The following is a 49,578-nucleotide window of genomic DNA, read 5'->3' as shown; positions in this document are numbered from 1 at the left end:
CACGGCCGGCACCGCGCCCCCATCCTGCGCCACGGCCGCAGCATCCCGCTGCGAGGCCGGCGCCACACAGGCACGCATGATCGAGCAAATCGGCGTGCCCGCAAGGGCACGCCGATTTCACATGAGCGCCCATCGCGTGCAAAACGGCGCGCGATGCAAATCGTCAGTCATGGAATTTCCGGCGCGCAAAGCCGCACCGTCAGGCCAGTTCGTCGGCCGCATCGCTGATCGCGGCGTAAACCTCCACGAGATCGGCCGCGGTGACGCAGTAGGGCGGCATGACGTAGATCGTGTTGCCGAGCGGGCGCAGCAGCAGATTTCGCCGTTGGAAGAAGGCCTGAAGCTTGGGGCCGATGCCGGCGAGATAGCCGGCATCGCTGGCCTTCAGATCGAGTGCGGTGATGGTCCCGGTGCGGCGGACGTTTTCGAAACGCGTATCAGTGCGGAACGGCGCAAGCATACGCTCCTGCATCGCGGCGAGCGACGTGACGCGCTCGCCCGCGCCGTGTTGCCAGAGCTCGAGGTTCGCTTTCGCCGCGGCGCAGGCGACCGGGTTTGCCGTGTAGGAACTGGAGTGGAAGAACATCCGCGCACGATCGCTGGAATAATGCGCATCGTAGATGTCGGCACGGCACAGCGACACCGCGAGCGGCAGCGATCCGCCGGTCAGGCCCTTCGAATAGCACGCGATATCAGGCGTGACGCCGGCCTGTTCGCACGCGAACAGGGTGCCGGTGCGGCCCCAGCCGGTCATCACCTCGTCGGCGATGAACAGCACGTTTGCGGCTTCACAGATGCGCTTCATTTCCGCCAGCACCCAGGGCGGATACATCAGCATGCCGCCGGCGCCGAGGATCAGTGGCTCGACGATGAACGCCGCTGCGGTTTGCTCCCTGCACGCGGCTTCGAGCGCGTCGAGCGTCGCCTGCTCGTGGCCGGCAGCGGGAAACGGGATTGACGCGACGTCGAACAGCAGCGGCTCGTATGCCTTGTTGAAGACGCCGCGCGCACCGACCGACATCGTCCCCACGGTGTCGCCATGGTAGGAGTGCTCCATGACGATGATCCGCGTGCGCGGCACGCCGATATTATGCCAATAGCCGAGCGCCATCTTCAGCGCCACTTCGACGCTGGTCGAGCCGGAGTCAGAGAAGAACACGTAGTCGAGTCCCTCAGGCGCGAGCTTCAAAAGCTGAGCGGCAACCGCTTCGGCCGGATCGTGGGTATGGCCGGCAAAGATGATCTGGTTGAGCTGTTCGGCCTGCTCCTGGATCGCGCGCACGATATGCGGATGGCAATGACCGTGGGTCACGACCCACCAGGACGCGATCGCGTCGATGATGCGACGGTCATCTGCGGTGTAGAGATAGGCGCCCTCGCCGCGCACGATCCTTGTCATCTCGCCGTGCAGCGCGTGCTGGGTGAACGGGTGCCAGATCGGCGATTTCCTGGGCGACGTCATGCGTTGAAATCTTCGCTCCGGAACGATGCCTTGAACGCCGTGCGCAGCGCGTCTGCCGTGAGCGGTGCAAGCAGAGGCAATCGCCCCAACCGGCGCACCTGCCCGATCTCGCAGATAGCGCGTTCGCTCACGGGATTGCTCTCGCCGATGAATGCGATCCCGAGAATGTCGATTTGGCGCCTGCGCAGCGCCTCGACCGACAGCAGCGAGTGATTGATGGTGCCGAGCGCAGTGCGGGCACAGAGCACGACCGGAAGCCGCCATCGCTCGAAGACGTCGATGTAGAGCATGTTGTCGTGCAGCGGAACCATCAGCCCGCCAGCGCCCTCGATCACCAGCGGCCGGTCGCCAATGTCGGGCACGGCGAACGCCGCGGGATCGATGCGAACGCCGTCGATTGCGGCAGCCTGATGCGGCGAAGCCGGCGTTCGCAGCCGGTAGCGCTCCGGCACGATGCGATCGGGCGAGAGACCCGCAAGCCGCGCCACCAATTCCGCATCGGTCTCCTCGTCAAGTCCGGCCTGAACCGGCTTCCAGTAACTCGCGCCGAGGAAGCCGGTGAGGCCTGCGGAGAAGATCGTCTTGCCAATCCCGGTATCGGTGCCGGTCACCACGATCCGGCGGCTCATCGCGACCAGCCCTTCGTCTCCTCGACCAGCGCATCGAGCAGCGTGCGGACGTCGGCCTCGCTGACATTGAGGGTCAGCGCAATTCGTAGCCGCGCCGTCCCCGCTGGCACGGTCGGCGGCCTGATGCCTCTGACGTCGAAGCCGCGCATCTGCAACGCCGACGCAAGCTGCATCGCGCGCGCATTGTCGCCGACGATATAGGGCACGATCTGCGAGCGCGACGGACTGTGCCAGCCGCGCTGAGCGAACTCCCGATGCGTGAACGCGACCAGCCTGGCGAGGCGCTGCTGATGCTCGGGCTCCTCCTGCAGGATCAGCAGGGCCTCACGCACCGCGACGGCCACAAGCGGCGACGGCGCGGTGGCGAAGATGAACGGGCGGCAGCGATTGACCATGAAGTCGCGCAGCACGGTCGAAGCCGTGACCAGCGCGCCGGCGGCGCCGAGCGCCTTGCCGCAGGTATGAACGATCACGAGATTCTCGCGTCCCTCATAGGGCGCGGTCAGCCCGCGCCCCTGTTCGCCATAGACGCCGGTGCCGTGCGCCTCGTCCACCATCAGGAACGCGTCGTGGCGCTCGGCGAGAGCGACGAGCTCGTCGAGCGGCGCGACGTCGCCGTCCATGCTGTAGACGCTTTCGACCACGATCCAGACCCGGCCCGTTCCGCCCTCGGCGCGCCAGCCGCGAATGGTGTCTTCAACAGATTGAGGATCATTATGTTCGCTGAACCGGAACTCGGCCCGGCCCGCGCGCGCTCCCTCATGGATGCTGGCGTGCACCAGCGAATCCAGAACCAGCAGGTCGCCGCGCTGCGGCAGTGTGGTCAGCACGGCGAAATTGGCGACGTAGCCGCCGCCGAAGAACAGCGCGGTCTCGGCGCGGAAGAACGCGGCGGCTTCGGCCTCCAGCCTTTCGTGCTCCGCGCAATTGCCGCGCAATAGCCGCGACCCGCCGGCGCCGATCGGCGTGCCGGCCTCGAGCGCGGCCGCAACCGCTTGCTTGATGCGCGGTGCGCTCGCGAGCGCCAGATAATCGTTCGAGACGAAATCGATGCCCGCGCGCGGCTTCAGGCTACGCAGCCGATCGTCCTTGCTCAGGGCATGCAAGGCCGCGACGTAATCAGCGGCCTCGGCCGCATGGATTGCGCTCATGTTCGCTCTCAGATTTATGGTTGGTCGCGCGGCGAATGACGCCGCGCGTGCCGCACGCTGCGATCAGGCGAGACGGGATGTGATGCCGAGCCGATCCAGCAGATCGGCGTCGCGATCGCGCTGCGGGTTCTTGGTGGTCAGCAGCACATCGCCGATGAAGATCGAATTGGCGCCGGCGAGGAAGCACAACGCCTGCAGTTCGTCGGTCATGTACTGCCGTCCGGCCGACAACCGCACCACGCTGTTCGGCATCAGGATGCGCGCGGTCGCGACCAGCCGCGCCAGCGCGATCGGATCGGGACGCTCCGCGGTCTCGTTGACCGGCACGCCCTTGACCTCGTTCCACAGGTTGATCGGCACGCTCTCCGGAGGGCTCGGGAGATTGGCGAGCAACACCAGCATGCCGAGCCGGTCCTCGACCATCTCGCCCATGCCGATAATGCCGCCGCAGCAGACCTTGATGCCGGCATCGCGCACATGCGCCAGCGTATCGATGCGGTCCTGCAAGGTGCGGGTGGTGATGATCTTGTCGTAGAACTCGGGCGAGGTGTCGACGTTGTGGTTGTAGAAGTCGAGCCCGGCGTCGGAGAGACGTTCGGCCTGCTTTGGCGTCAGCATGCCGAGCGTGACGCAGGTCTCCATGCCGAGCCCCTTCACCGCGCTGACCATGTCGCAGACCTGGTCGAGATCTCGGTCCTTGGGACTGCGCCAGGCCGCCGCCATGCAGAAGCGGGTTGCGCCGGCATCCTTGGCGCGCTGCGCGACCGCGACCACTTCGTCCCGCGGCATCAGGCGGGTGGCCTTCAGACCGGTGTCGTAATGCGCGCTCTGGGAGCAGTAGCCGCAGTCTTCCGGGCAGCCGCCGGTCTTGATGCTGAGCAGGCTCGCGGTTTCGACATGGTTCGGATTGAAGTTGGCGCGGTGGATGCCCTGCGCCTGGAACATCAGGTCCGCGAACGGCAGGTTATAGAGTGCCTCGGCCTCGGCCCGTTCCCAGGTCTTGCGGGGCGGTGCGCTGCTGCGGCTGTCGGTCCGTTCGATCTCAACGACATCAACCATCGGGCTTGCCTTCTCGTTTGTGATAGATCATAGATAATCTAATATATTATCTATGATCTTGGACTTAGAACGATGCTAGCTGAGGGCGCGCGGCAGTGCACCCGTTTTTATGATAGATAATCTATGATGGGCGAAAGCGAGAACACGACGACCGCCGGACGCATTACCGAGGTGCTCGCTGAAGGCATCATCAGCGGCGCCTTGCCGCCGGATGCCCCGCTCCGGCAGGACCATGTCGCGCGGGAATTCCATTCCAGCCACGTCCCGGTGCGCGAGGCCTTCCGGCAATTGGAGGCGCAGCATCTCGTCGTTGGCGTGCCCCGTCGCGGGGTGCGGGTCGCGCCGCTCGACACCAATGCAGTGAAGGAAATCGCCGAGATGCGCGCCGCGCTCGAGGTGGTCGCGTTGCGCAACGCTGCGCCGAGATACACATCGACGCATCTGGCACGGATCGAGGTCGCCATGATCGAAGGCGACAATGCCGAGACGGTGCAGGATTTCGAGCTGGCCAATCGCGCCTTCCATCACGCGCTGGTGGCGCCTTGCGCGATGCCGCGCCTGCTCGCCAGCCTCGACGGCCTGCAGCTCGCCAATTCGCGATTGGTGTTCGCGATGGCCCGCAACGCCGGCTGGCGGCCGCGGCCGAGCCAGGACCATCGCGTCATCCTGCAGGCGCTGCGCGCACGCAACATCGAGCAGGCCTGCAGCCTGCTCGCGCGGCATATTCAGACCATCGAACGGCTCGCGCTGCCGGCGGCGTGATCGCGTTGTTCCGACGTGCTCCGGTTCACCTTGCCCTGCGTGTGGGGAGAGGTCGGAACGCATCGTGAGATGCGTTCCGGGTGAGGGGGAGTCTCCGCAAGCACAGCCAATAGCGAATGCGCGGAGACAGCCCCTCACCCCAACCCTCTACCCGTAAGAACGGGGCGAGGGAGCGCGCCGTCTTCGCGCTACGCGATCGCGACGATCTCCAGCTCCTGCTCGCCTGAGCCCGCGACGTCGCCCACGGCTTTGCCCATCAACGACCGCGCCACCGGCGAGACGAAGGAGATCGAGCCGGCCTTCGGATCGGCTTCGTCCTCACCGACGATGCGATAGGTCTGCACCCGCCCGTCGGCGCGGCTGAAAGTCACGGTGCTGCCGAAGGCGACGGTTTCAGCCGAGGCGGGATCAGCGACGACCTGTGCGGTGCGAAGCCGCTCGGTCAGATAGCGCGCGTCGCGCAGCGGAACCGCCGACTGCCGCCGCCGTTCGTTGACGTCGTCCAGTTGCTGCGCGGCCTCGTAGGCCTCGCGCGCCTCCTGGAGCTGACGCTCCAGCGCCTTCCGTCCTGCTTCCGTCACCAGATTGGCATGCGGCGATATGGGGCGGTCCGGCAACAGTGTTTCCGACGCAGTCTCGGCACTTTCTTCCTTGGTGAAGGCAACGCTCAATCCAGAACTCCATCGATGAGCCGGGCAGTATAGCCCCGCCTCACTCACCTTGCTAATGCGCGATGGGATTAGGCCGGAGCTAGTGCGGCGCCGGCTGTTCCGCTTTGCTCCGCCTGCCGAAGCGGTTCTTGACGCCCTCGCGCCAGCCCTGGAAGGTGACAAAGAGCATCGGCACCAGGAAGATGCCGATCGAGCTGGCGGCGAGCATGCCGCCGAACACCGCGGTACCGACCGCACGGCGGCTGATTTCCGCAGCCCCGGTCGCGACCACCAGCGGCACCAGGCCGAGGATGAACGCGATCGAGGTCATCATGACGGCACGGAAGCGCATTTGCGCGCCCGTCGTCGCGGCTTCCACGATCGGCCTGCCGGCCTCGCGCTGCTCCTTGGCGAACTCGACGATCAGAATGCCGTTCTTGGCGGCAAGCGCGATCAGCACCACGAGGCCGATCTGGCCGTAGAGATCGAGGTTGAGGCCTGCCAGCTTGATCGCGAGATAGGAGCCGAACACGCCGACCGTGACCGACAGCAGCACGGGAATCGGGATCGTCCAGCTCTCATAAAGCGCCGCCAGGAACAGGTAGGCAAACAGCACCGCAAGCGCGAGGATGATGCCGGTCTGGCCGGAGGCCGCCTGCTCCTGATAGGCGGTGCCGGTCCATTCAAACGAGTAGCCGGCCGGCAGCGTCGACTTCGAGAGCTCGGCCATCGTCGCGATCGCGGTGCCCGACGACACGCCCGCCGCCGGGCTGCCGTTGATGGTGACCGAGCGATAATTGTTGTAGCGCGTGATCACCTGCGGTCCGGTCACGATGCGCAAGCTCGCGATCGAGCGGATCGGCACCATCTCGCCGCCGGTGTTGCGCACATAGATCTGCCAGATGTCGGGGATGTCGGCGCGGTTGGCCGCATCGCCCTGCACGTTGACCTGCCAGGTGCGGCCAAACAGGTTGAAATTGTTGACGTAGATGCCGCCGAGCGTGGCCTGCAACGCGGTGAAGACGTCAGCCATGTTGAGGCCGAGCGCCTGCGCCTTGGCGCGATCGATGTCGAGGTAGACTGACGGGTTGGTGGCGGTGAAGGTCGAGAACACGCGGGTCAGGTTCGGATTGCGGTTCGCAGCGCCGATCAACCCAGCCATCACGCTGCTGAGCGAAGCCGGATCCTGGCCTTCGAGCGCCTCGAGCTGATATTCGAAACCGCCTGATGTCGACAGCCCGATGATCGGCGGCAAATTGAACGGCAGCACCGAGGCCTGACGGATCTGCGATCCGCCGACGAAGGTCTGCGCGATCGCGGCCTGCACCGATTCGGTCGTGGCCTTACGGTCGGCGAACGCCTTCATGCGCGCCACCATGAAGGCCGAATTCGGCTCGCTGGCGCCGTCGAGCAGCGAGAAACCGATGATCGACAGCACGTGGTCGACCGCCGGGTTCTTCTTCAACAGCGCCTCGACCTGCTTGGTGACCTCGCTGGTGCGCGCCACCGACGCGCCGTCGGGCAATTGCACCGCGATGAAGAAGGCGCCCTGGTCTTCCTCGGGCAGGAAGCCGGTCGGCGTGATCTTCGACACGCCGAACACTGCGCCGGCGAACACCAGCACCGCGACCAGCGACAACATTGCGACGCGAACCAGCCGCTGCACCACGCCGGCGTAGCGGTCGCGGACCCAGTCGATGCCGCCGAGCACCCGCCCCATGATGCCGCGGCGCGGTCCGCCGTGACGCAGGAACACGGCGCACAATGCCGGCGACAGCGTCAAAGCATTCAGCGCCGAGATCACCATCGCAGCGCTGATCGTCACCGCGAACTGGCGGAACAGCGTGCCGGAAATGCCGGGGATGAACGCGATCGGCACGAACACCGACAGCAGCACCAGCGAGATCGCGATGATCGGCGCGGTGATCTGCGCCATCGCCTTCTTGGTGGCATCGGCCGGCGACAGCTCCGGCTCCTCCTCCATGACGCGCTCGACGTTCTCGACCACGACGATGGCATCGTCGACCACGATACCGATCGCAAGCACCATCGCCAGCAGCGATACCGTGTTGGCGGAATAACCCATCGCGAGCAGCACCGCGAAGGCGCCGATCAGGCTGACCGGGACCGCGACCGCCGGAATCACCGTGGCGCGCAGATTGCCGAGGAACAGGAACACCACGATCACGACGAGCACGAAGGCCTCGCCGAGCGTCTTCATCACTTCCTTGATCGTATCGGAGACGAAGGTCGTGGAGTCGTATTGCACGAGGTAGGTCAGCCCGGGCGGAAACCGCTCCGACAGCCGCGCAAGCGTGGCCTGCACGGCCTTGGCCGTGGTCACGGCATTGGCGCCGGGCGCCAGATAGATGCCCATCGGCACGCCGGGATTGCCGTCGATCCGGGACTCCGAATCCATGTTCTGCGCGCCGATCTCGACGCGGGCGACATCCCTGATCCGCAGCACCGATCCATCCGGATTGGCGCGCAGCACGATGTCGCCGAACTGCTTGGATGTCGTCAGGCGACCCTGGGTCTGCACGTTGAACTGGAATTGCTGGTCGTTGCTGATCGGCCGCGCACCGATGCGGCCGACCGGCGCCTGCACGCTCTGGGCACGGATCGCCGCGATCACGTCCGACGGCGCCAGATTGAGGCTGGTCAGGCGCTGGGTGTCGAACCAGATCCGCATCGAATAGTTCAGCTTGGCGAACAGCGAGGCCTGCCCGACACCAGGTGTCCGCGAGATCGCGTCCAGCACGTTGATGATGGCGTAGTTGGTGATGAACAGCGGATCCTGCTCGGCACTCTTGCTGTACAGCACGATGAATTGCAGCACGGCCGAGGATTTCTTCTGCACCGTCAGGCCCTGCGCCTGCACCTCGGTCGGCAATTGCGCGAGCGCGCTCTGCACCCGGTTGTTGACGTTGACGGTGTTGATGTCAGGGTCGGTGCCGAGCGCGAACGAGACCGTCAGCGTATAGCTGCCGTCATTGCCGCTGGTCGACTTCATGTAGAGCATCTTGTCGACGCCGACGACCTGGGCCTCCAGCGGCTGGGCGACGCTCGATTCGACGACCTCAGCCGACGCGCCGGGGAACACGGCCGAGACCGTGACCTGCGGCGGCACGATGTCCGGGAACTGGGCGACCGGAATTTGCATCAGCGCCAGCGCGCCCGCGATCGTGATTACGAAGGCGATGACGATCGCAAGCCGCGGACGGTCGACGAAGACGGCGGAAATCATGGGTTGTTGCCCGTCGATTTCGGCGTGGTGCTGGCACCGCTATCGGCCGAGACCTTCATGCTGGACTGGATCAGGGCGCTGGCCGGCCCCGGGGCGACCACCTCGCCCGGCCTGACCTTCTGCAACCCCTCGACCACGACCTTGTCGCCGAGCGCGATGCCGCTCGTCACCGCGGCAATCGTCGAGGTCGATTGCCCAAGCTGGATCCGTTTCTGCTCGGCCTTGTTGTCGGCGCCGACGATGTAGACATACTCGCCCTGCTGGTCCGACAGCACCGCCGAGCGCGGGATCGCCAGCACCTCGACCGGCTGCACGCCTTCGAGCAGGACCGTCACGAACTGATTGTCGGTCAACTCGCGGACCGAGCCGCCGACCGCGACCGAGGTGTAGGTCGACGGGTTGGGGATGGTGCCGCGCAAGGAGATGGTGTCGGTGTTCTGTGCGATCGTGTTATTGACGAAATTCAGCTCACCGGTCTGATCGTAGAGCCGGCCGTCCGGCAACCGCACGCGGATCACCACGGCCTTGAAGCCGCCGCGCGTCGCGTAACGGTCGCGCAGATCGAGCGCCTCGCGGACCGACACGGGAAACGTGACATACATCGGGTCCTGGCTGACGATGGTCGTCAGGGTACCCGAACTCGGCGTCACGACGTTACCCTCGGTGACCGCGGTGCGCCCGATCCGGCCGTCGATCGGCGAGTGGATCTCGGTGTAGTCGAGATTGATCTGGGACAGGTCGACCTGCGCCTGCGCCGCCTGCACCTGTGCCTCGAGGCTCTGCTGGTTGGCGACGGCCGCGTCGACGTTCGATTGCTGGCCGCCGGCCCGCCCATCAGCGCCTTGGCGCGGTCGGTGGTCAGCTTGGCGTTGACCAACGTCGCCTGCAACTGGGCGACCTGCGCCTTCTTCGAGGCAAGATCGGCCTCGAACGGGCCACGCTCGAGTTGATACAAGAGGTCGCCGGCCTTGACCTCGGCGCCTTCGACGAAGTTCCGCTTCTCCAGGAACGCGGTGACGCGCGCCACCACGTTGACGCGGTTGGGGGCCTCGATGCGTCCGAGAAATTCATGGGTTTCGGTGATCGGCCGCTTCACCGCCTCGAACACGCCGACGGCGGGAGGCCCGGGCGGCCCCGCCTGGGCATGGACCGCCGCAATCCCGATCACCGCCAATCCCGCCGATACCAGAAGCCCTGCCAATCCACCGAGCATTCGTTCCGTACCACTCATGCTCTCCAACCCTTCGGCTACCAACAAGCTCTACGAGACGGATATGACGTCGAGTTCCCTCAGATCGGGAACATCAGGATGGGCAAGGTGGTTGCAGGAGATCATAACGCGGCCGATACGACAATCCTTTAACCCGATCGCCCCGGCTTCAGCGATCCCGGCAATCGGCAGCTTCAGGAAGCATCGCAAGGCTGCAAGCTCACAACGCGATGGCGTTCTTCAAGCGGGACGTCTGCTGATAGACGGGCGACGCCAAATGATCACACAGCCATAGCCGCGCACGCTGGCCATTCACCTCGTGCACACCGTCGAAGACATCCATGTCGATCAAATGCGGGTGGCCCGACGACGCATAGACCGACTGCATTTCCGTGCGACTGACGCGCCCGCGCGAAAATCGCGAACAAGGCCGGCGAAACGCCGTAAATTCCCGTGATGCGCGTAACCGCGCACCGGAATAACCCGGACTCGTGGCTCGGACTGAATTGCACTACGCAATATTTTCGGGATCGATGGGTTTACTGTTGAACAACGACGTTCCTGGAATGGCCGATGGCAAACGACCTGCACGAGCATCTGATTGAGCTGGCCTATGAGGCCGCGGTCGTCCCCGAGCTTTGGCCGAATGTGCTGCATCAGGTCGGCGAGATCGCGAAAGCGCGCGGTATCGTGCTGCTGACGGCCGCCCCGCACGATGTCCGCTGGGTCGCATCCCCCGACATGCACGACGACACGGTGGCTTATGTCGAAGGCGGCTGGCACGAGCGCAACGGGCGGTTGCCGCGCCTGCTCGCGGCCAACCATGCCGGCTTCCTGCGCGACATCGACGTGTTCGCGACGCCCGAGGAGGTGCAGCAGGATTACCAGATCCGCGAGTTCTTCCGCCCGCGCGGGCTCGGATGGGGTGCCGGTACTGCGATCCCGGTGCCGAGCGGCGACGTGCTGATCTACAGCGTCGAGCGCGAATATCAGCATGGGCCGATCGAGCGGGAAGCCATCGAGCAACTCGATGCGCTGCGCCCGCATCTGGCGCGCGCGGCGCTGCTGTCCGCGCGGCTCGGGATGGAGCGCGCCAAAGCGGCAACCGAATCGCTGGCGATGCTCGGCCTGCCCGCAGCGGTGCTGCGGCGCGGCGGCCGTCTGATGGCGGCCAACACGCTGTTCGATCGCCTGGTGCCGGACGTGATGCAGGATCGCGCCGAGCGGCTGGCACTGACGACGCCCTCCGCCGACGCGCTGTTCGCGCAGGCGGTGGCGGCGCTCGAACAAGGCCTCATCAGCACGGAGGTCCGCTCGGTGCCGATCGCGGCACAGGACGATCGTCCGCCGCTGATCGTGCATCTGATCCCGATCCACGGTACCGCGCGCGATCTGTTCGACCGCGCGTCGGCGATCGTGATCGTGACGCCGGTGGTGCCGGCGGAGGTGCCGACCGCGGAAGTGCTGCAAGGCCTGTTCGACCTGACGCCGGCGGAAGCCCGCGTCGCGCGCGGTATTGGCGAAGGACGCACCGTCGAGGCAATCGCCGGTGCATTCGGCATCTCCCGCGAAACGGTACGCAACCAGCTCAAGGCCGTGCTGGCGAAGACCGGGCTCGGCCGACAGGTGGAGCTGGCCGGCCTGCTCGCCGGCGCCAAGGTGCCGCCGGGCTCGTCCGCGGACTGACACTCAAGCCATGTTCAGACGAGCCTGAAAGAAACCGGCAACACGGTTAACTGCGTCGGCCGTCATTGGATCATTGTCCGCAAAGTCGATGCCGCGCGCCTTGCCGGGATATCGGACGATCATGCCGAACTGCACGCCCGATAGGGCGCGTAAGCACCCGTCGGCCCCTCTGCCGGCCGGGTCGTCGATGCCGGCATCCTTGGACGCGTCGCCAAGGATCGCATGTTCAAACCGCGCCGGTTGCGCTAGTGATAGCTCCCCTTCCTGCGCCATCCGGCGCATGTCCAGTCCAATGAGTGCATCTGAATGGCCGAAGCCGACCTCGACGCCGTGATCCGGCAAACCGCAAGAGCGCAGACCAAAGCCGTGATGGCGGCTGCCAAGAAGCGCCAGGCCGTCTGGGTCGCGCGCTCGGCCAAAGCCAAGGACAAGGACACCAAGGCGCGCTTCCGCCACCTTGCCAAGAGCACGATCCTGAACGCGACCGCGACCGCCAAGCGGTTGCAGAATTCGGCAGAGAACGCCGCCGACGCCTATGCCCGCGCCATGAAGAAGGCAATGGAAGAGCCGCCGCCGGCCAAGGAATCTCAGAAAAAATCTGAGAAGAAACCCGACAGGCAATTCGAGACGAAGCCGGCGAAGAAGAAAAAGAACGCCTGAGGGGCAGCCCCGCATGCTCACCGTTCACCATCTCGGCAAGTCGCAATCGGAGCGGATCGTCTGGCTGTGCGAGGAGCTTGCGATCCCCTACGAGCTGAAGTGCACCGCGCGAGATCCCGTCACGATCCTGGCGCCGGCCGACTACAAGGCTCTGCACCCGATCGGCGCCGCGCCCGTCATCACCGACGGCGAGCTGGTGCTGGCCGAATCCGGCGCTGTCGTCGAATACATCGTAGCCAGATACGGCAACGGACGGCTGGCGCTGAAGCCCGACCATCCCGACTTCGCCCAGTTCCTGTACTGGTTTCACTTCGCCAACGGCACCCTGCAGGCGCAGATGGGCCGCAGCATGATCCTGCACCGGCTCAACCTCGCTCCCGACAATCCGATACTGGTCGCGACCAAGACGCGAGTCGATCGTTCGTTCGACCTGATCGACGCACGCGTGCGCGATGCCGAATATCTGGCGGGCGATGCATTCACGACGGCCGATATCATGATCGGCTTCTCGCTGACGACCATGCGCTATTTCCTGCCCTACGACCTCGGCCGCTGCCCCAATATCAGGAACTATCTCGGCCGCATCGCCGCGCGCTCGGCCTATCAGCGCGCGATGCAGAAGGGCGATCCCGGCATGGCGCTGCTGCTGACGTGAGATCGTGATGCGTTACGTCGCCCTGCTGCGCGCGGTCAATGTCGGCGGCACCGGCAAGCTGCCGATGACCGAACTGAAGGCGATGTGCGTCGACGAGGGATTTGCCGACGTGCAGACCTATATCGCGAGCGGCAATGTCGTGTTCTCCTCGAAGCTCGGCGCGGCCAAGGTCAAGGCCGTGCTGGAGAAGCGGCTGCAGGCCTATGCCGGCAAGCCGGTCGGCGTTGCGATCAGGAGCGCGGACGAGATCGCCGCGGTGCTGAAGGCAAATCCGTTTCCGAAAGCGCCGCCGAATTTCACCGTCGCGATCTTCCTCGACGAGCCGCCACCCAAGGACGCCCTGAAGGACGTCAAGGGCCAGCAGGACGAGCAAATCCGGCTCGGCAGGCGCGAAATCTATGTCGCCTACGGCAGCGGCATGGGCCGCTCCAAGCTGAAGATTCCCGCCGCCGCCAACGGCACCGCGCGCAACATCAACACGATCGCGAAGCTGGCGAAGCTTGCCGCGGGCGACGACGAGTGAGCCGAGCTCGCAGCCCGACCATCCGTCATCCTGAGGTGCGAGCGCTTGCGAGCCTCGAAGGATGCACGGCCCGGCTGGTGGCCGATTCATCCTTCGAGGCTCGCTCCGCTCGCACCTCAGGATGACGGGTCAAATGGTTCGACTCGCGGATGGGTACTGCGTTGCTAGCTCTCCCGCACAACAAATCCTTCTGCACCGAGCCTGGACAGCACGTCCTCCAGATGCGCGCGGTCGCGGGTTTCGATCACGAGCTCCAGCAGCGTCGCCTTCGCCGGCAGATCGGAGAAGGTGCGCTGATGCGAGACCTCGATGATGTTGGCGCCGGCATCGGCGAGCAGGATCGACACCGCCGCGAGCTGGCCGGGCCGGTCGACGATGTCGAGCGCCAGCTGCGTCAGCCGTCCCTCGCGCGCGAGTTCGCGGGTCAGCACCGAGGCGATCAGCCTGGTGTCGATGTTGCCGCCGGTCAGCACGAGCCCGACATTGCGGCCGGCGAAGCGCTCCGGCGCCGCAAGCACCGCCGCAAGGCCGGCGGCGCCGGCACCCTCGACCACCGTCTTCTCGATCGAGATCAGGGTCGCGACCGCGCGCTCGATCTGGTCCTCGCTGACCAGCAGGATATCGTCGACGAGGTCGCGAACGATCCTTGTGGTGATCTCCCCGGGCGCCTTGACCGCAATGCCCTCGGCGAGCGTATCGCCGCGCATCGGCAGCTGCTGGCCTTTGACGGCATTGTACATCGACGGATAGAGCTGCGCCTGCACGCCGATGATCTGCACCGACGGCTTCAGCGCCTTTGCGGCCGTGGCGATGCCCGAGATCAGCCCGCCGCCGCCGATCGGCACCACCAGGATATCGAGCTCGGGCACCGCCTCGAGCATTTCGATCCCGATCGTGCCCTGGCCGGCGATGATCAGCGGATCGTCATAGGGATGGACCAGGATCAGGCCCTTCTGCGCCGCATGTGAGCCGACGAACGCGAAGCATTCCTCCAGTGTCTGCCCGGTGATGATGACCTCGGCGCCGTGTCGCCTGGTATTCTCGATCTTCACCATCGGGGTGCCGATCGGCATCACGATGGTGGCGGGAATGCCGAGCCGCTTGGCATGATAGGCCACGCCCTGGGCGTGGTTGCCAGCCGACATCGCGATCACCCCGCGCTTGCGCTCGTCGGGGGACAGGGCTTGCAGCCTGTTCAGTGCGCCGCGTTCCTTGAAGGTCGAGGTGAACTGCAGGTTCTCGAATTTGAGGAACAGGCGGCAGCCGCAGATCTCGCCCAGCGTGCGGCTCTCGTTGCACGCCGTGACCATGACCGCGTCCCTGATGACATCGGCGGCACGGCGCACGTCGGCAAGGGTCACGGCGGGTATATTGGAAGGCTGCGGCATCGGTATCGCTCAGGTCCGTTTCGTCAGACGGACCCTAGCGGGTTTCGGCGCCGAAAACGACCGTGCTATCGCGCGGACGTCACCACTTGCGCCGGCTTGGCGGGCACCGCCGGCTGGATCTCATCGCATTTGAGGCATACCAGCGCGGTGCGGAAATGCTTGTCTAGCACGATGGTTCGCGTCCTGCCGCACTGGCAGCGCATCGGCTTGTCCATGGAAGATTGGCCCCGGTTCGAGATGCAAGGAAAGCGTGCGCTTAGCTAGCCCGGTCCGGTTAACCCAGTATGACTTGAAGCCGGAAATTTAGAAGAACCCCGCGCTGAGATCGAGGCCGTAGCTTGCCCTGAGCGCCGCGACGAACAATGCCGCGGACGCGAACAGCAGAACATGCCGGGCGATGCTGCTCCGAAGCGAATTGGCCGGAAACACACGTGCAATCGATTGAGCCAAAGCAGTCATTTGCGACCTCCAGAGCGACGTCCCGAAGGTAGGTCGCGCGCAACGCCACGAGGTTCAACGCGGCTCGCCGAACGGCCGGCGGCGCACTGATGCGCTCAGCTCGGGGTCACGTTGCGCCCGCGCCCGATTCCTGAAGCGATGACCGATCACGATCAGCGTTCCCTCTGTGCGAAGCACAGTCTCGACCGACGGCACGGGCGGCAGATTGTCTTGCGTGATGGCCTCCAGTGCGCGCAGGAACTCGCGGCCGGCCGATGTGATCTCCCAGCCGTCGACGTCACGCAGCACATAGCCATTGCTAAAGATGTCGAGTTCGGGAACCCGCGACGCCAGGCGCTTGACCCGCGCATGCCAATCGTCGCCGCTCGACGAGAGGATAGCGAGGTCGTGCTTGAGGGAATCGAGTGTGGCTCTGCCGCTGACGTGACTGGCCAATATTTTTAGAATCGCAACCTGTATGCTCAACTCGACGCCTCGACCGCCACGGTTCTTTTTATTCTGCGCAGCCGATCCGGAAATTATCGCGCTGATGACTCCAACGTCCAGTCATCAGCGCCAGTTATCCAGAACCCGGCGTGACGGTATGAACTTACGCCGCGCGCGACGGACCGACGCGGCGCTCTGGCCTTGACGACGACATCGATTCCTCCTCCATATCCTGCGGGGCACCCCAAAATTCCTGCACCGTCGGCCCATGCTTCAGCCGCTTGTCGCGCAGGAAGCCGAGAATCTCGTGCGGCCAGACCCGGCGTCCCATCTGCGTGTACCAGCGCATCGCATGACGAAGCCCGGCGTCACGATGAAACAGCACGCGCAATATCGCCTTCGGGCGGCATTGCAGCACCATCTCGGTGAACTTGAACCAGAGCAGCACCCGCCACGGCGCCATGTGCCGTGTCGCGAGCACCTGATGCTTGTAGTCCCAACGGCGGCGATCGGTCTGAATCACGCGCCGTCCTGCGGCGAGGCGGAAATACGGCGTCCAGCGATGTGGCGTGACGTAGAGCATCTGGATCTGGTCGGGATCGTAGGACAGCAGCTGCCGCAAACCGCGCCAATGATCGCGGTCGGTCTCCTCCTCGAAGCCGACCACCCAGGTCGCCATCGACAGGATGCCGTGCCGGCGCATCAAGCGGATGGCCTCGCGGTCGGTCGTGGTGGTCGCACCCTTGCGGATCAGCTCCAGCGTCTTCTCGTCGGTGTTCTCCATGCCGAGCAGGAAGCGCTGCCAGCCCGCCTTCTTGTAGAGATGCAGGATGTCGGCATCGCGCACGATGTCGTCGGCCCGGGTCGAGCCGACCAGGATCAGGTCGACATTCTCGGCGATCAGGGCCTCAAGGAAGGTCCGCCAGGCTTTCTTCGAGACGGTCGGATTCTCGTCGGCGAAATTGATCACCTTGACGCCGTGCTCGCGATGGAGCCGCGCCAGCTCCTTGGCGAAGCGCACGGGGTCGCGGTGCCGCCATCGCGTCCAGAAGCCGCGCTGGCCGCAATAGTTGCAGAGATGCGGACAGCCGCGCGAGAACTGCACCACGACGGCGCGCAGGCCTCCCCAATAGCTGTAGCGCGCGTGATCGATCAACTCCCAGCCGACGCGATAGGCATCGAGATCGCGGATCACCGGCGCAGGCCGGGTGACGCGCGGCCCGTTCTGGTCGCGAAACGCGATACCGTCGATGCCGGCGAGATCGCCGCCATATTCCAGCGCCCGCATCAGGCGGCGCGCAGTCTCCTCGCCCTCGCCGCGCACGATCGCGGTGACGTAGGCCTCCTCGCGCAACACTTCACGCCAGTGATAGGTCGGGAAGACGCCGCCATAGACGATCAATGCCCGGGGCAAGGCCTTCACGATCGCCTGTGCCACTTCAGCAATGACAGGGTGGCCCGAGGTCGAACCGGAATGGCCGAACAACACCGCGTCCGGCGAAAATCGCGACGCCTCCGCCAGGATGGCGGCGAGCGGCATCGGCCCGAACTCGGCATCGAGGAGACGAACCTGGTGGCCGTCGTCGATCAGGGGACCGCCGATCGACAGCAGCCCGAGCGGCGGCAAATGGTCGTCGGGAATCCGGCTGCCGATCGCTGGATGCGGCACGTTGATGAGAAGTATGCGCATGGATGATCGCTCCCGCTTTCATGGGCGTGATCGTTCGTCCCCGCATCTTGTGAGAGAGAGCCCAACCCCCCGGCCGGGCTTTTCGAGCAACTAGCGCAAGCTCTCTATTTGAGCATGATCGTTTCGGAAAACCGCTTCACACTTTTCCGGACTACACTCTAGAGGTTCGGCACCTCAGCCGGCGCGATCGCGGTCAGCCCGCCGAAGCGGCGCTCGCGGCGATGGAAGGAGGTAAGCGCGTCAGCAAGATCGTCGGCATCGAATTCAGGCCACATCCGCTCGGTGAAATGCAGTTCGGCATAGGCGCCCTCCCAGAGCAGGAAGTCAGACAGCCGCTTCTCGCCCGAGGTGCGGATGATCAAATCGACGTCGCGCAGGCCGGCCTCGCCGGTGACGAGATCGGCGAAGGACTCGCGGCTCAGTTCCCCGATGCCGGCAACGCGCGCCGCAGCGTTCAGGATCGCGTCGCGCGCCGAATAGTCGATCGCGATGCGCAGATGCAGCGTGGTGCCGTCGGCGGTCGCAGCCTCGGCGCGCGTGATCGCCGTGGCGATGCCGTCGGGCAGCCTATCGCGGCGCCCGATCACGCTGAGGCGAACGCCGTTGCGCACGAGGGCTGCGATCTCGTTGGCCAGATAGAATCGCAGCAGTCCCATCAGCGCGGCGACTTCGGCTTTCGGGCGACGCCAGTTGTCGCTGGAGAACGCATAAAGCGTCAGTGTGCCGACGCCCTGGTCCGGCGCGGCCTCGACGATACGGCGGATCGCCTCGACGCCTGCCTCATGTCCGCGCAGCCGCGACAGGCCTCGCCGCGTCGCCCAGCGGCCGTTGCCGTCCATGATGATGCCGACATGCAGCCGCATGGCGGCTTCCGGCTTGAGCGCGACGTTGCTTTGCATCACAAAGTCTCCGGGCAAAAAATGGGAAGATCAAACCGGCTGGATACCAAGGCGGCCGGACGCGCCTTCGTCCTTGCCGGCAGCCTTGGCCGCGTCGCGCACCAGCTGCTCGAGCACGGCGAGATAATCGAGGAAACGGCGGCGGCCGCTCTTGGTCAGACGGCAGGTGGTGTGCGGGCGATTGCCTTCATAGCCCTTGATGACGTCGACGAGGCCGGCCTCCTGCAGTACCTGCAGATGCCGGCTGAGATTGCCGTCGGTCAGGCCGCACAGCTGCTTGAGATCGGCAAAGGCGAGCCCCTTCGGATGCGCCATCAGCGAGGTCAGCAGGCCGAGCCGCGCCTTCTCGTGGATGACGCGGTCGAGGCCGTCATAGGCGAACGGCGCGGTGGTCACGTCAGTCTTCGGCATCATGGCCTCCGGAAGCGAAATACAACAGTGCTGCGAGCAGCAACTGGCCGATCGCGAATGGCAGTCCCATGGTCCAGGGCGACAGCGCGTGATTCTGGCTTGCGACCAGGAGCACCGTGAAGCCCGACAGGAAGTACCAGGCGCCGCCGAGCGCGATCGTGCGCGGCAGCAGGCGGACCGAGGCGAACACACCGAGGCTGACCAGCACCTGCCACAGGCCGGGCAGCATCCACAGCGTCTCGGGCGCGAATTTCCATTGCAGGATCGCGAGCAGCACGCCGGCGATGACGGCGGGAACGAACTGCCCGATCGCCTGCTGGACCATCGCGTCCGCAAGGCCTGAATGATGCCGCCGCGAGCGCGCCTGCATCTCGATCCAGATCAGCACGGCTGACAGCAGCGCAGCCGTCGCCCAGCCGGCAAGAAACGCGATCGGATGGCCGGTGGGATCGTCAAGCCAGAGATATTGGGCGAACGCGGTGACCAGCGCGATGCCGCTGGTGGCGGCAACGGTTGCCGGACCGTAGCCGCGGAACGCGGTTCCCGCCGCGATCTGGCTGCGGATCGCGAGAATATCGGCCAACGCCTTGTCGAGGTCGCGCATGATTCGTCCGAACTTTGTATTGCAAAGTATACGGGATCGCCAAGTAAACGCAAGCGGCACCGCGCCGCCTGCCGCGCGTGATGTTTAACGGCCGGTTACTGCAAGGATTGCGGCAAAAGCGCGCCGCCTCAGACCTTCACCAGGCTGGTAAAGCCGCCATAGATCATCCGCTTGACGTCGAACGGCATGTCGCCTTTGCCTATCGAGTCAGAGCGGGGATCCGCCATCACCTTGGCGTTGATCTTGTCGCGCTGGGCGCGCGACTTGTAGGTGATCCAGGCGAACACGACGGTTTCGCCGGCCTTCAGCTTCACGCTTTGCGGAAACGAGGTCAGCTTGCCCGGCTTGACGTCGTCGGCGACCCATTCGCGATAATCCAGCGCGCCGTGCTCGCGCCAGACCTTGCCGGCCTTCTTCGAGAGCTGGGCGTAGGCCTTGAGTTTTTTCTTCGGCACGGCGACGACGAAACCATCGACGTAAGGCATGGGCATTTCCTTCTGTACTGGACCGTCGTTGCAGGCAGCAGCGCATACGAGCGCGCAGCCCATCACAGGCTTCGCGAAACAATGACGGCGTGTGACGCGCCAAGCGTCAGGAGTGACAGCAGGATGCCTGAGCCGGCGCCGGTTGGTACTGGTCACGTAGCCGCACCCAATCCATCGGATAGGGCAAGCCTTCCTCGTGGCGGCCGAGCGGCGTCAGATCGAGATAGTGATAGGCGGCATTCATCATGTCGAGGCCGCGCGCGAAGGTCGAGTAGGTGTGGAACACGCTCCCTTCCTCGTCGCGAAAGAACACGCTGATGCCGGGCAACTCGGGACCATAGAGCGGTGTCGTTCCATAATTGTATTTCGCGTCCCCCGCATCGATCTGACCTTGCGTGAACGACACACCGTAATCGTAGTTGAAATCGCTGGTTCCCGACGACACCCAGTCGAAGGTCCAGCCCATCCGCTTCTTGAACGCCTCGAGCTTGGCCAGCGGCGCCCGCGAGATCGCGATCATCGTCGTGTCGCGCGCGGCGAGATGCGGAACCATGCGCTCGAAGCCGTCGACCCAGAACGAGCAGCTCTTGCAGGCGGCATCCCATTCCGGCGCGAACATCACGTGCTGCACGACGAGCTGCGGCCGGCCCTTGAAGAGCTCGCCGAGCGTCACCTTGCCATCGGGCCCGTCGAACACATAGTCCTGGTCGACCTTGACCCAGGGCAGCTCGCGGCGCTGCCGGCTCACCGCTTCGCGGGCCTGGGTGAGCTCCTTCTCGCTGATCATCAGCGCCTTGCGGGCGGCGATCCATTGTTCGCGCGAGACGATCGTGTGCTGAGACATGGCATGCTCCTTTGCGGGTCAGGCGTCGACATACTGTTCCAGATTGCCGAGGAATTCGGTCCAGCCGCGCTGATGGTTGTCGCGAGCGGTCTCATCGACGAACTGCGCGTGATGGAAGGTGAGCAAGGTGCCGCCGGCGTCGGGCTTGATCGACACCGTCACTTCGGACTCGCGTTCCGGCGTCGAATGCCAGGCCCAGCTGAACACCAGCTTCTCGTTCGGCACCACCTCACGATAGGTGCCGCCGACCTCGTGATATTCGCCGTTCTTGCCGGTGAACTTGATCCGGTAGCGTCCGCCGACACGAACATCGAGCTCGGCCTGGGTCGTGCCGGGCTTGATCTGCCCCGGCCCGAACCATTGCACTAGGTTTTCCGGCTCGGTCCACGCGGCGTAGACTTTTTCCGGCCGGGCGCGGAGGCGCCGCGTGAGGGTAAGGCTTGGACGCGCGGCAAGGCCGGCGTCGGCGGCAACTGCGGATTGGTTTGCCGATTGGATTGCCATGGATCTTCCTCCACAAAGGCTGCAAGGCGGTCGAGATTGTCGGACCAGAATTGCGCGTAGCGATTGAGCCAGTTCATCGCCTGCTCCATCGGCCTCGCGGTGAGCCGGCACGCCACGGTGCGGCCGGTCTTTTCGCGCGCGACCAGCCCCGCATCGGTGAGCACGTCGAGATGCTTCATGATCGCCGGCAACGACATCGCGAATGGCTGCGCCAGCTCGCTCACCGACAGGCTTTCCTGCTCACCGAGCCGCGCCACAAGCGCGCGGCGGGTGGGATCGGAAAGCGCCGCGAAGGTGCGGTCCAGTGCTTCGTCTTTATACTTAACCATACGGTTTAGTATAGAGGCAAACGGTGCGGCGTCAAGTGCGGTCCTTCACGATCGCGTCAAGGCCGATGCTCGGTCACGAAAAATGGCCGGGACGACCTGGCGTCGCGAACGCCCTGCGGCCGAACGCGTTCGCAGCGGGCGGCTATTGCGGGTGTGTTTTGTGATGCCGGTGCTTATGACGATAGCGTCGCGGCTCCGGCTGCAGCTGTGCGCGAAACAGGAAGCGCGGGTTCTCCCCGCAGGCGAGATAACGCCCCGACACGCTCGCAAGGCACTGATCGTAGGTTTGGTAGGCGCATTCGCCGGGATAGCCAAGACTCGGTCCCTGCGCACACCAGGGATAGTCATAGGGGTCGGCGGAAGCAGGCTCGATGCTCGCGGCACCGGCAAGCGCCATCGTTCCCAAAGCAAGCAGTGCCAATCGCGATGTGCGCATGATCCTATTCCTCCGATGCCGCAGTGAGCAAAGCGCGGCATCTCGGGTAAGGTTCCTGAAGGTCATTTTATTCCGCGTCAAGACCCGGCAGAAGGCCAGGCATCTCCTGACGCTTGAGGCCTACTCGACCTTGAGGCCGGCGAACTCGACCACCTTCTTCCACTTGTCGGTCTCGGCCTTGATGTCGTTGCCGAAGGCGTCCGGCGTCTGGATCAGCGAATCGCCGCCGAGCTCGACCAGACGCTTCCGCATGTCGGGCTCGGCGAGAACGGCATTGATCTCGGTGTTGAGCTTGGTGATCAATTCCTTCGGCGTGTTCTTCGGCGCGCCCATACCGAACAGCGCGCTCGCTTCATAGCCCTTCACGGTCTCGGCGATCGCCGGCACGTCGGACAATTGCGAGGAGCGCTCGGCCGTCGTCACGCCGAGCGCGCGCAGCGAGCCGGAACGGATGTGCTGGATGATCGAGGGCATGTTGTCGAAGATCACCTGCACCTGACCGCCGAGCATGTCGGTGATCGCAGGCGCGGCGCCGCGATACGGCACGTGCTGCATCTTGCAGCCGGTCATCGACATGAACATCTCGCCGGAGAGATGCACCGAGGTGCCGTTGCCGGACGAGGCCATGTTCACCTTGCCGGGATTGGCCTTCACATATTCGATGAACTCGGCGACGTTCTTCGCCGGCACGTCCTTATTGACGGTCATCACGTTCGGCACGCGGTTGAACGATGCAACCGGCGCGACGTCGCGCACGAAGTTGAACTTCAGATTGGCGTAGAGCGAGGCGTTGATATAGTTCGCCGGATTGACCAGCAGCACGGTGTAGCCGTCCGGCTCGGCGTTGATCGCAGCCTCGGTGCCGATATTGTTGCCGGCGCCCGGCTTGTTCTCGATCACGAATTGCTGCCCGAGCTTCTCCGACAGCCGCTGCCCGATCAGGCGCGCGATGATGTCGGTGGCGCCGCCCGGCGGATAGCCCACGATCCAGCGCACCGGCCGCGCCGGATAGTCGGCTGCGGAAGCACGGCCGATCGCGAAGGTCGAAATTCCCGACCCGATCAGGCCCAGCGCGGTGCGGCGTGAAATCATGAAGTCTCTCCCAATCCAGCAGGGTTCGGCCCCCTGCCCGTTTCTGTTGCGTTGCGCGCGGCGCGGTTCTAACAAACAATATGTGATGCGGCCAGTGCAACACGTGCGCACCGACCGCGACGAAAGACTAAGCCGCGGCTCTGATTGCATCAGAACCGAACGCGTTCTGGACCGAAAAGGATCGATCATGTCCGTCAAGGTGAATGGGCTCGACCATCTCGTGATCAACGTCACCGATGTCGTGCGCTCGGTTGCCTGGTACAGCAGGATCCTCGGCATGGAGGTGAAGGTGTTCGACCCCGGCAAGGGCAAGACGCCGCGCACCTCGCTGGTGTTCGGCAACCAGAAGATCAACGTGCGGCCGCGCGATGCCGACAAGGTGGAATGGTTCACCGCAGATCACGAAGCGGCCGGCAGCGACGATCTCTGCTTCCTCACCGCGAGCACGCCGGACGAAGTGGTCGCGCATCTGAAGGCCAATGGCGTCAAGATCGAGGAGGGTCCGGTCGCCAAGCAGGGCGCGCGCGGCACGCTGCGCTCGGTATATTGCCGCGACCCCGACGGCAGCCTGATCGAGATCTCGTCGTATGAACGAGACCCGACCTAGCGATCGTTCGTCATTGCGCGCGAGCGCGTGCGTGGATGCGCGCCGGATCACAAGCACTGCCGACGGATCCACCTCTTCCGCGCGGCGGAACCGATAGCTTCAGCGCAACATTGTCCTGCAAATCCCGATTTGCGCTCGGCGCACGCCGATGGCAGAACTGCTCCCAACCAAGATCAAGGGCGGCCACCAAGGCTGCGGGAGGACATATGACCAATTCGAGAGCAGTGCCGGGAATCGTCGGACCGTTTGCCGGGCTCGACGTGCCATGGCTGCTGAAAATGCGCGCCGAGGTGCGCCGCGATCATCCATTCCTGATCTGGGCGCCGTTCGACGCGCCGGCGCGGCACTGGAGCTACGGCGAATTCCATGAGCGGGTCGGCGCGCTCGCCGCGGGCCTCGCCAAACGCGGCATCCGGCAAGGCGACTATGTCCTGATCCATCTCGATAATTGCATCGAGGCGATCATGTCATGGTTCGCCTGTGTCGAGCTCGGCGCCATCGCCGTCACCACCAACACCCGCTCGGCGGCAGCCGAGATCGAATATTTTGCCGGCCATTGCGGCGCGGTCGCCGCGATTACCCAGCCGGCCTATGCCGAATTGATATCAGCCAACTGCAAGGGGCTGCGCTGGATCGCGGTGACCTCGCACGATGCGGGCCAGGCATCGGCGCAGGCGCCCGCGCGCGGCGACAGCTTTGAAGCGCTGTTTGCCGACAGCGCCGATCGGCCGCAGCGCCCGACCGATCCGCTCGCACCCTGCAGCGTGCAATACACCTCCGGCACCACGTCGCGGCCGAAGGCGGTGCTGTGGACGCATGCCAATGCGCTGTGGGGCGCCAAGATCAACGCCGCGCATCAGGACCTGCACGCCTTTGATGTGCACCAGACCTATCTGCCGCTGTTTCACACCAACGCGCTGGCCTATTCGATGCTGGCGATCCTGTGGGTCGGCGGCACCTGCGTGATCCAGCCGCGCTTCTCGGCCAGTCGCTTCTGGCCGGTGGCGCTCGAGCACGGCTCGACCTGGACCTCGACGATCCCGTTCTGCATGAAGGCGCTGCTGGAGCACGAGGTGCCGAAGCATCACAAGTTCCGGCTCTGGGGCACCGCCGTGAACGCGCCGCCGGCATTCGGCGTGTTCGGCATCAAGATCATCGGCTGGTGGGGCATGACCGAGACCATCACCCACGGCATCATCGGCGAGGTCGATCAACCGAACCCGCCGATGTCGATCGGCCGCGCCGCGCCGGAATACCAAATCCGCCTTACCAACGATGACGGCACGCCGACCGGCGTCGGCGAGACCGGCAATCTCCTGATCAAGGGTATTCCCGGCCTGTCGCTGTTCGCGGAATATCTGCACAACGAGAAGGCCACGCGCGAGAGCTTCGACGAGCACGGTTACTTCATCACCGGCGACCGTGTCACGATGCTGGAGCGCGGCTATCTCAAGTTCGGCGACCGCTCCAAGGACATGCTGAAGGTCGGCGGCGAGAATGTCGCAGCCTCCGAAATCGAGCAGGTGATCGCGGTGGTGCCGGGCGTCCGAGAGGCCGCGGTGGTGGCGAAGAAGCATCCGATGCTGGACGAGGTGCCGGTCGTCTTCATCATCCCGCAAACCGGCGTCGCGGCTTTGCCGGCCGACCTGCACGACAAGGTCATGACCGCGTGCCGCGCCGCGCTCGCCGACTTCAAGGTGCCGCGGGAAATCCGCTTCGTCGACGAGATGCCGCGCTCGACACTGGAGAAGGTCGCGAAGGCGGAATTGCGGAAGATGCTGGAGTAAGGTCTCGCCTCGTCATTGCGAGGAGCTCGCGACAAAATTGCTAAGCAATTTTGCGCTGGAGCGACGAAGCAATCCATCGTTCCGCATGTGCGGGGCTATGGATTGCTTCGCGGAGCCTGTCATCGGGCGCGCATTCGCGCGACCCGTTGGCTCACAATGACGGATAGACCTCAATTCACCTCGAACCGGATCGGCAGCTTCTTCGGGCCGCTGACGAAATAGGCCTGCGTCATCTTCACCTCGCCGTCGAGCGACAGCGATTTCAGGTGCGGCAGCAGCTCCTCGAACAGGATGCGCATTTCGAGCTTGGCGAGATACTGGCCGAGGCAGAGATGCGCGCCGTAGCCGAATGCGACATGGCGGTTGGGCTTGCGGTCGCTGCGGAAGCGGTCGGGCTCCTCGAACACCTCCTCGTCGCGATTGCCCGAGGCGTAGCACAGCATCAGCCAGTCGCCCTTGGCGATCTTGCGGCCGCCGAGCTCGGTATCGGCGGTGGCCGAGCGCATGAAATGCTTGACCGGCGTCATCCAGCGGATCGACTCGTCGACCAGGCCCGGGATCAATTCCGGATTGGCCTTCACCTTGGCGAATTCCGCGGGATCCCTGGCCAGCGCCCAGATCGCGCCCGCGGTCGAGGATGAGGTGGTGTCGTGGCCCGCGGTCGCGACGATCATGTAGTAGCTGGTCTGATCGTGCTCGGGCATGTAGTCGCCGCCGATCTTCGCGTTGGCGATGACGGTTGCGAGATCGTCGCGTGGATTTTGGCGGCGCTCCTCGGTGATCTTGCGGAAGTAAGCGGAGAAATCGGCGATGATCGCCTGCAACATCGCCGAGACCTGTTCCGCGCTCAGCGCCTCGCGGACGCGCGCCGTATCCGGATCCTGCGGACCGAACAGCTCCTGCGTCAGCTTGAGCATGCGCGGCTCGTCCGCCTCGGGCACGCCGAGAATCTCCATGATGACGTGCAGGGGATAGCCGAGCGCAACGTCCTCGACGAAATCGCAGGCGCCGCCACGGTCGAGCATGCGCTGCACCGTGGCCCGCGCGATCTCGCGAACGCGGCCCTCGAACTTGCCGAGATTGGCCGGCATGAACCAGCCCTGCGTCAACGCGCGATATTTCGGATGGTCGGGTGCATCCATCTGCACCAGCGAGCGCACCAGATTGGGCCCACCGGTGATCTTGCGCACGCGCTCCTCGAGCGCCTGGTTGGTCAGCGTGGTCGGCCGATCGGCGTTGTGGAACAGGTCGTTCTGGCGACTGATCGCCTGGATATGGGCGTGCTTGGTCACCACCCAGAACGGATCGAACTTATCCGGCCGCGCAATCCCGAGCGGATTGTTGGCGCGCAGCCAGCGGTAGCTGTCGTGGATGCGGTCGTCGGCATAGGCGACCGGATCGACGAGGGTTGCCGCGATGTTGGCGGGGATGTCGAGTTCCCCGGTCGTTGCCGTGTCCATGATCGTCCTCACCCAAGCATCGGTCATGCCGATGATCGCCGAAATCTAGGCGGAGGTAAGGACGCGGACTTGCGTTGATTGGCTAAACTCGTCACCGCACCCGTCATTGCGAGGAGCGAAGCGACGAAGCAATCCATGGCCCCGCGCACGCGGAGGGATGGATTGCTTCGTGGAGCCTGTCATCGGGCGCGCATTCGCGCGACCCGTTGGCTCGCAATGACGGGGAGTTGGGGGCTCAATAATGCCCGAATGCCACCGGGCGGAACGCCTGCAGCAATTGCTGGTCGAGCTTGCCACCCATCTCCTCCATCATGGAGAACGCCTTGGCGTGGGTGAACTGCAGCCGATAGGCGCGCTTCTCGACGAGCGCGGCATAGACATCGACGATCGTGGTGACGCGAACGATGTCGCTGATCTGGTTGCCGCTGAGGCCATTCGGGTAGCCGGTGCCGTCCAGGAATTCGTGATGATGCAGGATCACGTCGAGCATTTCAGGCGGGAAGCCGCCCTGCGCTGACAGCGCCTCGTAGCCCCGACGCGGATGCTCGCGCATCTCGGCCATTTCCTCGACCGTGAATGCGCCGGGCTTGTCGAGCAGCGCGACCGGAACGAAAGCCTTGCCGACATCGTGCAGCAGCGCGGCGCGGGCGAGCCGGCGCTGGTCGTCCTCGCGCATGCCAAGATGCTGCGCGAATGCGACCGCAAAGCCGGTCACGAACAGGCAGTGGCGATAGGTCTCCTGGTGATGGCAGCCCACGGTCGTCAGCCATTCGCGCAGCGAGTTGTGCTTGATCGCCTTGAGGATCTTGTTTTCGGCGGCAACGATGTCCTCGAACTTGAGCGGCTCGCCGGCGCGCATCCGCTCGAACATCTTGACCATCACGCCATGCGCGGCTTCGACGCCGCGGTTGAGCGCCTTGCCGCGGTCGGTCTCGTCGTAACCGCTGTTGTCGGGAAATGCGGCGCGGATGCGCTGCAGGATGCCACGTGCATCGAACGGCCGCGAGATCGTGTCGGTGGCGCCGAGCGCCCAGGCCTGCATCGAGGCGTGATGCAGCGCATCCGCCAGCACGAACAGCCGCGGCATCTCGCGATAGGCATCGGTCTGCAACTTGGCGCGGACCATTTGCACGGCCTCGGGCGAGCGCAGGTTGATGTCGACGACGATGCCGGAGAGATCGCGCGCCGGCTGCTCGGGAATGTCGGACGTCGGAACGGTATCGACCTCGCCCACCGAGCGCAGGATGCTGGCGAGTTCGTTGCTTTGATCGCTTCGATCTGACGCCAGCAGGAGACGGCGCTTCGAAGTCTGGTTGTTGGCCAAGGCAGTCATGACATCCCCGTCGCGGTAACGACCGACGCTGGACGCTACCGGACGATGCGTTCCCTCCGGCTTAATGGGGATGCTGAACGACGGTTAAGCGCAATAGATACAATTTGAGGGATCGTCGAATCCGCCAGCGAAATCAGGCCGGCCCGAAATAAAAGCGGCCGGACGCGTCGGCGGCGAATCATGAATTATTTCCGGCTCCAGCGCGGCGCAAAGAAAAACGCCGGAGAGCATTACGCTCTCCGGCGTCCTCATTCGTTCAGGCCGTTACGCCTTCATCGCAGCCTTTACCGCTTCCGCGGTGATCGGCAGGCCGCGGACGCGGGCGCCGACTGCGTTGAAGACGGCGTTGCCGATCGCCGGCGCCACCACCGTCACGGCGGGCTCGCCGACGCCGGTCGCCTTCTCGCCATTGGCGATGACGTTGACCGCGACTTCCGGCAGCTGGCTCATCCGAAGCGGCGTGTAGCTGTCGAAATTGGTCTGCTCGATGCCGCCGTCCTTCAACGTCGCCTTCTCGAACAGCGCCAGTGACATGCCCCACAACGCCGCGCCCTCGACCTGGGCCCGGATGCCATCGGGATTCACCTGCGTACCAACGTCGGTCGCAACCGTCAGCTTCTTCACCGTCACCTCGCCCGAGGGGGCGACGGCGACGTGGGCGACGCAGGCGGTCCAGCTCGCCGTGGCGCGCTCCTGCGACGACACGCAGGCCACGCCCATGCCTTCGCCCTTGGGCAGCTGCTTGGTGCCGTAGCCGGCGAGACCCATCGCAGCGAGCAAGGTGTTGCGGAGACGCTGCGCGCCGCCGTCATTCTTGCCCTTACCGTCGAGCAACGAGATGCGGAGCTGCGCCGGGTCCTTGCCGGTCGCATGCGCGATCTCGTCGACCATGCTTTCGATCGCCCAGAAGGTCCAGCCCGGCGCCACCGAACGGAGCTGACCCGACGGGGTGGCGTTGTGCGCCATCTCGTTCTTGATCGCCCGCACATAGTGGTTAGGCACGGTGTAGAAGAAGTCCGCTCCGTTCACCGTGAAAGCATCGAGCGGCCCCTTCTTGTCGACCGAGGGCGACAGGAAGTCGGGGATGCCCCAACGCTGGGTCGGCCAGGCCGAGACGACATCGTGGCTCAATGCGACGAGCTTGCCGTCGCCGTCCACGCCGGCCTTCACCTTCTGGAAGGTCAATGGACGCGAGAAATCCATCGTCATGTCGTTCTCGCGCGTGTAGATGACCTTGACCGGCTTGCCGACGGCCTTCGCCGCCTGCACCGCGGGCACCATCATGTCGGCGTCGAGACGCCGGCCGAAGCCGCCGCCCAGCCACGTCTGGTGCATCACCACGAACTTCGGATCGATCCCGGCGGCGCCGGCCGCGATCGCACCGGAGCGCGTCGCAAACTGGTTGCCGGAATAGATGTGCAGGATGTCGCCCTTGAACTCCGCGGTGGCGTTCATCGGCTCCATCGGCGCGTGGATGTTGATGTTGGTGGTGTATTCCGCCTCCAACACCTTGGCCGCCGAGCCGAAGGCCGCATCCGGATCGCCGTCCTTGACGAAGAACTGGCCGGAATCGCTCAGCCCCTGAAGCCGCTTGGCTTCAGTCAGCAGCGATTCGCTCGACGCTTTTGCGTTCGGACCAGCATCGTAGCTGATCTTCAGCGCCTCGGCGGCTTTCTTCGCCTGCGCATAGGTGCTGGCGACCGCGACGACCCAACCGGTCGTGGTTGTGGTCTTGTCGTCCAGGGTGACGGCCTTGATGAAGCCCGGCAGCTTCTTGGCCGCGCTATCGTCGACCGACTTCACGGTGGCACCGTAGCGGACCGGCGGAGTGACCAGCGCGCCGTAGACCATGCCCGGCAACATCGTGTCGATGCCGTACTTGGCCGTGCCGTTGACCTTCAACGGAATGTCGAGCTGCGGCACCGAGACGCCGATCATGGTGTACTGGTCGGGCGTCTTCAGCTTGATCGCCTTCAGATCATCCGCCGTGAAGGTCTTGGTCGCCTTGCCGCTCTTCACGACGTCGGCGAACGACATCGACTTCTTCGACTTCGGATGGCTGATCGTCGACGCGCGCACCACCAGCTCACCGGCCGGCACGCCCATCGAAGCGGCAGCCGCCTCGGTCAATGCGATACGGCCAGCGGCGCCGGCGCGGCTCATGGCGTCGAAGTTCATCATCGTCGACCAGCTGCCGCCGGTGATCTGCGCGCCCAGCACGGGATCGTTGTACTTCGGGTCGTTGGAGGCGAGCTGGACCCGCATGTCCTTCCAGTTCGCGCCGAGCTCTTCGGCCACGATCTGCGCCATGGTCGAGGCGACGTGCTGGCCCATGTCGGCCTTGCCGCAGGTCACGGTGACGAGGCCATCGGGCGAGATCGAATACCAGACGCTCGGTTCGAAGTTGGCGGGTGCCGGCGCTGCGAGCGCGTGATCGACGCCGGATGCGGCGTAGCCGAGCACGAGGCCGGTTGCAGCGGTGCCGACCAGGAAGGAACGACGGCTGAGATCGGTCGCCTCAGGGGCGAGACTCTTCACGTGCTTGTTCATGTGGCCCTCCGCTCGGATCCGGTGGCCGATGCGGTGCGCATGTCGGACGCAGCGCGCATGATCGCCTTCTGGATTCGTGAATAGGTCATGCAACGGCAGAGATTGCCGTCCATATGCGCGACCACTTCTTCCTTCGTCGGGTTGGTGTTCTTCGACAGCAGCGCTGCGGCCTGCATGATCTGGCCGGACTGACAGTAGCCGCATTGCGGCACCTGCTCGGCGACCCAGGCCTTCTGCAAGGGATGTTCGCCCTTGGCGGAGAGACCTTCGATGGTGGTGATCTTCTTGCCGACGGCGTCGGCGAGCGAGGTCTGGCAGGACCGCACTGCTTCGCCGTTGACGTGAACCGTGCAGGCGCCACAGAGACCGGCGCCGCAACCGAATTTGGTGCCCGTCATCTGCAATTGCTCGCGGATGACCCAAAGCAGCGGCGTGTCACCGGCCGCCTCGACGGACATATTCCGTCCGTTGATATTGAGATTTGGCATCTCTCTCCCCTTCCGGTGGCGGAAGCCGCTTACGGCGGCAACTCACTGTTGGGTCATGGCTGGCGCCCACCGGGTAAGCGACAGTTGCCGAAACAATGATCCGGTTCCCGGCTGGAGGCAATCCAATTTGGAATTGCTCGAAAGGAATAAATTTCGGAAACTGCCGGTTGTGCGATGCGGCAACGGCATGAAGCTTTTGAAATGCCAGTATTGATGCCGTATCGATGGCTCCTACCAAGGTCGGTAGCGCCGCCGGACCTGACGTCGACAACAGAAGGAGCCCGTCAATGGCCAAGCTCAACCGCAGCGGCGTCGATATCTATTATGAGATTCACGGCAGCGGCCCGCCTTTGATCCTCACCCACGGCTATTCGTCGACCTCGGCGATGTGGCAGGGCCAGATCGAGGCGCTGTCGAAGCGGCACAAGCTGATCCTGTGGGACATGCGCGGGCACGGCCAGTCCGACTATCCCGACAATCCGGATGCCTACAGCGAAGCCCTGACCGTCGGCGACATCGCCGCCCTGCTCGACGCCGCCGGCGCCGACCAGGCGATCGTCGGAGGCCTGTCGCTCGGCGGCTACATGTCGCTCGCCTTTCATCGCGCCCATCCGGAGCGGGTGCGCGCGCTGCTGATCATCGACACCGGCCCGGGATTCAAGAAGGACGACGCCCGCGAGGTCTGGAACAAGCGCGCCCGCGACACCGGTGATCGCTTCGATCGCGAAGGGCTAGAGGTGCTGAAGTCGGCGAGCGCCGAGCGCGCGACGGTCGCGCATCGCAACGCCCGGGGCCTGGCGCTCGCCGCGCGCGGGATGCTGGCGCAGCGCGACGCGCGGGTGATCGAATCGCTGCCCGGAATCAAGGTGCCAGCACTGGTTGTTGTCGGCGCCGATGACACGCCGTTCCTGGCTGCGTCCGATTACATGGCGGCAAAGATCCCGGGCGCGCAGAAGGCGGTGATCCCGAACGCCGGCCATGCGGTCAACATCGACCAGCCGCAAGCCTTCATCGCCGTGGTGCGGCCATTCCTGGACGGCCTTGAGGCCAAGTAAGGGATCAAGTGCAAGTAAACGATCAAGTGAAGGACACATTATGAAGACGATCGCCGTCGCGCTGCTGCTGACTGCCGCCGCAACAGAAGCGAGCGCGCAAAAGCTGCCGTTCGTCACGGCCCCGTCCACCTTCACTGCGACGCTGTCGAACAGCACGCCGCTGGCGTTCGGGATGGGCGTCGCGGACGCGCAGCGCGCACTCGGCACACCCTTCACCTATGTCAGTGGGCGGCCCGGCAACGAGATATTCCTGACCTTCCGCGATATCGGCGGCAGCGGGCTGTTCCCGCACCACGACCGCCTCTTTCTCCAGTTCCGCAAGCAACGGCTGACCGGCTGGAAAGCCGACTGGGGCGAGAACTGGATGTGGCGCTAACCCTCGTCAACGAACTTCATGCAACCCCCAACATGACAAGGATGGACCATGGGACAAGATATCAGGCTCAAGGCTTCGGACGGATTTGAACTCGGGGCCTATCGCGCCGACCCTGCCGGCGCACCGAAGGGCGCCGTCGTCGTGATCCAGGAGATCTTCGGCGTCAATCACCACATCCGCTCGGTCTGCGACCGGCTGGCGAGCGAAGGCTATGTCGCGATCGCGCCCTCGATCTTCGACCGCATCACACCGAACTTCCAGAGCGGCTATTCTCCCGAGGAAATCGCCGAGGCGCGCAAATTCGTTGCCAATCCGGACTTCGCGGCGATGCTGCGCGACAGCCAGGCGGCGATCGATGCGGTGAAGTCGGTCGGACCGGTCGGCATCATCGGCTTCTGCCTCGGCGGCAGCATCGCCTATGCGGCCGCGACCAAGCTGTCAGGGCTGTCGGCTGCGATCGGCTATTACGGCGGCGCCGTTATACGCTTCGCCGACGACAAGCCGGCCGTGCCGACGCAGCTGCATTTCGGCGAGAAGGATGCCGGCATTCCCTTGAGCGATGTCGAGACCATCAAGTCGAAGCGGCCCGAGGTCGAGGTCTTCATCTATCCCGGAGCGCAGCACGGCTTCCATTGCGACGAGCGCGCAAGCTACGACAAGGCCAGCGCCGACACCGCTTGGCCGCGCAGCATGGAATTTTTCGCGAAGCATTTGCGGAAATAAGCCGCAGCTTTTTCCATCTCGTCATTCCGGGGCGCGCGAAGCGCGAGCCGGAATCCATTTCGGCGCATCATTCGTGGTGGAATGGATTCGGGGCCTGCGCCTTACAGCGCATCCTCAGGGGCGCAATTGCGCACCGGGGAATGACGGGTGGATGGAAATTTCCCCTAAAACCAGCGCTCGCCGACGAACACTGTATCGCCCGGGCTCATCGGCGTGCCCAGCGGCACCACGAAACGGCCGGCGCCGGACGCGTCGGTGTGGGTCAGTGTCACGCTGTCGCGGCGGGCGCGCGGCGAGAAGCCGCCGGCGATCGCGACTGCGCTTTCGACGGTCATGTTCGGCACGTAGGGATACTGGCCGGGAGCCTGGACCTCGCCGAGGATGAAGAACGGCCGGTAGGACTCGATCTCGACCGCCACCGACGGCTCGCGGATGAAGCCGTTGCGCAGCCGCGCCGAGATTTCGCCGGCGAGTCCGGCCGGCGTGCGGCCGCGTGCCGGCACCGAGCCGATCAGCGGCATGGTGATCGCGCCGGCGGCGTCGATCGCGTAGGAGTTGGTCAGGCCTTCCTGGCCATAGACCACGACGCGGAGCTTGTCGCCCGGGCCGAGATGATAGGAATTGTCGTAACCGGCGGGACCACCCGGTGCAGCGGCATAAACGACCGGGGCGGCATAGCCATAACCAGGAGACGTGCTGGCGAAGGCCGATCGCAAGGCGCTGATCGCACCACCACCGCCTGCATCGGCAACCGGGGGCGGTGCGTAGGCCGGGCCATACGTGACGGCATCGACACCTTGCGGACCGACGGCAACCGGACCGGACGTGCTCATGCAGCCAGACAGCGCGAGCGCAGCCACAACGGCAGTGATCGGCAATCGTAACGCGCGTGCAACCGGCACCGGACTTATCCCTCAACGGCGAGACAGGCCCAGTCTTGCACCACTTATGGTTAATAAAGGGTTTTCGGAGATCGAGTAGAGAGCCGGAAAGCCCGCCTCCCCCTCGATCCAGGGCCGGCCTCCGGAAAAGCGGGGAGCGCGTTTCCGGAGCGACCGTTTCTCAAGCAGGACGATCAGGCGGTGACGCCGACGCCGATCGGGCAGGACACGCCGGTGCCGCCGAGCCCGCAATAGCCCGCCGGATTCTTGGCGAGGTACTGCTGGTGATAGTCCTCGGCGAAGTAGAACTCGCCGGCCGCGGCGACATCAGTCGTGATCGCGCCGAGGCCCTTGGCGGCAAGCGCCTTCTGATACATCGCCTGCGACGCATCCGCGGCTTTGCGCTGCGCGTCGCTGAAGGTGTAGATCGCGGAGCGATACTGCGTGCCGATGTCATTGCCCTGGCGCATGCCCTGCGTCGGGTTGTGGTTCTCCCAGAACGTCTTCAGGAGCTTCTCGTAGGAGATCTTCTTCGGGTCGAACACGACCAGCACAACTTCGGTGTGGCCGGTGCGTCCCGAGCACACCTCCTCATAGGTCGGGTTCGGCGTGTGGCCGCCGGCATAGCCGACCGCGGTGGTGTAGATTCCGTCGCCGAGTTCCCAGAACTTGCGCTCCGCGCCCCAGAAGCAGCCGAGCCCGAACACTGCCTGCTCGAGGCCTTGCGGATAAGGCGGCGTCAACTTGCTGCCGTTGACGAAATGGGTGGTCGCGGTCGGGATCGGCGTCGCGCGGCCCGGCAGCGCCTCGGCGGCGCTTGGCAACGCGGTAGTCTTGCGCATGAACAACATGGATACCTCCAGGCGGGACATCGGCCGACGCGGGCTGCGGCCTGCGGGCCGGCTGTCACCTATATATGTCCTTACGCAGATGATGGCAGCCCCGTTACCGATGGCTGCGGCCGAGGAGGCTGCAGCCAAGGAGACTGCGGAGACCAAAGTCAGTCGCGTGAATAGCCGATCAGGGGCTTGCGCGGCCGGAACAGGATCATCAGCAGGATGCCCAGGATACCGAGCACCGCGAACACCGGCTGCTCGAGGATCAGGCGGACCACACTGTTCCAGAGCCAGGGCGCGAGGTGATCCAGCCACGCGTGGAACGCCTGCTGGCTCGACTGATGGATGTCGTTCCAGAACTGGCCGAATTGGGTGAACCGCAGGCTCTGGTCGGCGACGTAACGGGCTCCGTCATAGACCATGAAGATGAAGCTGCCAGCCAGCAGCAAAAGGCCGATCAGACGGAAAAAGCCGCGGATCATGCGTCACCCAAACTCCCTGTCACGCCCCACGCGTCGTCAGGCCTTACCGGGCGCCTCCCGGAAATTCAACCTCTTCAGCGGCTTATCCGGCCCTCCCAGGCCCGATTTCGGCCCCTTTTTGAGCCCCGAAAGCGTTGACGCTTACGCCTGCGCCATCTATAAGACCGGCCGATGGCGGCGGGCGCAATCCTGCCGCCGCTGTTCTTTGGACAGTGCCGCATGCGGGGGCAGCTATTTGCGCTCTTCGCATGGCCGCCTCAAGGACACCCAAGTCAATACCTTGGACAAATACATCAGAGTCGAGATTTGAACCGGCCGGTGCGCGCAAGCCCGACCACTGAGCGATCACCGCCGAAGGACAAGTTAGAGAACCATGGCCAACACCACCTCCGCCAAGAAGGCGACCCGCAAGATTGCCCGCCGCACCATCATCAACAAGTCGCGCCGCACCCAGATGCGTGGCGCGGTGCGTACCGTCGAGGAAGCGATCAAGAGCGGCGACCGCGAGGCGGCACTCAAGGCGATGACCAAGGCCGAGCCCGAGCTGATGAAGGCGGCGCAGCGCAACATCATTCACAAGAACCTCGCGAGTCGGAAGGTGTCGCGCCTCACGCAGAGCATCGCCAAGCTCGCCAAGTGAGCTGCAACTCAGCTGACTGAAAAACAGATCTGTCACGAAGCCCGGCTCGCGCCGGGCTTTTTGTTTTTGTCCCGACTTTTGTCGTGGAAGTTTCATAGCGCGAGAACAATGCGCGTTGCCGCGCAACGAACTGCGTGTCATGTTTCGTCGCGTCCGTAGTTCTACCGGACAATATGCTTAACGCAGCGCACTCGCGCACAGATTGTTCTTCGCTAAGCTAGATGGATGGAATAGCGAGCGAATATCTCGCGTTGAAATTTGCGACGTGGGGTTACCCTGCAAAAGTAATCGAGAAAAATGACGTCTCGCGAGTTACTTATGCACATAGCGTCGGACAGCGATTGGAAAAATGACCGACGCGAGACCAATTGTAAATTTTCTATGAAAAATTTTTGGTATTGCACCGTCGTTTGTGACACGCGTGAATCTGTGCGCTGATTCAAAAACTTGCTTTCGCAGCTCCGCATCGGCAACGCCGCAACAGTTGCGAAGAGTCGCGATCCCCGTCGAATCCACGGATTGTCAGAAAATGCGCTTGGTGTATTTATTTCTTGTTCGCGACGCCCACGGTTCTCCAGATCAGCGCGGTTTGAGACCCAAGGGCGGACGCACAAATCGGCGGCGGTGTGTGCGTTAGCGACGCTTTCCAAGCGAAGCTGGATTGACGGCTCATAGCGATATGAGGACGGTCGACCTGTGTCAAAATTTCTCCGGCGATGTCCCCGGCAATTTGGGGGATCGAACAAGAGAGACCAGGCGTCAGTCGGAATCCAGCAACGGGAACGCGGCGCGAGCGAACGGGTTGACGACGACACGCGGCGGCGAAGCACCGGGCATCTCGGTGTTCGGTAGCGGCAGTTCGAATTGAAAGACACGAGCAAGCTGACAACTTGCCGCGATACGTCGCGGCGGGAGGGGGAGGACTTATGCCTTACGGTATCATCACTGCAGTCGAACCGACGACAACTGAAGTGCAGATTTCCAGTGGTGCCGTAATCAACTCCTCGGACGTTGGCTCTTCCCCCCAGAGGCCGTCGAGTACGCGCTGACCTCGCGGGACGCATCTTCTCCAAACAGCTGATCTGTCGCGTGGCACATGGCCGCCGCACGGGAGAGCTTTGTCCGGAGCAGACCGCGCCCGCTGGAGGTCGCGTCGTGGCAGCAAACCTGCGCGGCGCTTTCGCAACAATTATCTCTCAGACTTGGAAGTACGAAGGCAATGACGAACACGGAACAGGATCGCTGGTCGCGGGTGAAGGGACGTTTGCGGACGAGTGTTGGCGAGGACGTTTACACGAGCTGGTTCGCGCGGATGGATCTCGAGAGCGTGCACGACGAGAGCGTGCACCTGTCGGTTCCGACCCGGTTCCTCAAGAGCTGGATTCAGGCGCATTATGCCGAGCGCGTGCTCTCCTGCTGGCAGGCCGAGATGCCCGAAGTGCATCGCATCGACCTCACGGTGCGTTCGGCGATCCGTGCGGCGGTTCCGGCGAAGGAAGCGGTTGCACCGGTCGAAGTGCGCCGTGTCGAGCGCAACGACGGCCGTCCCGCGCCGGAACTGCGGGCATTCGCGACCGCGCCGGTGTCCGCGAGCCATGATGCGCTCGGCGGCTCGCCGCTCGATCCGCGCCTGACCTTTGCAAGCTTCGTCGTCGGCCGCTCCAACACGCTGGCCCATGCGGCTGCGCGCCAGGTTGCGGAAGGACGCCGCGGCGATCCCGTGATGTTCAACCCGCTCTACATCCATGCCGGCGTCGGCCTCGGCAAGACCCATCTGCTGCAGGCGGTGACCTGGGCCGGCAATTCCGGCGGCGAGCGCAAGGTGCTGTATCTCACCGCCGAGAAGTTCATGTACGGCTTCGTCGCGGCGCTGAAGACGCAGACGGCGCTGGCGTTCAAGGAAGCGCTGCGCGGCATCGACGTGCTGGTGATCGACGATCTGCAGTTCCTGCAGGGCAAGTCGACGCAGGCCGAGTTCTGCCACACGCTGAACGCGCTGATCGATGCCGGCCGCCAGGTCGTGATCGCGGCCGACCGTCCGCCGTCCGACCTCGAAAGCCTCGACGACCGTGTCCGCTCGCGACTGGCCGGCGGCCTCGTGGTCGAGATGGCTTCGCTCGGCGAGGAACTGCGGCTCGGCATCCTGAAGTCGCGCGTCGCCGCGGCCCGTGTCCACCACGCAAGCTTCGACGTGCCGGAGGAAGTGCTCGACTATCTGGCACGGACCATCACCCATAATGGCCGCGACCTCGAAGGCGCGATCAACCGCCTGCTGGCGCACTCCAAGCTCAACAACCAGCCGGTGACGCTGGAGATGGCCGAGCGCGAGGTGCGCGACCTGATCCGCCCGCAGGAGCCCAAGCGGATCAAGATCGAGGACATCCAGCGCGTGGTCGCCCGGCAGTACAATGTCAGCCGCTCCGATCTCTTGTCGTCCCGCCGCACCGCCAATGTGGTGCGCCCGCGCCAGGTTGCGATGTATCTGGCGAAGACGCTGACCTTGCGCTCGCTGCCGGAGATCGGCCGGCGCTTCGGCGGCCGCGACCACACCACGGTGCTGCATGCCGTGCGCAAGATTGAGGCACTGGTCGCCAAGGACACGACGCTGTCGGAAGAAGTCGAATCGCTGAAGCGCCAGCTCCAGGAATAGGGTCGCCGCATCCGGCTGGCTCGTTCCATGGCCCTCCCCTTAACCAAAGGGGAGGGCTAAACTTTTTTCCGACCCAAAACGTGGGGAACGGGGCCCGTTTCGCGCCCGTATCCCTTGCACCGGCCGCTCATCCGAGCCACCTTGCGGTCCCCCCGTGGGTTTGATCAAATCCGGTATTGATCCGGCTTTTCGGGTTTCCAACGCCGCGGTGCTGCCCTGAACGGCCGCCCGGCTTTTCCATCTGAGGGATCTGGCGGGTATTGCAATGAAGGTCACCGTCGAGCGCGCGCAACTCCTGAAATCGCTGGGTCACGTTCATCGCGTGGTCGAGCGCCGCAACACCATCCCGATCCTCGGCAACGTGTTGATCCGCGCCGAGGGCGCCAAATTGTCGCTGAAGGCGACCGACCTCGATCTCGAGGTGACGGAGACCTTGGCCGCCGAGACCGGAACCGCCGGCTCGACCACGGTGCCCGCGCACATGTTCTACGATATCGTCCGCAAGCTGCCCGACGGCTCGCAGATCGTGCTGGAGGCCGACGGCGACCGCTCGGTGCTCGCCGTGCGTGCCGGCCGCTCGCGCTTCACGCTGCAGACCCTGCCCGAGAGTGATTTCCCGGGCCTTGCCGCCGGCGACATGACGCATTCGTTCTCGCTGCCGGCGTCCGACATCAAGCGCCTGATCGACCGCACCCAGTTTGCGATCTCGACCGAAGAGACCCGCTACTATCTCAACGGCATCTATCTGCACGCGGCCGGCAACGCCAAGGCGGCGACCCTGCGCGGCGTCGCGACCGACGGCCACCGCCTGGCCCAGATTGACCTCGCGCTGCCCAAGGGCGCGACCGGCATGCCCGGCGTGATCGTCCCGCGCAAGACGGTCGGCGAGGTGCAGCGGCTGATCGAGGGCGACGACGCCGAGATTTCGATCGAGCTGTCGGATGGCAAGATCCGCTTCACGCTCGGCAATGTGGTGCTGACCTCGAAACTGATCGACGGCACCTTCCCCGACTATGGCCGCGTCATTCCGCAGAACAACGACAAGGAACTGGTCGTCGACAAGAAGGATTTCGAGGCCGCCGTCGACCGGGTCTCGACCATTTCCAGCGAACGCGGCCGCGCCGTGAAGCTGGCGTTGTCCGCGGGCAAGTTGGTGCTCTCGGTCACCAACCCGGATTCCGGCAGCGCCACCGAAGAGCTCGAGGTCGAGTACGCCTCCGACGCGCTCGATATCGGCTTCAACTCGCGCTATCTGCTCGACATCGCCGCCCAGATCGAGGGCGAAGTCGCAGTGCTGAAGCTCGCCGATCCCGGCTCGCCAACGCTCGTGCAGGACAAGGACAGCAAGGGCGCACTCTACGTGCTGATGCCGATGCGGGTGTGACCCCTTGTCATGGCCGGGCTTGACCCGGCCATCCATCAAACAAGAAATGACCTATTGGGTGCACATCCTCGCGAGCAAGCCCGGTGGAACGCTGTATATCGGCGTTACCAACGATCTCGTTCGACGAATCTACGAGCATCGTGAGGAGCTGGCAGAGAGCTTCACCAAGCGTTATGGCGTGAAGACATTGGTCTATTTCGAGCCCCACGAGATGATCGCTGCCGCCCTGCAGCGCGAGAAGAATATCAAGCATTGGTCGCGCGAGTGGAAAATCGACCTGATCGTCGCAGGCAATCCCGAGTGGCGCGATCTATATGATGAAATTGTCCGCTGACGCGGACGATGGATTGCCGGGTCAAGCCCGGCAATGACAAGGAACCATGACCCCGTCCCGTATTCATCGCCTGTCGCTGACGCATTTCCGCAATTACCGAGCGGCGACGCTGCAGGTCGCGGGCGACATGGTGGTGCTGGTCGGGCCGAACGGCGCCGGCAAGACCAATTGCATGGAGGCGGTCTCGTTCCTGTCGCCGGGCCGCGGGCTGCGCCGCGCGACCCTGGAGGACATCGCCGACAATCAGGGCGACGGCTCCTGGGCGGTGTCGGCCGAAGTCGAGGGCGCGCTCGGCCTCGCCACGCTCGGTACCGGCATCGATCCGCCGACCGGCGAGGCGAGCAACACCAGGCGCTGCCGCATCGATCGCGAACCGGTGGGTTCCGCGACCGCGTTCGGCGACCATCTGCGCATGGTGTGGCTGACGCCCGCGATGGACGGCCTGTTCATGGGCGCGGCGTCGGAACGGCGGCGCTTCTTCGACCGCCTGGTGCTGGCCATCGATTCCGAGCATTCCGGCCGCGTCTCCGCACTGGAGCGATCGCTGCGCTCGCGCAACCGGCTGCTCGAGGTGCGCAACTATGACGACCATTGGTGTGATGCGATCGAGCGCGAGACCGCGGAGCTTGCGGTCGCGGTCGCCGCATCGCGCGGCCAGACCGCCGCCAAGCTCGCGGTGATGCTGCGCGAGCGCGGTGCGGCCTCGGCCTTTCCCTCCGCCGAGATCATGCTCGATGGCTGGATGGAGAATGCGCTGCTGCAGGAACCTGCGACGGCGGTAGAAGATCGCTACCGCGAGATCCTGCGCGCGAGCCGCCCCCGCGACGCGGCCGCCGGGCGCACGCTGGACGGCCCGCATCTCACCGATCTGCAGGTGGTCTACGCACCGAAGAACATGCCGGCGCGCGACGCCTCGACCGGCGAGCAGAAGGCGCTGTTGATCGGGCTGGTGCTGGCGCACGCCACGATGGTTGCGGAGATGACCGGCATCGTGCCGCTGCTGTTGCTCGACGAGGTCGTCGCTCACCTCGACCCCAACAGGCGCAAGGCGCTGTTCGAAGAGCTCGGCAAGCTCGGCGCCCAGGTCTGGATGACCGGCGCCGACCCCGCGGCCTTCGTCGATATCGGTCCGCGAGGCGAGATTTTCGACGTTGAGTCCGGCCGCGCCACAAGGCGCGGCTGATTGGCTAGTCTAGGGCAATCTGAAGCGATGGCGCCGCCGCAGGGCGCATTGCCAAAATATCGAAAACAACCCCATGCAAAGTAACCGGCGGCGGCCGGCGTTCGACCAAGCAGCTTGACACGTCGGGCAACTCAGGAACATTATTCTAATATTCCGAAATTGCGCCAGCGTCCCCTCGCCGCCGGTTTGCCGATGCCCAGCGGTGAGAAGCGAACCTCCGAAGCCGCTCCAATTCGGCCTGATCTCATCATGTTTCCGGCGTCGCAGAATCGGCCTCGACAAGGGCTCCGAATCCGCCACCGAATCGGGCTTTTCAGAGCCCTCGGAATCGGCCCTTGAAAGTCTTGAAAGAGGCCTAAAAAATCCTATCTATTCAATAGTTTGTAGAGAGAGACTTTGCGCTAGGCGCAACATCTCTTTCGTGGCACAAATAGCGGAATCAGCGCCTCATTTTGTGCAGCTGATTCGGGACATCCTCGAAGGCCTCACATGACTGAACCTGCCCGGCAGACCCCTGCCGAATCTGAGCATCCCATTCCGGCTGAATATGGTGCGGAATCGATCCGGGTGCTGAAGGGCCTCGACGCCGTTCGCAAGCGGCCCGGCATGTATATCGGCGACACCGACGACGGTTCCGGTCTGCATCACATGGTCTACGAGGTCGTCGACAACGCGATCGACGAGGCGCTGGCGGGCCATGCGAGCCGCGTCCTCGTCACCCTCAACGCCGACAATTCCGTTACTGTGTATGACGACGGGCGCGGCATTCCGGTCGACATCCACAAGGGCGAGGGCGTCTCGGCGGCCGAGGTCATCATGACCCAGCTGCACGCCGGCGGAAAGTTCGACCAGAACTCCTACAAGGTTTCCGGCGGCCTGCACGGCGTCGGCGTCTCCGTCGTCAACGCGCTTTCCAGCAAGCTCGGCTTGCGGATCTGGCGCGACGACAAGGAACACTACATCGAGTTCGCGCACGGCGATGCCGTGGCGCCGCTCAAGGTGGTCGGCGACGCCCCGGGCAAGCGCGGCACCGAGGTCACTTTCCTCGCCTCGACCGAGACCTTCAAGAACGTCGAATATGATTTCGCCACGCTCGAGCACCGGCTGCGCGAGCTCGCCTTCCTCAATTCCGGCGTCCACATCGTGCTCTCAGACATGCGCCACGCGGTCGAGAAGCGCGAGGAGATGCACTATTCCGGCGGCGTCGAGGAGTTCGTCAAATATCTCGACCGCAACAAGAAGGCGATCGTGCCGGCGCCGATCATGGTGCGCTCGGAAGCCAACGGCATCGGCGTCGAAGCCGCGCTGTGGTGGAACGACAGCTACCACGAGAACGTGCTGTGCTTCACCAACAACATCCCGCAGCGTGACGGCGGTACCCATTTGGCCGGCTTCCGCGGCGCGCTGACGCGCCAGGTCAACGGCTATGCCGAGGCCAATGCGAAGAAGGAAAAGATCGCGCTGACCGGCGACGACTGCCGTGAAGGCCTCACCGCGGTGCTGTCGGTGAAGGTGCCCGATCCGAAATTCTCGTCGCAGACCAAGGACAAGCTGGTGTCCTCGGAGGTTCGACCGGTGGTCGAGAACGTGCTGAACGAGGCGCTTGCCGCCTGGTTCGAGGAGAATCCGAAGGAAGCCAAGGAAATCGTCGGCAAGGTGATCCAGGCCGCCGCGGCCCGCGAGGCTGCGCGCAAGGCCCGCGAGCTGACGCGCAAGAACCCGCTCAGCGTCTCCTCGTTGCCCGGCAAGCTCGCCGACTGCCAGGAGAAGGATCCGGCGAAGTCCGAACTGTTCATCGTCGAGGGTGACTCGGCAGGCGGCAGCGCCAAGCAGGGCCGCAACCGCGAATTCCAGGCGGTGCTGCCGCTGCGCGGCAAGATCCTCAATGTCGAGCGCGTGCGCCCCGACAAGATGCTGTCGTCCGAGCAGATCGGCACGCTGATCACCGCGCTCGGCACCGGCATCAGCGACGACTTCTCGGTCGACAAGCTGCGCTACCACAAGATCATCGTGATGACCGACGCCGACGTCGACGGCGCCCATATCCGTACGCTGCTGCTGACCTTCTTCTATCGCCAGATGCGCTCGATCATCGATGGCGGCTTCCTCTATATCGCCCAGCCGCCGCTCTATAAGGTCTCGCGCGGCAAGTCCGAGCAGTACCTGAAGGACGAGCGCGCGCTGGAGGATTATCTGATCTCGACCGGACTCGACGAATGCGTGTTCAAACCGGCCTCCGGCGACGACCGCTCGGGCCGCGACTTGCTGGCGCTGGTCGAAGACGCAAGGATCATCCGCTCCGTGCTGCGCAACCTGCACAGCCGCTACAATCGCGCGGTCATCGAGCAGGCCGCGATCGCGGGCGTGCTGAACCCCAGGATCACCGGCGATATCGCGACCGCCAGTTCGGCCGCCGAGTACATCGCCAAGCGGCTGGACGCCGTGGCCGACGAGGTCGAGCGCGGATGGATCGGCACGTTCACGGAAGGCCAGGGCTTCCAGTTCGAGCGCACCGTGCGCGGCGTCAAGGAAGCGGCCGTGATCGACGACGCCTTTCTCGGCTCGGCCGATGCACGCAAGCTTGATGAATACGCCACCGAGCTTCAGGAGATCTACGTGCGCGCGGGCAAGCTCCGGCGCAAGGATGCCGAGCAGATCATCCACGGTCCGGTCGACCTGTTCGAGGCCGTGACCGACGCCGCCCGCAAGGGCATCTCGCTGCAGCGCTACAAAGGTCTCGGCGAAATGAACCCGGAGCAGCTGTGGGAGACCACGCTGGACACTGAAGCGCGCTCGCTGCTCCAGGTGAAGGTCAAGGAGGTCGACGAGGCCGACGATATCTTCACCAAGCTGATGGGTGACGTGGTCGAACCGCGCCGCGACTTCATCCAGGAAAACTCGCTCAGCGCCACCATCGATATCTAACGGCCTGCACCTGAGAGAGTGTGAATGTATTCAGTGTCGTCCTGGCGAAAGCCAGGACCCATTACCCCAACCGCTTGCTGTTGCGCGACGCTGGGGCCACGATCTCACTCCCAATCGAACTCGGTGGTTATGGGTCCTGGCTTTCGCCAGGACGACGGCGTAGGGAGGCCGCTCGCTACAATATCTCAGACCGTCGTCCTCAGAGGCAGACACGCGCTTTCCCGCACGATGGCGCGGCGAGAGTGACGCCTCCGTGACAGCGCGGCCGGCGCCATCGCACCGCTACCTTTCGTCTGGAAGCTGCATCGGAAACTGTGTTACGGTGCCGGACAGCCATTGATTCCGTTACGGAATTTTGAATGGCCGAGTTTGAATTCAAGTCTGCATGATGCGTTAGGGGACATTCCGCGTGCCGCCGATCCAATACATCGTCGAAGGCGGCCGCCGCCTTTCCGGCACCATCGAGCCGTCGGGCAACAAGAACTCCGCGCTGCCGATCATCGCCGCTGCCCTGCTCACCGAGCACCCGGTCACGCTGACCAATGTGCCGCGCATCCGCGACACCGAGACGCTCGTCGAGCTGTGCCGCTCGGTCGGCGCCAGCGCCGAATGGACCGAGCGCAACACGCTGCAGATTCATGCCAAGGAGATCCGCGCCGCCGATCTGGACCCGGTTCTGTGCGCGCGCATCCGCGCCTCGATCCTGCTCGCGGGGCCGCTGCTTGCCCGCTGCGGCGAGGTCGCACTGCCGCCGCCCGGCGGCGACGTGATCGGCCGCCGCCGGCTCGACACGCACTTTTTGGCGTTCGAACAGCTCGGCGCCACGGTCACTGCGACGCACCGGCTCGAATTCCGCGCCTCGAAGCTGAAGGGCGCCGACGTATTCCTCGACGAGCCCAGCGTCACCGCGACCGAGAACGCGCTGGTCGCCGCCGTCGCCGCCCGCGGCACCACCTATCTGCGCAACGCGGCCTCCGAACCGCATGTGCAGGATCTCGCCAATTTTTTGATTGCGCTCGGCGCCAGGATCGAAGGCGTCGGCACCAACACCATCACCGTGCACGGGCCGGCGACGCTCGGCAGCGCGAGTTTCGCGATCCAGCCCGATCATATCGAGGTCGGTTCGCTGATCGGGCTTGCCGCGGTGACCCGCTCGCCGCTGCGCATCGCGCGCGCCGGCGTCGAGCATCTGCGCTCGATCCGGATGGGTTTTGAGCGGCTCGGCATCGTCTGCGGCGTCGAGGGCGACGACCTCGTCGTGCCGTCGAACCAGACCATGAAGATCCACGACGATTTCGGCGGCCACGTGCCGAAGCTCGAGGACCAACCCTGGCCGGCCTTCCCGGCGGATCTGATGTCGATCGCGATCGTAACTGCGACGCAGTGCGACGGCGTCATCCTGATGCACGAGAAGATGTTCGAGTCGCGGATGTTCTTCGTCGACAATCTGATCGCGATGGGCGGCCGCATCGTGCTGTGCGATCCGCATCGCGCGATCGTGGCCGGTCCGAGCCGGCTGCGCGGCGCGCCGATGAATTCGCCCGACATTCGCGCCGGTATGGCGATGCTGCTTGCCGCGGTGTGCGCCAACGGCACCTCCACCATCAACAACGCCGACCAGATCGAGCGCGGCTATGAGCGGATCGACGAGCGTCTCAACGCGCTCGGCGCCAAGATCAAGCGGATCCCCGCGCGAACCTAACTTCCTGCGGCAGCTTGGCCATCCTTCCGGCCGGTTTGCCGTGCTAGACGTGCCATCATGACCTGCATCGACAAGATCGACCCGGCCGCGGCGCGCGCGACCGTCGCCCCCTCCGGGGCGGCGTTTGCCGTACCCCGCAAGCTGCTCACGGCGGAGCTCGCGGAGACGCTGAAGCTCGCGGTGCCGCTTGCGCTGACGCAGCTCGGGCAGATCGCGATGATGACGACAGATCTCGCCTTCATCGGCCGACTCGGCAGCGAAAGCATCGCCGCGGCGGCGCTGGCGCATACCGTTTATTTCGTCAGCTTCACGATCGGCATGGGCATGATGTCGGCGGTCTCGCCACTGGCCGCGCAGGCGTTCGGCGCCCGCGACCCGCGCGTGATGCGGCGCGCGCTGCGCGTCGGGCTGTGGGCCGGCTTCTTCATGGTGCTGCCGCTGATGGCGCTGCCGTTCCAAGGTGAGCGCATCCTGCTCGCGCTCGGCCAGACCAAGGCTACCGCGCATCTGGCGCAGCAATATCTGTTCGGGCTCGGCTGGGGCATCCTGCCGGCGCTGTGGTTCATTGCGCTCCGCGGCTTCATGAGTGCGGTGAATCGGCCGGAGCCGGTGCTGTGGATCACGCTCGCGGCGATCCCGGCCAACGCGCTGATGGTCTACCTGTTGCTCTACGGCAAATGGGGCATGCCCGAGCTCGGCATGTTCGGCGCCGGGCTTGCGACCACGATCGTCAACCTCGGCACCTTCCTCGCCGGCGTGTGGTTCGCGGCGCGGCGCCGCCCGTTCCGCAAATACCATGTGTTCAGCCGCGTCTGGCGCATCGACTGGCCGCTGATGGGCAAGCTTGTCGCCGTCGGCGCGCCGATCTCGATTGCCTTTCTGCTCGAATACGGCCTGTTCGGCGCGGCCGGCCTCTTGATGGGGCTGATCAGCACCACGGCGCTGGCTGCGCACCAGATCGCGCTGCAGATCGCGGCGATCCTATTCATGGTGCCGTTCGGCGTCAGCATGGCTGCGACCGTGCGGGTCGGCCAGGCCGTCGGCCGGCGCGACACCGACGGAGTGCAGCGCGCAGGCTTCGTCGCCGTCGGGCTCAGCGGCGTCTTTATGAGCATCATGACGCTTGCGGTGATCCTGGCCCGCTTCGAGATCGCCGCGCTGTTCCTCGGTGAGGCCTCTGACGCCACCGCGCAGCTCACCGCGGCGCTGCTCTTGATCGGCGCGACCTTCTTCATCGCCGACGGTGTCCAGACCACCTGCGCCGGCGCGTTGCGCGGCATGAACGACACCCAGGTGCCGCTGCTGTTCGCCGTCATCAGCTATTGGCTGATCGGGTTCGCCTCGGCCTCCGCGCTTGCGTTCTGGGGCAGGCTCAACGCCCCCGGCGTCTGGATCGGGCTGTCGCTCGGGACCGCGGTTTATGCCACCCTCCTGATCTTGCGTTTCCGCCAGCTGGCACGCAGACTGGTTGGATGAGGGTCGACGAGGTCACGCCGAACGTGGATTCCGCTGCGCTGCTCGCCGGCGCGCAGTTTGCCGATGCGTTCCGGATTGCGACCACGCGCCCCGACCTCGATGCGCGGCACGCGACGGAGGCGATGGTGGCAGGGCAGCCGCGCTGGTTCGAATGGCTGGTTGCCTTGCGCAATCTCCTGGTCGCACCGTTCGGCCTGAAGACCTCGGGCGCGACTGAAGGTGTGGCGTGCGACATGATCGGGATATTTCCGGTGGTCAGCGAAACTCCGGAGCGGCTGGTCGCGGGCTTCAACGACAAGCATCTCGACTTTCGGCTTGTCGTCGACGTCGCGCCAGTCGACATCGCGCCCGCAGGAGCCGCGCGCAGCATCACCGCGACCACGCTGGTGCTCACCCACAACTGGCTCGGGCGCACCTATCTTGCAGTGATCATGCCGTTCCACCGCCTGATCGTGCCCGTGATGCTGCGCAAGGCTGGCGGCTAGCGCATGACCCTGTCGGTCGACCTGTTCTTCTCGTTCCGCAGCCCCTACAGTTATCTAGCGCTGCCGAAGACGCTGCAGATGGTCGCCGACTACGATGTGGCGGTTACTCTGCGGCCGGTTTATCCGCTCGCGGTGCGCGTGCCCGGCTTCTTCAAGAAGACCGATCCGCGTTTCGCTCGCTATGTCGTGCTCGACTCCAGCCGCGTCGCCAAGCACGAGAACATCCCGTTCCGCTTTCCGCGCCCGGACCCGATCGTGCAGGACATGACGACGCTCGACGTCGCCACGCATCAGCCCTACATTCATCGCCTGACCCGGCTCGGCGCCGCCGCCCAGCTCGAGGGACGAGCGCTCGCCTTCACTTCCGCCATCAGCCGCGTGCTGTGGGACGGCTCGGTCAAGGGCTGGAACGAGGGCGATCATCTGGCACAAGCGGCTGATGCCGCCGGCTTCGATCTCGCTGCGATGGATGCGGCGATCGCTACCGATCCCGATCGCTTTGAGCAGGTCATCAAGGGCAACGAGGACGCGCACGTTTCCTCCGGCCATTGGGGCGTGCCGACCTTCGTCTTCGAGGACGAGCCGTTCTTCGGTCAGGACCGGATTGATCTCCTGATCTGGCGCATGCAGAGCAAGGGCCTGACGCGCCGGACGGCGTAGCGCGGGATCACGCCGCGCTCTTCTCCGGTGTCTCAGTGACGATCTTCCCCGAGGCATCCTCGTTGGTGCACCAATTGCCGTGACAGCGCTTGAGGTCGTTCAGGTTCTGCCGCATCTGGTCGAGCGAAAAGCCGAGCGCGAAGAACCGCTCCATCGCATCGACCGGAAGGCCCCGGGTCAGACCCTCGCTGCGCACGGCGGCAACCTCCTCGCTGTAGGCATGCAGCGCCGCATCGACCGGCGCCATGTCGGCCGGGCCGCTGCCGACGCGCAGGGCGGTCGCGACCGCCACCATGTAAG

48 protein-coding genes and 3 pseudogenes are annotated in these 49,578 nt (G+C 64.7%); 20 read left to right on the top strand and 31 right to left on the bottom strand.

The annotated features are described in order from the left end of the window. Positions 1–199: 199 nt before the first annotated feature. The 4 genes from H8A92_RS19310 to bioB all read right to left on the bottom strand — a co-directional run bounded on the left by H8A92_RS19310 (position 200) and on the right by bioB (position 4,301). A complete protein-coding gene (locus tag H8A92_RS19310) occupies positions 200–1,462 on the bottom strand; it encodes an adenosylmethionine--8-amino-7-oxononanoate transaminase (RefSeq protein ID WP_229197227.1) in 1,263 nt (420 codons plus the stop codon). Further along, on the bottom strand, positions 1,459–2,091 hold the full coding sequence (gene bioD / locus H8A92_RS19305) for a dethiobiotin synthase (protein ID WP_229197226.1): 633 nt from the start codon (positions 2,089–2,091) through the stop codon (positions 1,459–1,461). Before bioD ends, H8A92_RS19310 begins: the two co-directional genes overlap by 4 nt. Beyond that, entirely contained in the window at positions 2,088–3,242 is a 1,155-nt protein-coding gene (locus H8A92_RS19300; protein WP_229197225.1) for an 8-amino-7-oxononanoate synthase, read from the bottom strand. The genes bioD and H8A92_RS19300 overlap by 4 nt, the downstream gene beginning before the upstream one ends. A gap of 63 nt (positions 3,243–3,305) precedes the next feature. After that, entirely contained in the window at positions 3,306–4,301 is a 996-nt protein-coding gene (gene bioB / locus H8A92_RS19295) for a biotin synthase BioB (protein WP_229197224.1), read from the bottom strand. 123 nt (positions 4,302–4,424) lie between these two features. Here bioB and H8A92_RS19290 point away from each other — a divergent pair, with 123 nt between their 5' ends. After that, positions 4,425–5,063, top strand: a complete 639-nt coding sequence (locus H8A92_RS19290) for a GntR family transcriptional regulator (RefSeq protein WP_229197223.1) — start codon at positions 4,425–4,427, stop codon at positions 5,061–5,063. 188 nt (positions 5,064–5,251) lie between these two features. Here the strand turns inward: H8A92_RS19290 and greA are convergent, their stop codons facing one another. The 4 genes and pseudogenes from greA to H8A92_RS19270 form a co-directional block, all read right to left on the bottom strand. Then, complete coding sequence (gene greA, locus H8A92_RS19285) at positions 5,252–5,734, bottom strand: transcription elongation factor GreA (protein WP_229197222.1); 483 nt, start codon at positions 5,732–5,734, stop codon at positions 5,252–5,254. A gap of 79 nt (positions 5,735–5,813) precedes the next feature. Beyond that, on the bottom strand, positions 5,814–8,960 hold the full coding sequence (locus tag H8A92_RS19280; protein WP_229197221.1) for an efflux RND transporter permease subunit: 3,147 nt from the start codon (positions 8,958–8,960) through the stop codon (positions 5,814–5,816). Next, a pseudogene (locus H8A92_RS19275) lies at positions 8,957–10,173 on the bottom strand (efflux RND transporter periplasmic adaptor subunit). The gene H8A92_RS19280 and the pseudogene H8A92_RS19275 overlap by 4 nt, the downstream one beginning before the upstream one ends. Before the next feature lie 217 nt (positions 10,174–10,390). Further along, entirely contained in the window at positions 10,391–10,558 is a 168-nt protein-coding gene (locus tag H8A92_RS19270; RefSeq protein ID WP_229197220.1) for a hypothetical protein, read from the bottom strand. A 185-nt stretch (positions 10,559–10,743) separates the two neighbouring features. Between H8A92_RS19270 and H8A92_RS19265 the strand changes: the two genes are divergently transcribed. Continuing rightward, positions 10,744–11,856: a helix-turn-helix transcriptional regulator gene (locus H8A92_RS19265; RefSeq protein WP_229197219.1), complete on the top strand. Its 1,113-nt coding sequence runs from the start codon at positions 10,744–10,746 to the stop codon at positions 11,854–11,856. A 3-nt stretch (positions 11,857–11,859) separates the two neighbouring features. Here the strand turns inward: H8A92_RS19265 and H8A92_RS19260 are convergent, their stop codons facing one another. Further along, complete coding sequence (locus H8A92_RS19260; protein WP_229197218.1) at positions 11,860–12,138, bottom strand: hypothetical protein; 279 nt, start codon at positions 12,136–12,138, stop codon at positions 11,860–11,862. Positions 12,139–12,162: 24 nt separating this feature from the next. Between H8A92_RS19260 and H8A92_RS19255 the strand changes: the two genes are divergently transcribed. From H8A92_RS19255 to H8A92_RS19245, 3 genes are read left to right on the top strand one after another with little or no spacing between them, the layout of a single operon-like run. Further along, positions 12,163–12,516: a hypothetical protein gene (locus tag H8A92_RS19255; protein ID WP_229197217.1), complete on the top strand. Its 354-nt coding sequence runs from the start codon at positions 12,163–12,165 to the stop codon at positions 12,514–12,516. Positions 12,517–12,529: 13 nt separating this feature from the next. Then, a complete protein-coding gene (locus H8A92_RS19250; protein ID WP_229197216.1) occupies positions 12,530–13,171 on the top strand; it encodes a glutathione S-transferase family protein in 642 nt (213 codons plus the stop codon). A 4-nt stretch (positions 13,172–13,175) separates the two neighbouring features. Then, complete coding sequence (locus H8A92_RS19245; RefSeq protein ID WP_229197215.1) at positions 13,176–13,694, top strand: DUF1697 domain-containing protein; 519 nt, start codon at positions 13,176–13,178, stop codon at positions 13,692–13,694. A 164-nt stretch (positions 13,695–13,858) separates the two neighbouring features. On the opposite strand, the gene H8A92_RS19240 is transcribed toward H8A92_RS19245, so the two are convergent. The 14 genes and pseudogenes from H8A92_RS19240 to H8A92_RS19175 all read right to left on the bottom strand — a co-directional run bounded on the left by H8A92_RS19240 (position 13,859) and on the right by H8A92_RS19175 (position 23,261). Continuing rightward, positions 13,859–15,082 carry a threonine ammonia-lyase gene (locus H8A92_RS19240; protein ID WP_229197214.1) on the bottom strand — a complete coding sequence of 408 codons (1,224 nt, stop codon included), beginning with the start codon at positions 15,080–15,082 and terminating at the stop codon, positions 13,859–13,861. Between the two features lie 65 nt (positions 15,083–15,147). Continuing rightward, positions 15,148–15,297, bottom strand: coding sequence for a hypothetical protein (locus H8A92_RS19235; RefSeq protein ID WP_229197213.1), 150 nt, complete (start codon positions 15,295–15,297; stop codon positions 15,148–15,150). Between the two features lie 88 nt (positions 15,298–15,385). After that, complete coding sequence (locus tag H8A92_RS19230; protein ID WP_229197212.1) at positions 15,386–15,541, bottom strand: response regulator; 156 nt, start codon at positions 15,539–15,541, stop codon at positions 15,386–15,388. Positions 15,542–15,595: 54 nt separating this feature from the next. Then, the gene (locus H8A92_RS19225) at positions 15,596–16,006 is read right to left on the bottom strand and encodes an aminoacyl-tRNA deacylase (RefSeq protein ID WP_229197211.1); all 411 of its coding nucleotides are present in this window, start codon (positions 16,004–16,006) and stop codon (positions 15,596–15,598) included. A 124-nt stretch (positions 16,007–16,130) separates the two neighbouring features. Next, positions 16,131–17,657: a magnesium-protoporphyrin IX monomethyl ester anaerobic oxidative cyclase gene (bchE, locus tag H8A92_RS19220; protein ID WP_229197210.1), complete on the bottom strand. Its 1,527-nt coding sequence runs from the start codon at positions 17,655–17,657 to the stop codon at positions 16,131–16,133. Positions 17,658–17,815: 158 nt separating this feature from the next. Beyond that, a complete protein-coding gene (locus tag H8A92_RS19215; RefSeq protein WP_229197209.1) occupies positions 17,816–18,556 on the bottom strand; it encodes a di-trans,poly-cis-decaprenylcistransferase in 741 nt (246 codons plus the stop codon). 30 nt (positions 18,557–18,586) lie between these two features. Then, positions 18,587–18,967 (bottom strand): transcriptional regulator, encoded by a 381-nt coding sequence (locus tag H8A92_RS19210; protein ID WP_229183190.1) that lies wholly within the window; start codon positions 18,965–18,967, stop codon positions 18,587–18,589. Beyond that, entirely contained in the window at positions 18,954–19,571 is a 618-nt protein-coding gene (locus tag H8A92_RS19205; protein ID WP_229197208.1) for a hypothetical protein, read from the bottom strand. The genes H8A92_RS19210 and H8A92_RS19205 overlap by 14 nt, the downstream gene beginning before the upstream one ends. Before the next feature lie 128 nt (positions 19,572–19,699). Then, positions 19,700–20,056, bottom strand: a complete 357-nt coding sequence (locus tag H8A92_RS19200; protein ID WP_229197207.1) for a DUF1428 domain-containing protein — start codon at positions 20,054–20,056, stop codon at positions 19,700–19,702. A 106-nt stretch (positions 20,057–20,162) separates the two neighbouring features. Next, positions 20,163–20,900: a DUF899 domain-containing protein gene (locus H8A92_RS19195; protein WP_229197206.1), complete on the bottom strand. Its 738-nt coding sequence runs from the start codon at positions 20,898–20,900 to the stop codon at positions 20,163–20,165. Between the two features lie 18 nt (positions 20,901–20,918). Next, positions 20,919–21,281: pseudogene (locus H8A92_RS19190) on the bottom strand (SRPBCC family protein); the annotation flags it as partial. After that, on the bottom strand, positions 21,266–21,733 hold the full coding sequence (locus H8A92_RS19185; protein ID WP_229197205.1) for an ArsR/SmtB family transcription factor: 468 nt from the start codon (positions 21,731–21,733) through the stop codon (positions 21,266–21,268). The gene H8A92_RS19185 and the pseudogene H8A92_RS19190, both read right to left, overlap by 16 nt. Positions 21,734–21,875: 142 nt before the next feature. After that, the gene (locus H8A92_RS19180) at positions 21,876–22,169 is read right to left on the bottom strand and encodes a DUF3551 domain-containing protein (RefSeq protein WP_338026564.1); all 294 of its coding nucleotides are present in this window, start codon (positions 22,167–22,169) and stop codon (positions 21,876–21,878) included. 120 nt (positions 22,170–22,289) lie between these two features. Continuing rightward, positions 22,290–23,261 carry a Bug family tripartite tricarboxylate transporter substrate binding protein gene (locus tag H8A92_RS19175; protein WP_229197204.1) on the bottom strand — a complete coding sequence of 324 codons (972 nt, stop codon included), beginning with the start codon at positions 23,259–23,261 and terminating at the stop codon, positions 22,290–22,292. A 187-nt stretch (positions 23,262–23,448) separates the two neighbouring features. Between H8A92_RS19175 and H8A92_RS19170 the strand changes: the two genes are divergently transcribed. Next, complete coding sequence (locus tag H8A92_RS19170; protein WP_163156721.1) at positions 23,449–23,868, top strand: VOC family protein; 420 nt, start codon at positions 23,449–23,451, stop codon at positions 23,866–23,868. Positions 23,869–24,074: 206 nt separating this feature from the next. Continuing rightward, positions 24,075–25,655 (top strand): AMP-binding protein, encoded by a 1,581-nt coding sequence (locus H8A92_RS19165; protein ID WP_229197203.1) that lies wholly within the window; start codon positions 24,075–24,077, stop codon positions 25,653–25,655. Positions 25,656–25,825: 170 nt separating this feature from the next. Here H8A92_RS19165 and H8A92_RS19160 read toward each other — a convergent pair whose 3' ends face one another. The 4 genes from H8A92_RS19160 to H8A92_RS19145 form a co-directional block, all read right to left on the bottom strand. Further along, positions 25,826–27,115: a cytochrome P450 gene (locus H8A92_RS19160; protein ID WP_229197202.1), complete on the bottom strand. Its 1,290-nt coding sequence runs from the start codon at positions 27,113–27,115 to the stop codon at positions 25,826–25,828. Positions 27,116–27,350: 235 nt separating this feature from the next. Then, positions 27,351–28,448, bottom strand: a complete 1,098-nt coding sequence (locus H8A92_RS19155) for an HD-GYP domain-containing protein (protein ID WP_229197201.1) — start codon at positions 28,446–28,448, stop codon at positions 27,351–27,353. 264 nt (positions 28,449–28,712) lie between these two features. After that, on the bottom strand, positions 28,713–30,998 hold the full coding sequence (locus H8A92_RS19150) for a xanthine dehydrogenase family protein molybdopterin-binding subunit (RefSeq protein WP_229197200.1): 2,286 nt from the start codon (positions 30,996–30,998) through the stop codon (positions 28,713–28,715). Further along, complete coding sequence (locus H8A92_RS19145; RefSeq protein ID WP_229197199.1) at positions 30,995–31,486, bottom strand: (2Fe-2S)-binding protein; 492 nt, start codon at positions 31,484–31,486, stop codon at positions 30,995–30,997. The genes H8A92_RS19150 and H8A92_RS19145 overlap by 4 nt, the downstream gene beginning before the upstream one ends. Before the next feature lie 287 nt (positions 31,487–31,773). On the opposite strand from H8A92_RS19145, the gene H8A92_RS19140 reads away from it, so the two are divergent. Genes H8A92_RS19140 through H8A92_RS19130 form a run of 3 tightly spaced genes read left to right on the top strand, consistent with a single transcriptional unit; the run spans position 31,774 to position 33,640 of the window. Beyond that, entirely contained in the window at positions 31,774–32,541 is a 768-nt protein-coding gene (locus H8A92_RS19140; protein ID WP_229197198.1) for an alpha/beta fold hydrolase, read from the top strand. A gap of 40 nt (positions 32,542–32,581) precedes the next feature. Then, positions 32,582–32,917 carry a hypothetical protein gene (locus H8A92_RS19135; protein WP_229197197.1) on the top strand — a complete coding sequence of 112 codons (336 nt, stop codon included), beginning with the start codon at positions 32,582–32,584 and terminating at the stop codon, positions 32,915–32,917. 48 nt (positions 32,918–32,965) lie between these two features. Further along, a complete protein-coding gene (locus H8A92_RS19130) occupies positions 32,966–33,640 on the top strand; it encodes a dienelactone hydrolase family protein (protein ID WP_229197196.1) in 675 nt (224 codons plus the stop codon). A 164-nt stretch (positions 33,641–33,804) separates the two neighbouring features. Here H8A92_RS19130 and H8A92_RS19125 read toward each other — a convergent pair whose 3' ends face one another. From H8A92_RS19125 to H8A92_RS19115, 3 genes are all read right to left on the bottom strand, one after another. Further along, positions 33,805–34,542, bottom strand: coding sequence for a polysaccharide biosynthesis/export family protein (locus tag H8A92_RS19125; RefSeq protein WP_229197195.1), 738 nt, complete (start codon positions 34,540–34,542; stop codon positions 33,805–33,807). Between the two features lie 173 nt (positions 34,543–34,715). Beyond that, positions 34,716–35,372 carry a peptide-methionine (S)-S-oxide reductase MsrA gene (msrA, locus tag H8A92_RS19120; RefSeq protein WP_229197194.1) on the bottom strand — a complete coding sequence of 219 codons (657 nt, stop codon included), beginning with the start codon at positions 35,370–35,372 and terminating at the stop codon, positions 34,716–34,718. A gap of 149 nt (positions 35,373–35,521) precedes the next feature. Further along, positions 35,522–35,839, bottom strand: a complete 318-nt coding sequence (locus H8A92_RS19115) for a hypothetical protein (protein WP_229197193.1) — start codon at positions 35,837–35,839, stop codon at positions 35,522–35,524. A 373-nt stretch (positions 35,840–36,212) separates the two neighbouring features. Between H8A92_RS19115 and rpsT the strand changes: the two genes are divergently transcribed. From rpsT to H8A92_RS19065, 10 genes are all read left to right on the top strand, one after another. Beyond that, on the top strand, positions 36,213–36,479 hold the full coding sequence (gene rpsT / locus H8A92_RS19110; RefSeq protein WP_163156696.1) for a 30S ribosomal protein S20: 267 nt from the start codon (positions 36,213–36,215) through the stop codon (positions 36,477–36,479). Between the two features lie 1,219 nt (positions 36,480–37,698). Continuing rightward, positions 37,699–39,129, top strand: coding sequence for a chromosomal replication initiator protein DnaA (gene dnaA / locus H8A92_RS19105; protein WP_163156695.1), 1,431 nt, complete (start codon positions 37,699–37,701; stop codon positions 39,127–39,129). A 265-nt stretch (positions 39,130–39,394) separates the two neighbouring features. Next, the gene (gene dnaN, locus H8A92_RS19100; protein ID WP_229197192.1) at positions 39,395–40,513 is read left to right on the top strand and encodes a DNA polymerase III subunit beta; all 1,119 of its coding nucleotides are present in this window, start codon (positions 39,395–39,397) and stop codon (positions 40,511–40,513) included. A gap of 46 nt (positions 40,514–40,559) precedes the next feature. Beyond that, entirely contained in the window at positions 40,560–40,847 is a 288-nt protein-coding gene (locus H8A92_RS19095) for a GIY-YIG nuclease family protein (protein WP_229197228.1), read from the top strand. 46 nt (positions 40,848–40,893) lie between these two features. Then, the gene (gene recF, locus H8A92_RS19090) at positions 40,894–42,030 is read left to right on the top strand and encodes a DNA replication/repair protein RecF (RefSeq protein ID WP_229197191.1); all 1,137 of its coding nucleotides are present in this window, start codon (positions 40,894–40,896) and stop codon (positions 42,028–42,030) included. Positions 42,031–42,519: 489 nt separating this feature from the next. Then, the gene (gene gyrB / locus H8A92_RS19085) at positions 42,520–44,955 is read left to right on the top strand and encodes a DNA topoisomerase (ATP-hydrolyzing) subunit B (RefSeq protein WP_229197190.1); all 2,436 of its coding nucleotides are present in this window, start codon (positions 42,520–42,522) and stop codon (positions 44,953–44,955) included. 409 nt (positions 44,956–45,364) lie between these two features. Next, the gene (gene murA, locus H8A92_RS19080) at positions 45,365–46,657 is read left to right on the top strand and encodes a UDP-N-acetylglucosamine 1-carboxyvinyltransferase (protein ID WP_229197189.1); all 1,293 of its coding nucleotides are present in this window, start codon (positions 45,365–45,367) and stop codon (positions 46,655–46,657) included. Between the two features lie 57 nt (positions 46,658–46,714). After that, positions 46,715–48,133 carry an MATE family efflux transporter gene (locus tag H8A92_RS19075; protein ID WP_229197188.1) on the top strand — a complete coding sequence of 473 codons (1,419 nt, stop codon included), beginning with the start codon at positions 46,715–46,717 and terminating at the stop codon, positions 48,131–48,133. After that, positions 48,130–48,618 (top strand): DUF2867 domain-containing protein, encoded by a 489-nt coding sequence (locus tag H8A92_RS19070; protein WP_229197187.1) that lies wholly within the window; start codon positions 48,130–48,132, stop codon positions 48,616–48,618. The genes H8A92_RS19075 and H8A92_RS19070 overlap by 4 nt, the downstream gene beginning before the upstream one ends. A gap of 3 nt (positions 48,619–48,621) precedes the next feature. Continuing rightward, a complete protein-coding gene (locus H8A92_RS19065) occupies positions 48,622–49,278 on the top strand; it encodes a 2-hydroxychromene-2-carboxylate isomerase (protein ID WP_229197186.1) in 657 nt (218 codons plus the stop codon). A 7-nt stretch (positions 49,279–49,285) separates the two neighbouring features. On the opposite strand, the pseudogene H8A92_RS19060 reads toward H8A92_RS19065, so the two are convergent. Then, positions 49,286–49,578: pseudogene (locus tag H8A92_RS19060) on the bottom strand (FUSC family protein); the annotation flags it as partial.

The sequence above is a fragment of the Bradyrhizobium acaciae genome, assembly GCF_020889785.1.
Taxonomy (GTDB): domain Bacteria; phylum Pseudomonadota; class Alphaproteobacteria; order Rhizobiales; family Xanthobacteraceae; genus Bradyrhizobium; species Bradyrhizobium acaciae.
The sequence above is the reverse complement of the archived record's forward strand: the minus strand, read 5'-3'. Positions and strand labels throughout refer to the sequence as shown.

What these genes read in the sequence shown, in the direction of transcription:
- H8A92_RS19310 (WP_229197227.1), bottom strand. Translation starts at nt 1,462, where the DNA reads ATGACGTCGCCCAGGAAATCGCCGATCTGGCACCCGTTCACCCAGCAC.
- bioD (WP_229197226.1), bottom strand. Translation starts at nt 2,091, where the DNA reads ATGAGCCGCCGGATCGTGGTGACCGGCACCGATACCGGGATTGGCAAG.
- H8A92_RS19300 (WP_229197225.1), bottom strand. Translation starts at nt 3,242, where the DNA reads ATGAGCGCAATCCATGCGGCCGAGGCCGCTGATTACGTCGCGGCCTTG.
- bioB (WP_229197224.1), bottom strand. Translation starts at nt 4,301, where the DNA reads ATGGTTGATGTCGTTGAGATCGAACGGACCGACAGCCGCAGCAGCGCA.
- H8A92_RS19290 (WP_229197223.1), top strand. Translation starts at nt 4,425, where the DNA reads ATGATGGGCGAAAGCGAGAACACGACGACCGCCGGACGCATTACCGAG.
- H8A92_RS19280 (WP_229197221.1), bottom strand. Translation starts at nt 8,960, where the DNA reads ATGATTTCCGCCGTCTTCGTCGACCGTCCGCGGCTTGCGATCGTCATC.
- H8A92_RS19270 (WP_229197220.1), bottom strand. Translation starts at nt 10,558, where the DNA reads ATGCAGTCGGTCTATGCGTCGTCGGGCCACCCGCATTTGATCGACATG.
- H8A92_RS19265 (WP_229197219.1), top strand. Translation starts at nt 10,744, where the DNA reads ATGGCAAACGACCTGCACGAGCATCTGATTGAGCTGGCCTATGAGGCC.
- H8A92_RS19260 (WP_229197218.1), bottom strand. Translation starts at nt 12,138, where the DNA reads ATGCGCCGGATGGCGCAGGAAGGGGAGCTATCACTAGCGCAACCGGCG.
- H8A92_RS19255 (WP_229197217.1), top strand. Translation starts at nt 12,163, where the DNA reads ATGGCCGAAGCCGACCTCGACGCCGTGATCCGGCAAACCGCAAGAGCG.
- H8A92_RS19250 (WP_229197216.1), top strand. Translation starts at nt 12,530, where the DNA reads ATGCTCACCGTTCACCATCTCGGCAAGTCGCAATCGGAGCGGATCGTC.
- H8A92_RS19240 (WP_229197214.1), bottom strand. Translation starts at nt 15,082, where the DNA reads ATGCCGCAGCCTTCCAATATACCCGCCGTGACCCTTGCCGACGTGCGC.
- H8A92_RS19235 (WP_229197213.1), bottom strand. Translation starts at nt 15,297, where the DNA reads ATGGACAAGCCGATGCGCTGCCAGTGCGGCAGGACGCGAACCATCGTG.
- H8A92_RS19230 (WP_229197212.1), bottom strand. Translation starts at nt 15,541, where the DNA reads ATGACTGCTTTGGCTCAATCGATTGCACGTGTGTTTCCGGCCAATTCG.
- bchE (WP_229197210.1), bottom strand. Translation starts at nt 17,657, where the DNA reads ATGCGCATACTTCTCATCAACGTGCCGCATCCAGCGATCGGCAGCCGG.
- H8A92_RS19215 (WP_229197209.1), bottom strand. Translation starts at nt 18,556, where the DNA reads ATGCAAAGCAACGTCGCGCTCAAGCCGGAAGCCGCCATGCGGCTGCAT.
- H8A92_RS19210 (WP_229183190.1), bottom strand. Translation starts at nt 18,967, where the DNA reads ATGCCGAAGACTGACGTGACCACCGCGCCGTTCGCCTATGACGGCCTC.
- H8A92_RS19205 (WP_229197208.1), bottom strand. Translation starts at nt 19,571, where the DNA reads ATGCGCGACCTCGACAAGGCGTTGGCCGATATTCTCGCGATCCGCAGC.
- H8A92_RS19200 (WP_229197207.1), bottom strand. Translation starts at nt 20,056, where the DNA reads ATGCCTTACGTCGATGGTTTCGTCGTCGCCGTGCCGAAGAAAAAACTC.
- H8A92_RS19195 (WP_229197206.1), bottom strand. Translation starts at nt 20,900, where the DNA reads ATGTCTCAGCACACGATCGTCTCGCGCGAACAATGGATCGCCGCCCGC.
- H8A92_RS19185 (WP_229197205.1), bottom strand. Translation starts at nt 21,733, where the DNA reads ATGGTTAAGTATAAAGACGAAGCACTGGACCGCACCTTCGCGGCGCTT.
- H8A92_RS19180 (WP_338026564.1), bottom strand. Translation starts at nt 22,169, where the DNA reads ATGCGCACATCGCGATTGGCACTGCTTGCTTTGGGAACGATGGCGCTT.
- H8A92_RS19175 (WP_229197204.1), bottom strand. Translation starts at nt 23,261, where the DNA reads ATGATTTCACGCCGCACCGCGCTGGGCCTGATCGGGTCGGGAATTTCG.
- H8A92_RS19170 (WP_163156721.1), top strand. Translation starts at nt 23,449, where the DNA reads ATGTCCGTCAAGGTGAATGGGCTCGACCATCTCGTGATCAACGTCACC.
- H8A92_RS19165 (WP_229197203.1), top strand. Translation starts at nt 24,075, where the DNA reads ATGACCAATTCGAGAGCAGTGCCGGGAATCGTCGGACCGTTTGCCGGG.
- H8A92_RS19160 (WP_229197202.1), bottom strand. Translation starts at nt 27,115, where the DNA reads ATGGACACGGCAACGACCGGGGAACTCGACATCCCCGCCAACATCGCG.
- H8A92_RS19155 (WP_229197201.1), bottom strand. Translation starts at nt 28,448, where the DNA reads ATGACTGCCTTGGCCAACAACCAGACTTCGAAGCGCCGTCTCCTGCTG.
- H8A92_RS19150 (WP_229197200.1), bottom strand. Translation starts at nt 30,998, where the DNA reads ATGAACAAGCACGTGAAGAGTCTCGCCCCTGAGGCGACCGATCTCAGC.
- H8A92_RS19145 (WP_229197199.1), bottom strand. Translation starts at nt 31,486, where the DNA reads ATGCCAAATCTCAATATCAACGGACGGAATATGTCCGTCGAGGCGGCC.
- H8A92_RS19140 (WP_229197198.1), top strand. Translation starts at nt 31,774, where the DNA reads ATGGCCAAGCTCAACCGCAGCGGCGTCGATATCTATTATGAGATTCAC.
- H8A92_RS19135 (WP_229197197.1), top strand. Translation starts at nt 32,582, where the DNA reads ATGAAGACGATCGCCGTCGCGCTGCTGCTGACTGCCGCCGCAACAGAA.
- H8A92_RS19130 (WP_229197196.1), top strand. Translation starts at nt 32,966, where the DNA reads ATGGGACAAGATATCAGGCTCAAGGCTTCGGACGGATTTGAACTCGGG.
- msrA (WP_229197194.1), bottom strand. Translation starts at nt 35,372, where the DNA reads ATGTTGTTCATGCGCAAGACTACCGCGTTGCCAAGCGCCGCCGAGGCG.
- H8A92_RS19115 (WP_229197193.1), bottom strand. Translation starts at nt 35,839, where the DNA reads ATGATCCGCGGCTTTTTCCGTCTGATCGGCCTTTTGCTGCTGGCTGGC.
- rpsT (WP_163156696.1), top strand. Translation starts at nt 36,213, where the DNA reads ATGGCCAACACCACCTCCGCCAAGAAGGCGACCCGCAAGATTGCCCGC.
- dnaA (WP_163156695.1), top strand. Translation starts at nt 37,699, where the DNA reads ATGACGAACACGGAACAGGATCGCTGGTCGCGGGTGAAGGGACGTTTG.
- dnaN (WP_229197192.1), top strand. Translation starts at nt 39,395, where the DNA reads ATGAAGGTCACCGTCGAGCGCGCGCAACTCCTGAAATCGCTGGGTCAC.
- H8A92_RS19095 (WP_229197228.1), top strand. Translation starts at nt 40,560, where the DNA reads ATGACCTATTGGGTGCACATCCTCGCGAGCAAGCCCGGTGGAACGCTG.
- recF (WP_229197191.1), top strand. Translation starts at nt 40,894, where the DNA reads ATGACCCCGTCCCGTATTCATCGCCTGTCGCTGACGCATTTCCGCAAT.
- gyrB (WP_229197190.1), top strand. Translation starts at nt 42,520, where the DNA reads ATGACTGAACCTGCCCGGCAGACCCCTGCCGAATCTGAGCATCCCATT.
- H8A92_RS19075 (WP_229197188.1), top strand. Translation starts at nt 46,715, where the DNA reads ATGACCTGCATCGACAAGATCGACCCGGCCGCGGCGCGCGCGACCGTC.
- H8A92_RS19070 (WP_229197187.1), top strand. Translation starts at nt 48,130, where the DNA reads ATGAGGGTCGACGAGGTCACGCCGAACGTGGATTCCGCTGCGCTGCTC.
- H8A92_RS19065 (WP_229197186.1), top strand. Translation starts at nt 48,622, where the DNA reads ATGACCCTGTCGGTCGACCTGTTCTTCTCGTTCCGCAGCCCCTACAGT.